Raw genomic sequence first — 56,180 nt, 5'->3', positions numbered from 1 at the left:
GGCTGGCTGCAGCTCGCGTCGGTAGGAGCCGGGGCAGCCGTTGGTGAAGCAGGTCAGCCACTCCAGTCCCATCCACGGCTCGTTGATCAGGTCGTAGCCCATCAGGTGCGGCTGGTCCTTCCACCACTCGGCCGCGACCTGCCAGGCCCGTGCCCAGCCGTCGAGGCCGCCGTGCCGGCCGGCCCAGAACTGGTCGAAGACGGCCGAGTTCTCCGGCGTCCAGTAGCCCATCGGGAAGGGCAGGTTGACCGGCGGCAGCAGGCCGAGCAGCGGCGGCCGCCGCAGCGCCCAGTCCGGCACCCCCTCGCCGCCGTACGTCTCGTGCCACTGGTCCTGGTGCATGTCGAGCTGCATCCAGATCCCCCGCTCGGCCAGCAGGTCCATGACGCGCTGCCAGCCGGCGCGGTACGCCGGGTCGCCGACGCCGGGGGCGTCCGGGGTGATGCCGGCCCACAGGGTGCCGAGACGGGCGCCGTTGAAGCCGTAGCGCTCCAGCCACCGCGCGTCGGCCACGGTGAAGCCCTCGGCGGTGTCCGGCGGGACGTAGGGATCGAGCTTCCAGACCAGGTTGAAGCCGTGGACGATCACGACCCGGCCCCGCTCGTCGACCAGCCAGCGTCCCTGCCGCCGCAGCTGCGGGGGCGGCTGGTCCGGTCCGGTGGGCCCCGGGGCGGCCCGCACCGATGGCGCCGCCGCAGCCGCGCCCGCCGGCACAGCCGGGGGCGCGGCACCGAGGGCGCCGGCCACCAGCGCGGTCACGGCCAGCAGGGCGATGGAACGTGTTCTACGGCGCACACACCGTCAACGAGAACGGCCGCGGAAGGTGACTCGGGTCACTCCGCGCGGCGCACTCGGACCACGGTGTCGCGCACGAGCAGCGGCCCGTCCGGCGTGACCTGCTCGCGGACCGGGGTATCGGCGACCTCGACCTCCCAGTCGCTGCCCGACGGGCCGGCACCGAGCGTCTCGAGGACACGGTCGGGCTCGAACATGAGGCCCGGGCCGTGGTCGTGCCGGGCGCCGGTGGCGACGTCGTCGGGATGGTGGGCGGTGACGAGGAGGCGACCGCCCGGCGCGACGGCGTCCGCGATGCCGCGGTAGATAGCGGCGAAGTCGGACTGCGGCACGTGGAGGAAGCTGACGGTCACCAGGTCGAAGGTGCGCCGGCCGACCGGGCGCGGGTCGGCGAGGGCGTCGTAGAAGCCGATCCGGATCCGGTCGCCGACCCCCTCGTCCTCGGCGTGCGCGGCGACCTTGGCCAGTGCCACCTGGGACACGTCGACGGCGGTGACCTGCCAGCCCTGCTTGGCCAGCCACACCGCGTCGCCGCCCTCGCCGCAGGCCACGTCGAGGGCGGTGCCGGGCGTCAGGTCGGCGGTCTGCTCGACCAGGCGCTGGTTGGGCCGGCCGCTCCAGACACGATCGCTGCCGCCGTACCTCTCGTCCCAGAAGCCGGCGGTCAGCGCGTCGCGCAGCGCCTCGAGGGAGTCGTCGTGATCGTGGTGGTGTCGGTGCATGTCACCACTGTCCCGCTTCAGGTGGACGTGAAGTCAAGGCGGTCCGGCGCTGCCGTCGGCAGCGAGGCGCTGCCGTCGGCGGATCCGCCTGGTCCGTGACGCCCGCGCCGCCGACAGTGGGGCCATGAGCGACGACAACCGACCCCGCATGTTCGACGACCGGGCCCGACGCGAGCTGCTCCAGCAACGCGTGCTCGTCCTCGACGGAGCCCTGGACGACGACAACGGAGTACTGCTGACCACCCAACTGGTGGCCCTCGCGGCCGACGACCCGAATGCCGACGTGGCACTGTGGATCCACTCCCCCGGCGGCTCGGTGCCGGCGATGCTCGCGATCCGCGACGTGATGCGGCTGGTGCCGTGCGACGTCGCGACCCTCGCCCTCGGCATCGCGTGCAGCGCCGGCCAGTTCCTGCTGTCGTCCGGCACCCGCGGCAAGCGGCGGGCCCTCCCCCACGCACGGGTGCTCATGCACCAGGGGTCCGCCGGCATCGCGGGCACCGCGGTCGACATCGAGCTGCAGGCGCAGGACCTGCGGCACACCCGCGACACCGTGCTCGGCCTCATCGCCGAGGACACCGGACAGCCGCTGGCACGGATCTTCGAGGACTCGCTGCACGACCGGTGGTACTCCGCCCCTCAGGCGCTGGAGTACGGCTTCGTCGACGAGATCGTGGCGTCGTACGACGTGCTGGCGCCGCCTCGACGCGCACCGCTGGGCCTGGGGGTGGCCCGATGAGCTCCTACCTGGTCCCCAACGTGATCGCCCAGCACCCGCGCGGCGAGCGGATCATGGACGTCTACTCCCACCTGCTCACCGAGCGGGTGGTCTATCTCGGCACGGCGATCGACGCGGGCGTCGCGAACGCACTGGTCGCGCAGCTGCTGCACCTCGAGGCCGACAACCCCGACCGCGACATCCACCTCTACATCAACTGCGAGGGCGGCGACCCGAGCGCGATGCTGGCGGTGCACGACACGATGCAGTTCATCCGGCCCGAGGTCGCGACGACCTGTGTCGGCCAGGCGATCGCGGTCGGCGCGGTGCTGCTGGCCGCCGGGGCGGCGGGCAAGCGGGCGGCACTCCCCCACGCCCGAGTCGTCCTGCACCAGCCGGCGGTCCAGGGCAGGGGCGCGATCCCCGACCTGATCCTGCAGGCCGACGAGGTCGTCCGGGTGCGCGCCGACATCGAGCGGATCCTGTCGCGGCACACGGGTCAGGACACCGCCACCTTGCGGGCGGACACCGACCACGACCGGGTCTTCACCGCATCGGCCGCGCAGGAGTACGGCCTGATCGACCACGTGATCGAGGCCCGCGGCCCCGCCTTCGTGGCCGGGGGCTGATCAGGCGGCCAGCGCGTACGCCGACACCGCGTGCGCCGACACCGCGGCCGAAGCCCGGAGCGGGACGGCGACCGGAACCGGGCGCAGATCGATGGCGACGGACGTCGTGAGCTCGAGCAGGGTCGTGCCGAGGGCGCCGAGGACGGCCGCGATCATCTCGCTGCTCGGCTCCTTCACGCCCCGCTCGATCTCCGAGAGGTACTGCGGCGAGATGCCGGCCCGTCCGGCCGTCTCGGTCAGGGTCTCGCCGCGCTCCCGACGCAGGTCGCGCAGCCGTCGTCCCACCAGGTCCCGCCACAGCGGCTCGGCATCCCTCTGCTCCTCGGCCATGCCTCATCGTAGGTCGATCACCCGGGCCGATCCGGGCCTCCGTGCGGAGTTCTGCTCTCAGCAGAAGCCGACACCGGGGTCGGCGCGGAGTCAGCACCGAGGTCAGCGCGCTCCCGGGACGGACGCGCCCCGGGAGCGGCGATGGCGGCGTACCGCGTCCCGGTTGGCGCACGGATGCGAGCAGTAGCGCTGGCGGCCGGGACGGCTGAGATCGGCGAAGGCGCGTCGGCAGTCCGCCAGCGCGCACCGCCCGATCCGGTGCATCCCGTTGCGAGTGAGGTGCTCAGCGGTCGCGACGCTGACCGAGGCGGCGAGGGTCTCGCCGAGGCTCGCGTCGTCGGGGCGGTAGTGGAGGTGCCAGCCGCTGCCGTCGTGGTCGGTCACGAGCGGGGCGCTGGAGAAGCGGAGCAGCAGCCCGTTGAGCAGCGCGACGCGGCCGGGCTCGCCGCTCTCGTCGACCAGCGCCTCCCAGGCCTCCAGGAACGCCCGCACCAGCTCGACATCGCGCGGCGCCGGCGGGTTGTCGACCGGCATCCCGTAGGAGCGCCACCGCTCCTCCAGGGCGACCAGGTCGGTGGGACGGTCGTTCACGAGGGAGACGACGACGCCGAGCAGCTCCGGAACGTAAGGGTTTACCCGCACAAGAGCATTACAGCACGGTGGTCCCATGACCGCGCCGACCACGACGCCCCCCGCCTCCACGACGTGCGCGACACCCGGGACCGCCGGCTGGCGGCCGTTGGTCGCCTGCTGCCTCGGCACCTTCCTGCTGATGGTCTACGCCGCCGTCCTGACGGTCGCCCTCCCGGCGATCGGTGCCGACCTCGACGCGGGACCGGGCGCCCAGCAGTGGGTCGTCAACAGCTACTCGGTCGCACTGGCCGGCCTCCTCCTCGGCGCCGGTTCCATCGGCGATGCCTTCGGCACGCGGCGCGTGTACGTCGTCGGCGTGACCGCGTTCACCGGAGCGACGCTCCTCGCCGGGCTCGCACCGGATGCGGGCTGGCTGATCGCCGGCCGCGGCGCGCAGGGGGTCGCGGGCGCGCTGATGCTCGGCTCCATCCCGGCGCTCATCGGCACGGCCTATCCCGAGGCCGGCCGGCGGGCACGTGCGTTCGCGATCTGGGGCGCTGTCGCCGGGGCCTCCTCGGCTGTCGGCACGGTCGCCGGCGGCGTCCTCACGGAACTCCTGGGCTGGCGTTGGCTCTTCCTCGTCTCGCTCCCGTTCTGTGTCCTGTCCCTGCTCCTGATCCGCGGGCTCCGGCTGCCCGGAGCCGACCGCGGACGGAGGTCGGGCGCCTCCGCGCGGGTCGACTGGGCCGGCCTGGCGCTGGCGACGACCGCCGTCACGAGCCTCGCCTACGCCATCGCCCGGCTCGGGGACAGCGCGGCGCGCGACCCTCGAGTGCTCGGGTCCGTCGGCATCGCGACCTTCGCGCTCGCCGGTTTGGTCGCCGTCGAGCGCCGCCGCGCGCATGCGGTGCTCCCGCCGGGGCTCCTGCGGTCGCGCCCGTTCGTGGCCGTGCTCATCACCTCGTTCGCCTACTACTTCGCGACCTTCGGGGCACTCCCCGGCGTCGCCACCTGGCTGCAGGTCTCCTCCGGTCTCGGCGCGTTCGCCGTCTCGATGCTGCTCGTCGTGCAGCTCGTCGCGTTCATCGCCGCGTCGGGACTGCTCAGCCCCCGGCTCCGCCACACCCGACCGTCGTGGACGCTCGGCGCGACGACCCTGACGATCGGGGTGGCCGCCGCCAGCGGCGCCTGCATCGTGTTCGGCCTCGGCGGGATCGGCCTGCTCCCCTTCCTCGTCCTGTCCGGCCTCGCGGCGGGGGTGATCTCGCCCGCATTGCCGATGCTCACGCTCACAACCGCACCTCCGCGCGCGGCGGGCGCCGCGACGAGCGCGGTGAACGCCGTGCGGCAGCTCGGCCTCGCGGTCGGTGTCGCGGTCTGCAGCAGCCTCACCGTGCATCCCGGTGCCGCCGCGACGGCCCGGGCGCTCGGGGCCTGCGCCGTGGTCGCCACCCTCGCGGGCGGGACGGTCCTCGCGCTGCTGCGGGACCAGGATGGTGCCCCCGGTGGGACTCGAACCCACACCTAGCCGCTTTTAAGGCGGCGTCCTCTGCCAGTTGGGATACGGGGGCGGAACGGGTGGATCCCTATAAGTAGGTCTGGCGCGGGTAGATCGCGTGGGCGCCGGCGACCCGGTCGAGGAAGAGGAGGCCGTCGGTGTGGTCGATCTCGTGCTGCAGGGCCCGGGCCTCGAAGGCGTCGGTGCTGAACTCGACCTCCTCGCCGGTGCCGGGCAGCCGGCCGCGGACGGTCAGCCGGGACGCGCGCTTCACGTCACCGGTCAGGTCGGGGACGCTCATGCAGCCCTCGCGGGCCCGCTCGTTGCGGCTGGACGCGACGACCACGGCGTTGCAGAGCACGAAGGTGCCGTGCCGGGTGCGGGTCTTGGGGTGCTCGGTGACGTCGACGCAGAAGACGCGGACGCCGACTCCGACCTGGTTGGCGGCCAGGCCGACGCAGCCCGGGCTGACCCGCATGGTGGCGACCAGGTCGGCGGCGAGCTGGACGATGTCGGCGGAGGTCGGGTCGACGTCGTCGCCGCGGGCCGAGAGCACGCCCGCGGGGGCGCGGACGACGTCGAGGACGCGGCCCTCCACACCGAGCTCCGTCTCGGACCAGGCCGCGACCCGCTCGCTGCCCGCTGCGGGGCTCACAGCTCGTCGGCCTCGGCCGGGCGCAGGGTGGCAGTGACGCCGACCCGCTCGGCCGCGGCCCGGATGGCACTCTCGACCGCGGCGACGTCGGCGTCCACCGGCAGGTCGAGCTCGGCGACGAGTAGGTAGAGGTCGCCCGCGAGACGGGTGGTGAGGTCGGTGATATTGCCCCCGGCGGCGGCGACCTCGGCGACGACCGCGGAGACGATGCCGGACCGGTCGCCGCCGTGGACGGTGAGCACCCAGGCACTGCCTCCCGCCGCCGGGGCGGGCCCGGAGGCGACCGGGCGGACGGCCACGTCCAGGTCGCCACCGACCGCGAGCGGGGCGAGCGCCCGCTCGATCGCGGCGGCGTCGGACCCGCCGCGACACAGCAGCATCATCGCGAAGTGCCCGCGCAGCAGGGTCATGGTGGAGTCCTCGATGTTGAGCCCGAGCTCCGCGAGGCCGGCCGTGGTGGCGGCGATGATGCCGGGACGGTCGTGGCCGAGGACGGTGACGGCGTACAGATCGGTGCTCACACACCCATCCTCCCAGCCCCACGGGGCCGGTTGCGCAGGAATGCCATGACGTTCCCGAAGAGCACGGGGTCGACCACCCGGGCGGCGGCGGCCCACACCGCCAGGAAGGCGACCGCGCCGGCGGGCACGGCGAGTGCGACGGGGTCGACCAGCTCGACCACGATCCCGGCGACGAGCGCTCCCGGGACGAGAGCGGCGAGCGGGCGCAGCCGGCAGAACCGGCCGGTGATCCGGGACAGCGCGATCCCGAGGACGACCGACTCCACGAGGAAGGCGGTCGTGGTGGCCACGGCCGCGGCGGTGATGCCCCAGCGCGGGACGAGGAGGAGGTTCATGGCGACGTTCACCGCCAGGGCGAGCACGCCCGCGACCAGGACGACCGGGTCGGGCCGCAGCGCGAGCAGTACGGAGGCACACACATGGGTCACGCCGAACAGGAGCGGCGCGGCGGCGAGGCCGAGCAGCACCCCGGGATGGACGTACTGCTCGCCGAAGAGGAGGGCGACCAGGTCGTCGCCCCGCAGCGCGATAACCACGCCGTACGGCAGGTAGACCGCACAGGCCAGGACCAGGCCACGCTCGGCCCACTCCCCGACGTGCCGGCGGTCGTCCGGCCGGCTCGCGATGAGCGGGACGAAGGCCCGCGAGAGGGTCCAGCTCACGAAGAGGATCGACTCGAAGACCCGGTAGCCGGCACCGTAGATGCCGACGGCGGTGGTGCCGAGCAGGACGCCGATCAGCGCGGCGTCGATCCGGAAGACGCCCATCGCCGCGATGTCGCCGAGACCCGTGACGGGCGCGGCCCGCAGCACCAGGCGGGCCTCGGCCCCACTGCCGCGGACCCGGGGCCGGGCCCCGGCCCGGTGCGCCGCGACCTGCATGCCGAGCACGCCGATGGCGGTGCCGAGGAGGTAGCCGACCGCTCCGTCGACCGCACTCCGTGTCGCGAGCAGCATCCCGGCGCACAGCACGAGCACCGAGAACCGCTGGAGGACCAGCACGAGGGCCGACAGCTGCTGACGCCGGCGGGCGGCGCAGGCCGCTCGCGACGCGTCGGTGACCGTGTCGAGCAGGCAGCTCGCGACCAGCAGCGCGACGACCACCGCCTGGTGGGGCGTCATCGTGGCGAACAGGACGACCCCGGTCAGCGTGAGCACCACGCCCGACACCACGACCCGGATCGCGACCAGGGCGCCGTAGCACCGGTCCAGGAGCTCGGGCCGCGCGCTGCCGAGCTGGATCACGCGCGCGTCCAGCCCCAGCCCCGGGAGCACCGACAGCAGCAGGCCGAGACTGAGCCCGAAGGAGAGCAGGCCGAAGTCGGCCACGCCGAGCAGCCGCGCCATCACCAGCACCGTGAGGAAGGTGGCGACCTTCCCGAGGAGCTCCGAGGCGCCGAGGGCGAGCACGGTCGCGCCGGTACGCCGCAGTGTGTCGGCCTGCTCCGCGACCTGCGTCATCGCGCGACGAGGGCGCGCACGAGCGACGCCGGCACGACACGGCGCGCCCCGCTCCGCGCCGCGTCCGCCCAGGCGTCGACGGTCGTGACGACCGCGCCGGACGCGGCGCGCAGGCCCACCCGCCGGGTCTCGTGGTCGCCGAACTTGGCCTCGGTCCGCCCGCGCAGCCAGTCGAAGGTCGTGACGCCGGGTGCCTCCGCGGCCCGCACCACGGCGAGCATGTCGCACACGATGCCGCCCTGGTAGCGCTGCCACTCCTCCGCGACCCGCCCGTCGAACAGGCGGTAGGTGTCCCCGTCGACCATCGTCACGGCGTAGCCGGCGACGTCGTCGTCGACGACCAGCACGTCGACGACGACCCGGCCCCGGGCGGCCGCGTCGAGCAGGACGGTCTCGTGGAAGGAGCGCAGCCGCGGGTCGTCGAGGTGGCTGCGGCGGCCGGCGGCGTGGTCGCGGCGGCGACGCACCTCCGCCAGGACGGGCAGCCAGCGGGCGACGTCGCCGGGCTCGGTCGCCGCGACCGTCCGCCAGGCCCGGCCGTCCGCGTCGAGGCGGGCCGTCGCCCGGCGCATGCTGCGCCTGCGGTTGCGGCTGATCCGGAAGCTGCCGCCCACACCCTCGATCCGCGGCATCGGCGGACCGGTCTCGGTCCGGCAGCCGGGCAGTCGCGCCCCGAGCGCCCGCACGGCCGGGTCGTCGGGGTCGAGCTGGTCGAGGTCGATCGACCAGGAGCGATGCGACCTCAGCCACCGGACGACGGCGTCGGCGAGGTCCGTCGCGGCCGTCTCGCCGTCGTGGAAGAGCCGGCCGTAGTCGTTGAGGTCGCCGCCCAGCAGCTGGACCCGACGTACACCGCGGCGCCGGGACGCGGACAGGGCGGCCAGTGCCACCGGCGCGTCGACCGGGCCGACGGTGATCACCACCGGGGTGCCGGGCAGGTGCCGGGCCGCGGCCCGCAGCCAGCCGGCGGAGGTGCAGAACTCCGTGCTGCGCTCGTCGATCCAGCCCGAGAGGCGTTCCAGCCGGGCGACCGCGGACGCGCCGGCCTCGGCCCGCACCGCCGTTCCCGGGGTCGTCGGGCTCGTCGGGCTCGTCGGGCTCGTCGGGCTCGTCGGGCTCGTCGGGGTGGTCGGGGTCGCGGTCATGATGCCTCTCGATCCGGGTGCTGGCCGCGGGCCCAGGCCCGGGCGTCCTCGATGCCGTGCGCCAGGGTCCGCTCGGGGCGCCAGCCGAGCAGCCGCCGCGCCTTCGTGCTGCGGGTGAACGCGCCGACGGTGTCGCCGTCGCGGCGGGGCGCCTCGACCAGCGGCAGCGGCCGCCCGGTGACGCGCTCGAAGGTCGCGACCAGCTGGCGCACCGTCGTACCGCTGCCGGTGCCGAGGTCGACCGCCGCGTGGGGTACGTCGCCGAGGGCACGGTCGAAGTGGCGCAGCGCGGCGACGTGCGCCCGGGCGAGGTCCCAGACGTGGACGTAGTCGCGCACGCCGGTGCCGTCGACCGTCGGGTAGTCGGTCCCCGTGAGCAGGAAGGGACGCCCGGTCCGGTGTGCGTCCAGGAGCCGCCCGAGGACATGGCTCGGGTCCGGCCGGTGCGGGCCGGTCCGCAGCAACGGGTCGGCCCCGACCGGGTTGAAGTACCGCAGCGAGAGGACGCGCAGCTCGGTGGCCGCGGCCAGGTCGGCCAGGACGGTCTCGGCGACCGCCTTGGTCCGCGCGTACGGGCTGCACGGGTCCCACGGCGACGACTCGTCGACGCCCAGGTCCGGGCCGGGCGCGTAGATCGCCGCCGAGCCGCTGAACACGAGCCGGGTCACGCCGCCGGCCAGCAGTGTCTCGGCGAGCTCGAGGGTGCCCGCGACGTTCGTGCGGTAGTACGCCGCCGGCTCGCGCACCGACTCGGGGACCACCACCCGGGCGGCGCAGTGCACGACCGTCGTCACGCCCGGGTTCTCGCGCAGGACCCGACGGAGCAGGACGCGGTCGGCGATGTCGCCGACGTACGCCGCGCGGCCGCGCAGGAACGCGCGCGGCCCGGCCGACAGGTCGTCGAGCACGACCGGCCGGTGCCCGGCGTCGAGCAGCGCGGAGACGACGGTGCTGCCGATGTAGCCGGCGCCGCCGGTGACCAGGACGTCCGCATCCCCCTGCATCGGGCGGCTCATCGACACCGCCCCGGGACATGGGGTCGCACGCCGTCCGGGATCGGGTAGGCGACCACCCGGTCGAGACGGAGGCCCGGCGGGACCGCATGGAAGAGGTGGAGGCGGACCGTGCGGGCGGCACCGGGCCGGAAGCAGTAGAAGCGGCCCGAGATCACCTGGGCCACCGCGCCGTCCTCGTCGACGAGCAGTGCCTGGACAGCGACGAAGCCCGAGAGCCGGCCACGGGCCTTCAACCGGACGGCGACGACCGTGTCGTCGGCGGAGCGGCGCAGATCGGTGGCTCCCACGCGCACCGTCGCGTCGGCGGCCGACGAGCCCGTCTCGGCGCTGAGCGTCTCGACGTCGACGGCTCCGATCTCGCCGACGCCGGCGTCGAGCGGGACGAACAGGCCGAACTCCGCGCCGGGTGGCAGTCCGACGACGGTGCAGCACACGTCGGCGTCGGTGCCACTCGTGGCGACGACCACGGCGCCGGCTGCGTCCCGGGCGGTCACCCGGACCCGGGCGCTCGCGATCGGCTCCGTCGACTCGTTGCCCACCACGACGGCCAGCTGGCCCGCCGCGCGCCCCCAGGACCGTACGGCGAGGACGTCGCCGTCCCCGGCCGGGGCCGGCGGGGTCGCGGCCGGGCCGCCCCGGCCCATCGGGAACGGTCGACGCTCCCGGCGGTCGTCGGGACCACCGATCGTCCCGGTCAGCAGCAGGCCGCCGGCGACCAGGCCCGCCAGCACGAGCAGCACGCCGGCGTGGAGCGGCCAGCTGTGTCGTCTGCCTCTCCGCAGCGGGGGGTGCTTCATCGGGTCACTCCTGTCCGCGTGCCGGGGCCGACGGGCCGACCGGTGAGACGCAGGTAGATGTCGTCGTACTGCGCGACCATGCGGGCGACCGAGAACCGGCCGGTCGCCAACGCCCGGCCACGGTGCGCCAGATCCGCGCGGAGGTGCTCCCGGTCGACCAGGTCGACCAGGCCCGCCGCGAGCGCGGCGGCCGACCCGGGCTCCACGAACCGGACCGCGCCGTCGAAGTGCTCGACGAGCCCGCGTACCCGCGAGGCGAGCACGGGGACGCCTGCCGCGAGCGCCTCGAGCACCGCGACCGGCAGCCCCTCCCAGTCGGTCGGTAGCACCAGGAAGTCACTGGCCGCGAGCAGGCGCGGGACGTCGGTCCGCTCGCCGAGCGGACGGACGCCGGCGCCGATCCCGTGGCGGTCGATGTCCGCGAGCACCCGTCCGTGCAGCGGGCCCGCTCCGGCGAGGAGCAGGACGGCGCGGTCGGCGACGGCTGGCCAGGCCTCGAGCAGCAGGTCGTGGCGCTTCTGCGGGACCATCCGGGCCAGGCACAGCGCGACGGGCACGTCGGGCGGCAGGCCCAGCTCGGCGCGCGCACGCTCGCGCGGGTACGACGGCAGCGGCTCGAGCGCGGTGGGCACGACGTCGATCCGGTTGCGCGGGTACCCCTCGGCCTCGAGCGCCTCGGCCAGGTGGGGCGAGACCACGGCGACGCGGTCGCTCACCCGGCGCAGGATCCGCGCCGCGCGGCGGCTGTCGTGACCGGCCACGCCGTGCAGCGTGGTGAGCACCGGCGCGCGGCCACCGAGCGCGAGCCCGGCCACGAGGGATGCCTTGGGGTTGTGGGCGTGGACCAGGTCGGGCGGCGGCAGCGAGCGCAGCCGGCGCGCGGCACGGACCAGACCCGTCGGCCCCCGGCCGACGAGCGGCACCGGCACGTGGTGCACGCCGGCGTCCTCCAACGCGGCGATCCGGTGACCGGGGCCGCTCGCCACCCGGACCTCGTGGCCGCCGGCGGCCGCGGCGGCGGCGAGAGCGACGGCGATCGTCTCGGCACCTCCGATGCCGAGCTCGGCGATGACGGTCAGGAGTCTCATCGGACCTCCACGTCGGCGGTGTCGTCGACGGTCTCGTAGACCGTCTCGTAGACGGCGAGCAGCTCGCGGGCGCAGCGCTCGGCGGTGAACCGCTCCCTCACCCGCCGACGGGCCGCCGCGCCCATCCGGGCGCGCAGCCCGGCGTCGGCGCTCAGCGTCCGCAACGCGGCGACGAGCTGGTCGTCGGCCCCGGCGTCGACGAGCAGACCGTCGACGCCGTCGCGGACGATCTCGGGGATCCCGCCGACGCGGGTGGCCACCACCGGGAGTCCCGAGGCCATCGCCTGGAGCACGGCCATCGGGCAGGCCTCGGCGGCGGACGGCAGGACGAGCAGGTCGGCGGAGCGAAGGTGCGGCGCGGGGTCCGGCCGGAACCCGAGAAGGCGCACCCGGCCGGTGCTGCCGGTGCGGGCGACCGCCGCCTCGACCCGCGTGCGCTCGGGCCCGTCGCCGATCAGGTGGAGGGAGAGGTCCGGCACGCGGGCGACGGCGCGGACCAGGTCGGGCACCCGCTTGACCGGCTGCATCACGCCGAGCCAGGCCGCGGTGACGCCGGTGCGCCGCGCGGCCGGCGGGGGTGCGTCCAGCCAGGCGCGGCCGACGCCGTTGGGGACGGTGTGGACCCGGGTCGCGGACAGCCCGACCTGACGCCGTGCGTACTCCGCCAGCGCCTCGCACGGCGTGACGACCACCGAGCGCGGGGTGGCGGCCAACAGCCGCTCACCCGCCAGGTACGCGACCCGGTCCCGGTGCCGGGCCGCGGCCATCGGCAGGTTGCCCGGCACCAGCCCGGCGAGCCGGTCCGGCACGCCGTGCAGGGTGTAGACCGCGGGGATGCCGCGCCACGGCGCGAGCGTCCGGCCGACGAGGCCCGCCCGGCGGTCCTGCAGGTGCAGCAGGTCGGGTCGCACCCGGCCGAGCAGCGCGGCCGCCGCCCGTAGGCCGCGGAGGTCGGCACCGCTGCGGACGACGAGTGGATGCGTGCGCACTCCCCCGGCCGCGGCCCGGGCGAGGTGGGGTCCCGGCGGTCCGGCCAGCCGGCTGTCGTGGCCGAGCGCGGCGAGCTCGAGCGCGATGTCGACGGCGTGGTCGACCGGACCGCCGCGGGCCTGGGTCACCAGCTGGAGCACGCGCAGGGTCATCGCCCCTCACCTCCGGGGAGCGGCGTGCGGGCGCGCGTCGGCTCGAGCCCCAGACCGAGCGCGGCGAGCAGCCAGATCGGCAGGAAGTACTGCTCGCTGAGGAAACAGGCCGCCGCCGCCGCTCCGGCCAAGGCCACCAGCACGGCGTCGGCCGTCCGGCGCTCCTCCCGCGTCCGGGCGGCTCGGCGGGCCCGCAGGGCACCGCGGGCGGCGAGCGCCAGCACGGCGACGAAGGCGGCCAGACCGGCCAGGCCGAGCTCGGCGCTGACGTCGAGGTACATCTGGTGGGCGACGTCCTCCCGGACGGCGCTCCCGCCCGCCGGGGCGAAGCGGGTCCGCTCCGCGGCGAAACCTCCCGGTCCCTGGCCGAGGACGGGGTCGGCGGCGGTCATGTCGACGGCGACCGACGCGGCCGTGAGTCGCCGGTCGACGTTGCCGGCGGCGACGTGCTCCTTCTCGGCCAGGGCCCGGGAGACCACGTCGCCGTGGGTCACGCCCACCACGCCCGCACCGAGGACCGCGACGACCGCGACACCGAGGACCGCCGCCGGACGGACCGCACGGAGCAGGACCGCGACGACGACCATCGCCAGCAGGCCGACCAGCGCACCGCGGGAGAAGGTGGCGAGGGTCGCGACGACGAGGACCGCTCCACAGCCACTCCCCCAGGCAGCGGCTGTGGAGCGGTGGCCGGCGAGGACGGCGAAGGGCAGCGCCGTGATCAGGAAGAAGGCCAGGTCGTTCGGGTCCGCCAGGGGCCCCGCCGCGCGGCCGCCGTGGACCAGGAACGCGACCAGGCCGACCACGGCCGCGGTGGTGCAGGAGAGGACGTAGGCGGTCGCGAGCCGGCGAGCGAAGGCGGTCGGCCCGTGACGCGCGCGGCGCAGGAGGTCGACGAGGACCACCACGACCAGCGCGTGGGCGGCGTAGCTCACGACGTGGTCGCCACCGGAGGCGACGTCCGCGCCGTTGGCCACGAACGAGGCCGTCAGGACCACGATCAACGCCCCCAGCGCGACCAGGCCCGGATGCCGCAGTCCCTGCGGTCGTGGGTCGTGCAGCACCCGCACCACCCACGACACGAACAGCAGCGCCCCCACGGCCTTGAAGGCCGCCGGGTGGACCTGCTCCTGGAGGAGGTGCGCGAACGGCGCGGCGGCGACGAGCGCGATCGCCGTCCACTCGACGCGCAGGACGGCGACGGCGAGGACCGCCAGGCCGGCCACCACGGCGAGCACCGGGTACGGCGTGCGGGCGGCGGCGAGCCCGGCGCCGAGCGCGAGCACGACCAGTGGCACCGACACGAGCAGCACGGCCGGGCCGAACGCGGCCCGGGTCGGCACCGACCGGCCGGCGCGCAGCGATCGGCGGACGAGCAGCGACCAGCGCCAGCCCGGCACCCTGACCGTCACCAGCACCGCGGCCGCGACCAGGGTGACGACGGCGGCCGCCAGCTGCGTCACGGCGACCGTGGTGATCCCGTGGTCGACGTACCGGACGAGGAGCAGGGCCAGCAGGCCGACGTGCAGGGCGGCGAGCCCGAGCGTGTCGGCGGTCCGGCCCACCGACCGGAGCGCGACGAGCAGCGGCTCCAGGAGGCTCAGGGCCAGGCCGTAGGCCGCGAGCCAGCGCAGGGCCGGCACCGCGATCGACCACTCGTCGCCGAGCAGCCGCAGGAGGGGCGCGAGCAGCGCCATCGCCGCGTACACCGGCACCAGGAGGCGCTGGACGACCACCGTCGCCGCGATCGCGGACTCGCCCACCGCCGCGCCGCGCAGCCGGCACAGCCGGGGGAACACGGCGCCACCGATGACGACCGCGACGAGGAGGTAGGGCATGAACGCGACCCGGAACGCCATGGAGTAGGCGCCGAGGTCATCGGTACCGAGGCGGTGCGCGACCAGGGCGTAGTCGAGGTTGAGCATCACGAGCGAGAGGAGGGCGCCGCCGGCGAGACCGCCGCCGTACGACAGCAGCGTCGCGGCATCGCGGGCGGACCAGCCCGGTCGCACCGGCGGGCGCAGGATCCACAGCAGGACGAGGGCGACCACGGCCTGGGCGAGCTGTCCCGGGACCAGCGCGAACGCGCCGGCTCCCGACGCCAGCGCGAGGCCCGTCACGGCGGCCCCGACGGCGCTGCCCACGACGTCGGGCAGGATCCGCCGGCGGAAGTCGAGGCGCCGGCGCAGCAGCTCGGCGCTGATCCCGGCCGCCGCGGCGAGCGGCACGCACAGCACGACGCCGCGGAACACGTCGGCTCCCGTGGAGCCGACCCGGAGCAGTCCCGCCAGCCACGGCGCGGCGCCCCAGACCACGGCGACCAGGGCCAGTGAGGTGACCAGCGCGAGGGTGAGCGCGGACCGCGCCGCCCGCTCGGCGTCGCCACGGAAGTGCACGAGAGCGGTCGCGGTGCCGAGGTCGGCCAGCACCGTGGTGACGTTGAGGAGGGCCGCGCCGAGCGCGACGACGCCCAGAGCCGCCGGGTCGAGCACGACGGCGACGAGCAGCAGCACCAGGGTCTGCGACGCCTTCGACGCGACGGCGCCGAGCGCCAGCCACCCCGCGCCGGGCGGGAGCGACGGGAGCCGCGCCTGCGCCGCTCCCCCGATGACGCGGGCGCGCGCCGGCGACGGCCCCGTCGAGGGGGCCGCGCGCGAGACGATCACCGTCATGTCACTCCAGTGCCGATCGGTTCCGGGATTGATCCGCCGTCAGTGGCGGCGGGCGGCGTCCCGCAGCGCACGCAGCGCCGGCTTGGGACGGAGGTCGGGACGCAGCAGGCCGAACCCGTCCTGGTAGATGTCGGTCGGTCCGTCGACGTCGCGGTACCAGATGATCGGCCCGACGTAGGGGTAGCGGGTGCGGACCAGGCGGACCGCGGCCCCCAGATAGGCCGCCTGCTGGCGGGGCGTGACCGCTCGGTCCCAGGGGTTGCCGGCGCTGTCGGGGCCCGAGGACCAGCCGAGCTCGGTGATCCACATCTGCTTGTCGGCGTCGCCCCACTCCTCCATCACGGCGCGCACGGCCGGGGTGTGGGTGAGCCGCCAGACCGCCCCGACCGCCGGGGTGTCCGGCGGCGCATCGCTCGGGCCCACGTAGGGATGGGTCGCGAGGACGTCGAAGCAGTCCCGCGCCCCCGCCTCGTAGGCCTGCCGCAGCCAGCCGTCGTCGTTGTACATCAGTCCGCCGAACACGACCGGCGAGTCGTCGTACCGCTTGACCGCGGGGTACGCCGCACACAGCAGGCGGGTGTAGGTCGCGGGATCGGCGCCCTCGAAGAACACCGGGAAGTTCGGCTCGTTCCAGACCTCCCAGGCGGCCACGTCGGCGCCCCAGCGCCGGGCCGCGGCCGCGATGGCGTCGGCGTAGTCGCCGACGTCGTCCGGCGGCGCGTAGGGGCTGCCGCCGGTCGTAGCCCAGGACGGGGAGAGCCACAGGGAGACGATGACCTTCAGGCCGCGCTCGCGGGCGCCCGCGAAGACGTCGTCCAGCAGGTCGACGTACCACTGGTCGAAGGGACCCGGGCCCGTCGGCTGGAGGGTCTGCCAGCCCACGTCGACGCGGACCCAGCGCGCACCGGCGCGCTGCAGGCGGTCCATCACGGCGATCGCCCGGCCGGCCCGGTCACTGTGGTGGGCGGACAGCTGGAAGCCCAGGTCGACGTCGGCACCGGGCTTCGGAGACGGCGCGGGATCCGCGGCGGCGTCCCCGGACGGCGCTGCGGGGTCCGGCTGGGCGCCGATCGGCGAGGGCGCCGTGGAGCCGACGACCAGGACGCCGACGATCCCGGCCACGACCAGGATGGCGATCACGGCCGTCGAGCGGCGCACCAGCCCGGTCATCGCGCGCCGGCCCGGTCGGGGAGCTCGACACTCCGGTCGCGCGGGGCCCGGCCGAGCAGGTCGTGGACGACCCGGCGTACGGCCGGCACCCGGCCGGACACCCGCCGCGCGTGGGGATACAGCCGATGGAGCTTGACCCGGAAGGTCCGCATCGTGTCGACCGCGTTGACATCCACCCGGCCGACGGCGAACCCGCCGGCCGCCTCGTGGACCGCGAAGGCCGTCTCGTAGCCGGCGGCGCGGACCGCGGCGCGCACCCGGGCGTCATGGCTGCCGAAGGGGAAGGCGAAGGAGGTCACCGGCCGGCCGAGGAGCTCCCCGAGCGCCCTGCGGGCGCCCGTGGTCTGGCGTCGCAGCTCGGCACCGGAGACCCGGGTGAGGTCCTGGTGGTCGGTCCCGTGGGCGCCGATGGCCATACCTCGCCGATCGGCGGTCCGCAGCTCCTCACCGGTCATCAGGGGATGACGGTGGCGCGGTTCGAGCCAGTCCGAGCGGCCGCCCACCAGGGCGGCGGGCACGTACAGCACGCTCGGCACCCCGAACGACTCCAGGACGGGCAGCGCGTGCTCGCCCACGCCGACGTACCCGTCGTCGAAGGTGATCAGCACCGACCGTGACGGCAGGGTGCCCGACCGTCGTCCCTCGACGAACGCCTGCTCCGAGAGCGGGACGAAGCCCTCCTCGAGAAGGTGCTCGATCTGGGCCCGGAAGGACGCCGGCGTCACGAACATCGCGTGCGGGTCACGCTCCGCGGGCACGCGGTCGACGCCGTGGTACATCAGGACCAGGGGCGCGCGGCGGCTCACGGCGTCCGCTCCCGGATCCGGTAGAGGCCGGCGGCCAGCAGCAGGCCCGCGAGGGCCACCAGCGCCGCGAAGTAGAGACGGCGCGGCGGGCCGGACGTCACGCCGGCCGGGCCGGCGCGGACGGCCACGACGACCTGGGCCATCTGGTCGGTGCCACCGAGCTCCTCGGCCCGCTCGGCGAGGCCGTTGGCGACGTCCACCGCCACGTCGCGGTTCGTGGAGGACACCGCGATCCTGATCGTCGCCGTGCCCGGGTCCCGGGTGGCGGTGACGTCGACCTGCGGCGGCCGGGCGGGCGCGACCGAGGCCAGGACGTCGGCGGCCGACTCCTTCGCGCCGAGGGTCACGCCGAACTCGTGCGCCTGCATCTCGATGCTGTCGGCCGACTGCTCGGCGGTCAGCGGCCGCAGGGCCACCGCACTGGTGGCGGTGTAGGTCGTCGGGACCAGCAGGATCAGCTGCGCGCCGAGGGTGACCACCAGGGCCAGCCCGCCGACGAGCAGACCGATCGTCCGCCACCGGTCGCGGAGGCGTTGCACCTCTTGTGTCGTGGTCAACATGTCACGGGGACCCACTTCCTCCGATTCGTCGTTGTGTGGTGCTCGGCGGCGTACCGCGTGAGCGGGACGGTCTCCGCCACGGCGGCCAGCCCGAGGAGCGTCCAGACCAGGCCGGACACGATCGGGTTGCGCAGCGGCATGTCGAAGCCGCCGTGGACCGCCACGGCGGCGAGTCCGGCGACGACCGCGATGCTGCGGATCCCCAGCACCCGGGCGACGTCGCCCTGCCGCGGTGACAGGACGTGGCGACGGACGGCGAGGACGCAGCCGGCCACGATCACCAGCCCCAGCGCGGCGCCGACGACCCCCCGATCGGCCAGCACGGTGAGCAGCAGGTTGTGCGGATGCTCGGGAGGCTCCGCCGCGACGGCGCTCACCGACTCGGTCGCCGCGGACCGGAAGCCGCCCGGACCGACACCCAGCCAGGGATGCTCGGCGATCTGACGCCACGCCTCCGCCCAGACCAGCGGACGGTCGTCGTACTGGTTCTGGGTGGGGTCGCCGAGGGTGCGGATCCGCGCCCCGACCACCCCCAGGAGAGGTACGCCGGCGGGCGCGACCAGCGCGGCGCCACAGATCCCGGCGGCCGCCAGCCCGATCGCCAGCAGCGCGCGGCGCAGGGCCGGCTCGCAGACCGCCAGGCAGACGAAGGACGCCAGGGCACCGATCCAGGCACCGCGCGACATGCTGAGGACACACGCCACCGCCAGGCTCGCGGTGGCCGCGGAGAGGAGCGCGGCGCGCCGCCGGGACGCGCTCGTCACGACGCACGCGAGCGCGATGGGCAGCAGTGCGGCGCAGAAGATCCCCAGCTCGTTGGGCTGGGCGAAGGGACCCGTCAGGCGGCCGTTGACGACATTGCCCGCCTCAGCCGCCTGGAGCCGGCCGACCGAGACGAGGGCCGACGCCGCGATCAGGCCGCCCACGAGCACCAGCAGGTCGAGGACCGCGAGGTCCTCACCGGGCCGGTGGGCGAGCACGACGGCCAGTGCGTAGCAGGTGGTGATCACCGACCCGACGACCAGCGGGACCGAGCGGGCCGGGTCCACGCCGTCGGCCCCGGACACGACACCGGAGACCAGGCCGAGACCGCATCCGACGAGGACGACCGAGGCCGGGACCCGGGCGCCGCGCACGATCACCTGATGGAGGGCCAGGGCCGCGGGCACCAGCATCGCGGCGTGGATCAACCGCATCCCCAGCACCGGCACGGCGACGTCCCCGAACGGCAGCAGCACGATGACGGCCACCACGCCGGCGCGGAGCGCCCGGGGGTGCCCGGCGATCATCGCCTCCTCCGCAGCCCGGCGGCGACGGCGGACAGCGCGCCCCCGGCCTTCGCCAGGTCGCGGGCGGCCGTGACGGGCGGCACCAGCGCGGTCGTGATGAGGGGCCGGGGGCCGCGGGCCGCCCGGGCCACGGGCAGCGACAGGTAGGCGGCCGCACCGCCCGCGACCACCGTCCGCGCGGGCCGGCCGCCGCGGGCGAGGACCACCACCCCCACGACGTACGACGCCGCGCGGGCCAGGTCGCGGCCGAGGAGTCGCCGGTCCAGCGAGTGACCGCTGCCCTCGCCGTAGCGGCGCAGCATGCGCAGGTTCGCGAGGAGCGTCGGGCGCTGGGCCCAGGCGACCTCGGCGTCGCGGACCATCCGCGCCCGGTGGCCGGCCGCGACGACGCTGCGACCGAAGAGGACGTCCTCGCCGGTGGCGAGGTGCTCGGGGAAGCCGCCCGCGGCCGCCCAGGCCCGGCGGGTGAAGGCCACCGACCGGCCGGTCGGCATCGACGGGTCGAAGCTGCGGCCGAACAGGCGACCGTAGGCCCGGACGCCCGGCCGGGGGCGGGCGAGCTCGTCGATCGAGGGATAGCCGACGGCCGCCAGGGCCAGCTCCCACGGCCGGTCGGCGAGCACCCGGTAGGTGCCGGTGAACAGGTCGACGTCGGGGTGCCGGTCGAAGGCCCCGCGCAGCGCGGCCAGCCAGCCGGGGGTCGGCACGCAGCCGGCGTCGGTGCAGGCCACGGCGTCGTGGCGGGCGAGGCCGACACCGACGTTGCGGCCCCGGGAGATGCCGGCGCCGGGCTCGACGACCAGGCGGACGCGGGGGTCCGCCTCCGCGGCCCGGCGCGCCACGTCCGCGGTGCCGTCGGTCGAGCCGCCGTCGACGACGACCAGCTCGTCGTCCGGGCCCAGCTGGGGCACGAGGGCGGTCAGCAGCTCGGTGAGTCCCTGCTCGTCGTCGAGGACGGTGGTCACCACGCTCAGCGACGGGGTCACGGTCTGGTGCCCCACACCCGGTCGGTGCGTCAGCAGGGCCAGGAAGTCGGCCAGCCGCCCGCCGGCCGCGACGGCGTCGGGGAAGTCCCGGGCCCGCCGGCGGGCGGCGTCGCCGATCCGTCGGCGGGTGCCGGCGTCGGCGAGGGTCGCGAGGGCGGCGGCGACCTCGTCGGGCCGGCCGGCGCGCACGGGCAGGCCGCCCTCGACAGCGATGTCGTCGACCGGCGGCACGGCGACGACCGGCACCCCACCGGTCAGGGCCTCCAGCGCGGACATCCCGAAGGCCTCCCGCAGCCAGGGCTCGGCCGCCGTGGGCTTGGTGAGCACCGCCAGGGCGTCGAACGCGGTCACGACCCGCGCGACGTCGGGCACCTCGCCGAGGAAGCGGACCCGCTCGGCGACGCCGAGGTCGGCGGCGAGCTTCACCAGCCGGTCCTGCTCGTCCGGCTCCGCCGGGTCGGTGACCCCGGCGACCACCAGCTCCCACGCCGCGGCGCCGGGCAGCGCCAGCGCGCGGACCGCGTCCTCGATCCCCTTGTGCCGCACGACCCGGGCGGCCATGCCGAGCACGAGCTCGCCCGGAGCGGGGTCGATGCCGAGGAGCGCTCGCGCCTCCGCGGCCGGCACCGGCTCGGGCATCCGGGGCGGATTGACCACCACGCCGGCACGCGGTGACCTGCCCTCGAGCAGCCAGGAGCTGGTCGCGACCTGCCCCTGGGTGAGCCGGTCGAGCAGCCCGACCAGCGCCCCGGCGTACGACGCGTCGTGGCGCACCCACACGACGGGGATCCCCGTCGGGTGGGCCGCCGCGGCCGCGACCAGGCCCGCCTTGACGCCGTGCGCCAGCACGACGTCGGGCCGGTCCCGTGCCAGCGCGCGGCGCAGTCGCCAGGCGGCGGTCGCGAGCCGGGGGAAGGACCTGCCGTCCGGCACAGTGGCGACCGGCCAGCCGCGTCGGGCCCAGGCGGCGGTCGTCGCACCCGCTCCCAGGCCGAAGGTCGTGACGCTGAGCCGGTCGGTGGCGTCCGCGAGCTGCAGCTGCCAGCGCTCGGCGCCACCGAGGACACCGCCCTGCTGGACGACGGCGACCCGCAGCCTGCGCATCAGGCCTCGCCGACCCGGCGCCGGCGCGGCGCGCGGACGCCGACGAGGATGCTGCCGAGGATCCGCAGCTGGATCTCGCGCAGGTGCTCGGCCGCCCGCTGCACCGTCCGGGGGTGGACGGAGCCCGACGGCACGGTCAGCAGGAGCGCACCGTGGATCGCCATGATCCGGGCGTCCTCGGAGGAGGCGACGGGAGCCGCGTGGACGATGACGACGTCGTAGCTGTCCTCGGTGCTGTCCAGCAGGCCGTCGAACCTCATCTCCAACAGGCTGGGCGGCGCCAGGTGCGCCTGGCCGACGGCCAGGAGGTCGACGTTCTCCGTCGGCCCCTCGCGCACGGCGTCCACCAGGTCGACCTCACCCGCGAGCACGTCGTAGAGTCCGGGCTCGCCGCCCGGCGCCTGGAGCGCGGGGTGCACCTCGGGGTCGCCGCTGGTGTCCACCACGAGGACCCGATGGCCCACCTCGGCCAGGGCGACGGCGAGGTTGACCTCGATCCACCCCGCCCACGGGTCGGAGGCGCCGGCGGACGTCACGACGAGCAGCCGGCTCGGGTCCTCGGCGCTCGCGAACTCGACGGCGATGCGCAGCGCGCGGATCGACTGGAACTCCGGCGCCCAGTAGTCGACGGCCGCCGCCTGCCGGGGATCGGCGGGCTTGGGGATCACGCCCAGGACCGGGGTCCCGGCGAGCTCGCCCATCTCCTCGGCGTCGCTCACCGTGCGGAACAGCCGGTCGACGACGATGGCGGCCACGATCGCCAGGAGGAACGCGAGCACCAGGCCGGCCAGCGCCGCCACCGGGATGTTCGGCGAGCTCGGCTCGTCCGGGACGACCGCCTCCTCCGTGACGTGGTAGGCGAAGGAGTCACCCGCCGGGTCGTTGGCCGGCAGCCGCTCGACGATCAGGTTCGCCGTGCGGGCCGCCCGCTCGGCGTCGGTGTCGGTCACCGAGATCTGCACGATCACCGTGCCCTCGACGACCGTGCCCTCGACGTCGTCGCGCAGCTGGTCGGCCGACCTGCCCGGCACCTGGTCCGCGACCTCCTCGAGCAACGGCCACGACCGCCCGACGTCGGCGACCGTGCCGAGCAGGTCGATGTAGTCGACCGTCGACGGGGGCAGGTCCGCACGCGGGGTCACGGCGATCCGGGCGGACGCGGTGTACTCGCGATCGGCGAGGACCAGGCCCGCGGCGACGCCGTTGGCCACCAGGATCACGACCAGGGCGACGATCCAGCGGCGGCGCCACAACAGGGCGCCGAGGGCGCGGGCACTCCCCCGGACCGCGGACGGCTCCGGGCGGTCGACGTACTCCGCGGGGACAGCGAGGTTGGTGGACATGGGGTTCCTATCTGAGGACGAGGTCCGGGGCGGCGAGCCCGTAGGCGGCGGTCAGGCGCTCGTGCTGGAGACGACGGGTGTGGCCGGCGGCGAAGTGCAGCGAGCGCTGCTGCTCCGCGGACCACAGGCCCGGGTCGCGGAGCCGGACGATCCGGTACGCGAGGTCGGCCGCGGTCCGCGCGACGCCGGGGACCTCGAGGCTGAGGAGGCCGGGAATGCCGCGGACCGCGAGGGGCAGGCCGAGCGACGCGGCCTCGAGGATGCTGATCGGAGCTCCCTCCCAGGCGGCCGTGTGCACATAGACGTGGGCCCGGCTCAGGCGCACCAGGACCTCGGCGCGCGGGAGCCAGCCCGCGACGGAGACGCCGTGGGCGCGCAGCGCCTGCTCGGCGCCCGGGTCGCCCCCGCCGAGCCACTCCCAGTCGACGTGAGCGCCGAGCACGTCCTCGAGATAGCCCTTGGTGCGCAGCAGGTAGGACCAGTCCTTCTGCGGTCCGATCCGCCCGACCGTCACGACGCGGAGCTCCGAGGCGAACCGGGCCCGCAGGTCCGGGACGTCGAGCGGCCGGTTGGGGACGGTGACGACCCGGCGGTGCCCGAGGCCGCGGGCGAGCGCCGCCTCGCGAGGCGAGCAGGCCACCAGGGCGGCGGTGCGCGCGGCCAGGGCCCGCTCGATCCGCCGGACGCCGGCCCGGGCGGCCGGGCCCACGTCCTGGCGCTCGAACGCGAAGCAGTGCGGGCTGTAGGCCACGTCCACCGTGGGGCGGAGCACCCGGGCCAGCAGGCCGGCGTACGACGAGTGCGCGTGGACCTGGTGCGGCCCCAGGTCGCGGATCAGGTCGTCCGCGGACCGGAGTGCCCGGGGCAGCCGGCTGCGGAGCTCGTGCACGCCGTCGAAGGCGTCCAGCCGGTCGCCGGTGTCGGCATGGGAGCGCCGCGGCCAGACCGCGACATGGTGCTCCAGCTCGGGCGTCGCCTCGACCATGGCGAGCACGGAGGTCAGCACCCCGCCGCCGAGCGACTCGATGAGATGGAGGATGCGCATCGTCGGGCTCCCGTCGTCAGTAGGCGCCGCGGCCGCGCAGGACCGCGGGGAGGGTACGGAGGAGGATCACGAGGTCCAGGCGCAGCGAGCGGGCGGCGACGTACTGGAGGTCGAGCGCGACCGCGTCCTCCCAGTCGAGGTCGCTGCGGCCGCTCACCTGGCTGATGCCCGTGATGCCGGGACGGACCGCGTGCCGGCGGTGGTCGCCGGCGGCGAACCGCGCGACCTCGGTGGGCGTCGTCGGCCGGGGGCCGACCAGGGCCATGGTGCCGTTGAGCACGTTCCACAGCTGCGGCAGCTCGTCGAGCGAGTAGCGGCGGAGCACCCGACCCACCCGGGTGACGCGCGGATCGGCGTGGATCTTGGTGAGCGGACCGGAGCCGTCGTTGCGCTGCGCGAAGAGCGCGGTGGCCTGGTGCTCGGCGTCGCGACGCATCGTGCGGAACTTGACGATCTCGAACGGTCGGCCGCCGACACCCACCCGGCGCTGTCGGTAGAGCACCGGGCCCCGGCTGGTGCCCTTGACCAGGAGCGCCACGACGACGAGCAGCGGCGCGAGCGCCACGAGGAGCCCGGCCGCGACGACCAGCTCGAGGAGCCGCCGGGCCCGGCCGTGGCCCACGGTCTCGACGAGGCGGGCCCCGGTGCGGGCCTCGGCGCCGGCCTCGGCCGGCGTCTCGACAGGGCCCGGGACGGGCGCTCCCGGCAGGTCGAGGGGGACGCGCGCGACGCTCATCGCGTGCTCCGTCCGTCACGGGTGGTGTTCACATCTCACTGGTGCGGCGAGCAGGCGGTTTGATCCACCCCCTGCCGAAAGTCCGCGATGGGATCAGACCTGGCCGCGGGCCGAGCGCAGACCGCGCTCGAAGCGGGCGTACGACGTCAGCTCGCGTCGCGCCGGGGCGAGCACGTGCTCGCGCACGACCCGGGCGACCACCTCACGGCAGCCGGCGTCGACCTGGTGCGCATGCGCCGCGGCGCGACGGGAGGCACCCCGGTCCAGCAGGCCGGCCACGATCGCGACGACGCCGAGGAGACCGGCGGCGGCGAACGCGACCACGGGCGGGAGCACGCCGGTGACACCGGACGCGACGGCTGCGAGCGCCAGGAGCACGGCCGCCGCGACGCCGGCGCGCGCTCCTGCCCGCGCCGGCCGGAGGGCCGGGACCGGGAGGGCGGCGAGCTCGGCGTCGAGGCGGTCGTCGGTGTCGCCGAGTCGCTGCGTGACCGCCGCCCGGACCGCCCGGCCCCAGCCGGGCGCGAGGTCGCCGCACAGCCGGTCGACGAGACCGCGGACGGCGTTGTCGACCGCGGGCCGGTCGACCGGCCCGCGGCGGATCGGAGGCTGCCCGGCGGCATCGGCCAGCCGGCGCTCCAGGTCAGCGACCCACACGTCGGGCACCGGGTACGGCGCGCGCCCGGCCGCGTCCGCCAGCCGGGTCACGGCCGCGCGGATGTCGGCGTCGATGCGCAGCACGGTGTTCTGCTTCTCCTGCACACGGCGGGTGATCGCGCGGCGCAGGTCGTCGATGCCGACATCGTGCCGGGCGCTGGTCGCCAGGATCCGCGGGTCGCGGATGCCGTCGGCGACGAGCAGCTTCCTGAGGTCGGCGACCATGCTCCGCCGCCGCTCCTCGGGCACGGTGTCGATGTGGTTGAGGACCACCATCGTCACCGCCCGGTGACCGGCCAGCGGCCGGAGGAACTCGCGGTGGATCGCCGCGTCGGCGTACTTCTGGGGATCGACGACCCAGACCAGCACGTCCGCGAGCTCCACGACCCGCCGCGCCTCGGCGTGGTGGGCGGCCTCGATCGAGTCGTGGTCGGGTAGGTCGACGAGGACCAGCCCCTCGGGGAGCCGGCCGGGCGGCGTCGCGGTGGGCAGCGCGTCGCGCCGGTGGCGGTCGGCGGGGCGGACGCCGAGCCAGGTGAGCAGCTCGTCCGCGTCGCCGTCGCCCCAGACCAGCGCCTGGGCGGTCGAGGTCGTCGGGCGGCGGGCACCGGACCGCGAGAGCTCGGCGCCGGCGAGGGCGTTGAAGAGCGTCGACTTGCCGGAGCCGGTGGCCCCGGCGATCGCCACGACGGTGTGCCGCTCGGAGAGCCGCAGCCGACCGGTCGACCGGTCGACCCCGGCGCGCACCTCGTCGAGAAGCGCCTGGTCGAGGCGGCCCTCCGCGGCGTCCGCGGCGCTCCGGAGTCCGTCGAGCCGTGCCTGGAGGTTCATCGGATCGGGCCTCTCGTCTGGTGCCGGGCCAGGGCCCGGGCGGCGTGGTCGGCGGCGGCGCGCAGCCGCTGCGGCGCGTCGGGGGCGAGGGTGCGGTCCAGGACCGGGCGCAGGTAGCGGTCGCGGTCCTCGGTGAGCAGCGCGGCGAGCACCTCGCCGAGCGGGCTCGCGGCACCGGCGACCGGGGTCGCGGCGCGGCGGGCGCCGCGGATCGCCCGGCGGGCGCGGAGGCCGAGTCCCTTGCCGGGCCGGCTGAGGTCCTCGGTGCTCCAGTCGAGCAGCGCGCTGCCGTGGCTCGTGGCGCGCAGCTCGGCGCTCGCGCGCTCGGCCGCCCGCCAGGCGTGGTCGACGAGAAGCCCCTCCAGGGCGAGGTCGACGGCGACCTCCGCTCGGTCGATGCCGTCGCCCGGAGCGCCTCCGGGGGCGGCGCGGTGCGCGGTGACCCTGGCGTCGAGCACCGCGAGGAGCTTCGGCAGGGCGTCCTCCAGCGCGGCCAGCTCGGCGGCGTAGACCCGGTCGGCCACGCTCAGCAGCTCGCCGATCGCGTCGACCTGCCGCGCCGCCGCCTCCGCGACCGCGGTGGCGACGGTGACGGCACGACGGACCGCACCGGTGACGGTCTGCTCGGCAACCGTGGTCCGCGCGGAGCTGTCGGCGGCGAGCGTGTCGACCCAGGTCCGCAGCGGGCGCACCAGCGCCGCGGGCAGCAGCGCGGGGTCGTCGAGCTCCGCCTGCTCGACGAGGAAGATGTGGTCGTCCGGCACGTTCCTGGCGCCGGCCATCCGGCGCAGGTCGGGGACGACGGTGGCGCGGTCGGCGGCCGGGATCCGGTTCAGCACGACGGCGACGGACGTGTCGCGCTCCACCGCGAGATCGAGGTGCTGCCAGGGCAGCCGGTCGGAGTAGCGCGCCGCGGAGGTCACGAACAGCAGGAGGTCCGCGGCGGCGATGAGCTGGCGCGCCAGCGCGCGGTTGTCGTCGTCGACCGAGTCGAAGTCGGGCGCGTCGAGGATCGCGATCCCACGGGGCACGCTCGGCGCGGCGACCAGCTGGACGCTGGCGTGGTCGCCGGTCGCCCCGGTGACCCGCCGCAGGCCCGGGAGGATCCGGTCGTCCCGGAACCACGACCGGTCGCCGGGGTGGTGCACCAGCACCGGGGAACGCGTGGTCGGGCGCAGCAGCCCCGGTGTGGTCACCGCACGACCGGCCAGGCTGTTGACGAGCGTCGACTTGCCGGCGCCCGTGGGACCGCCGACGACGACGAGGACCGGAGCCGTGCGCTCCGCCAGCCGGGGAAGCACCTGGTCGGCGAACTGGTCGATCGTGCGGCGGCGCTCGTCGCGCACGGCCTCGGCGCCCGCGAGGTTCAGCGGCAGCCGGGCGCCCGCGAGCGATCGGTGCAGCTCGGTCGCGGCGGCCAGGAGTCCGTCGTCGGCGGTCCGGCCGGTGCCTCGGCCCGCCCGGGCGCGCTCGGGGGCAGCCCGCGACGGCCGGACGTCACTGATCGCTGCCGCGACCATGGTGACCCTGGCGCCGGAACATGGAGCCGAGCTGCCGGTCCTGCGGTCGCTCCGGCTCGTCCGGGTCGCGGGAGAGTCCTGCCCCGGCCGGGTCGTCGGCGTCGTCCCCGTCGCCGGGGTCGCCGGGGTGGCCGGGGTCGCCGGGGTGGCCGGGGTCGCCGCGGTCGTCGGCGTCGTCCGGCCCGTCGCCCGTGACCTCCGCGTCCTGCGCGCCTACGGCGTCGTGCGGCCGGTCCGGCGCGGATCCCGCGTCCTGGGCCGCGGGATCCTCCGGGTCGTCCGGATCCGGGTCCCCCAGGTCCTCCTCCGGCGCGGGGTTCTCGGAGAGCAGCCGCTCCATCGCCGCCCCGGCCTGCTGGAGCCGGGACCGGACGGCCGCCCCCGCGGCGGTCAGGTCCGCGATCGCCTCGCCCACCTCTTCCCCGAGTTCGGTCGCCCGCTCGAGGACGAGGCGGGCCTCGGCCCTGATCGCCTCGGCGTCGCGCTGCGCACCCGCCGCCGCGTCCGCGACATAGCAGCGGGAGGTCTCCTCGGCCTCGGCCATCGAGGTCCGCAGCGCCTCGGCCCGGATGGTGTCGGCGTCGCGCCGCGCGGACGCGGCGAGGTCGGCCGCCAGGGCGTCGACCTTCGCCCGCTGGGCGGCGGCCCAGCCGGCGATCTCCTGGCGCGTCCGCTCGGCGGCGTCACGGGCCTCGAGCACGACCCGCTCGGCCTCCTCGCTCGCCTCCTCGCGGGCCTGGCTGGCCAGGGTGAGCATGGCCTGGGCCTCGCGGTGGGCACCGCGGGTGGCGCGCAGGGTCGCGGCGTGCTCCTCGGCGTCGGCGGCCATCGCCGCCACGTCCGGCTCGGCGGCGGGCGAGCCGGGTGGCTGCAGGTCGGACAGCACCTGGTCGAAGGCACGTGCGGCCTCGTCACCTGTGGACTCGGGAGACACGTCCGCCTGCGGCTCACCCTCTGCTGCGGACCGGGATCGACTGAACATGTGCAACTAGTGCGCCGCGCCGGGCGATTGATCCGGTACGACGCGAATCGGTTCCCGGCGGGCCGGCTCCGCGGCCCGGTCCTGGACCCGGACCGACTCCCGGGCGGCCGCCATCAACTGCTCGCCCTCGTGGATCGCCGCGGCGACGATCCGCTGCGCCTCACGGTCGGCCTCGGACAGCCGCGACGTCACGAGCCGCACCACCGTGCTGCGCAGCCGCTGCGCCTCCCCGGACACCAGAGCGAGCAGGCGCTGGACCTCGGCGCGATCGCCGGCTCCCCCACTCTCGATCCGGTCGATCAGCGCGTCGATCTCCCGGTGGGGGAAGGTCGGCGGCCAACCGCCCCGCTCCCCGTCCCCTGCCCCCTCGCGGGCCCCTCGCCCGTCCATCGGCTGAACCACGTTCGAACCACTCCCTCGCGTGCGGTGCACGCCCCTCGACACCGGATCGGAGCGCCCGTGCGGCGCCTGGATGACTGGTGCTGTCGGGACCGGGATTGATCCGTCGCTACCGGGCGGGGTCGGCCCGTCCCACGAATCGGAACGCCCCCCAGTAATAGGGATGGGGGTAGCGGCGCGCGACCTGGCGCCGGGCCCGGCGCAGGGCAGCGGCGGGCTCCGCGCCGGTGGCGAGAGCACGGTAGAAGTGCGTCATCAGCTCCAGCGTCACCGCGTCGTCGACGACCCACAGCGCCGCCACGACCCCGCGGGCGCCCGCGGCGAGGCACGCCGACACCAGCCCGACCGGCTCGCTGGTGTGGTCGGACGAGCGGCCCGAGCTGCAGGCACTCAGCACCACGACGGCGTCGTCGAGCGTGACCTGGCCGGCGGCGATGTCACGAGCCCGCAACCAGCCGTCCGAGAGCCGGAGGCCGGAGGACAGCGGATCGTCCTGACGGAACACCCCGTGGCAGGCGAGATGGACGACGTCCACGCCCGCCGAGCGACCCACGAGTGCTCCCCGGGTGGCCTCGTCCGCGACGAGGACCTCCGCCTCGGGGAGGTGGCGCAGGATCATCGCGGCCTCCCGCTCGATGGAGGGGGCGTTCTCGTCCGCCACGGCCAGGACGAGCGCGGTCAGCTCGGGGGCCTCCGTGGGCATCCGGTCGGGCGGGAGGAGCGGACGGGCGAGGCTCGCGTACCACGGTCCGACCTCGTCGAGCAGCGCGTCGAACGGTACGGCGTGCAGGTGCCGGTGCCCGATCACGGGGAGCTCGTCGTCGAGGTCGGCCAACAGCTCCACGACGGGTGCGAGGAGCAGGTCGAAGAGCCCGTCCAACGCGGCCGAGGAGGTGAACCCCGGATCCACGCTGCCCCCGGGAGACATCAGGGTGCACTCCTGCTGCCACGCGTTGACGAGACGTCGGCTGCTCTCCGCGGTCCGTGGCAGCACCCGCGCGTCCACGTGACCGTCACGGAGGACGAACACGACGACGTCGTCGCCGGCGACGTAGTACTCGACGAGGGAGCCGCCGGGGAGCGCCGGCAGCGCCTCCTCGGCGTCACCGGACACGACGGGGGCAGGTGCGATGGCGTCCGCCAGCAGGCGCTCCAGCCGGCCGCGGCGTCCGGAGGGCGGGGCGCCGGCGATCGCGGAGGTGCGCGGCGGGTCGACCGCCGCCGCCTTGGCCGCCCGGGCGCGACGCAGGGCCTCGACCCGCCCGGCATGGTCGCCGCGCTCGAGCAGCAGCAGGATCAGCTCGTCGGTCGCCTCGATGAGCGAGGGGCACCCGACGCTGGTGCGGTGGCCGAGGCGCTGCGCCCACCCCCTGCCCACACGCAGCACCCGGCGCAGGGACGCGACCGCCTGCGGGACCTGGCCGGTCCGCCGCTCGTGGCGGGCCCGGGCGAGGAGGACGTCGGCCCGCAGCTCGGGTGTCCCGAGCCCGACCGCACGGGAGGCGGCGGCGTCGAGCAACGCGGCGGCGGCCTCCGGCTCCGCGACCCGGGCCGCCAGCAGCCGGGCCCGGACGATGACGAGGGACGGCGTGTCCTCGACCTCGGCGGCGATCACCCGGTCACAGGTGGCGCGGCAGGAGTCGAGGTCGCCCAGCGCCCAGGCCGCCTCAGCCTGGAGGAGCCAGGTGTGCATCCGCATCAACCGGCTGCCGCAGTCGCCGAACAGGCGCTCGGCGACGTCGAGCTCCGAGGCCGCCGCCCGGTGCCGGCCCCAGGCCAGGGAGGCCCGGGCGCAGGCCAGCGCGGCGCGCGCGGAGCACTCGACCGCCCCGATCTGCATGAACACCTCCTCGGCGGCGCGGGCCTCCGCGTGCGCCTCGGCCGCGAACCCCGACCGCAGCAGCGCGTCGGAGCGGACGAGGGCGTGGAGTGCCACGTGCCACCGCGTCCCGGGCAGCTCCGAGGCCAGGCAGTCGAGCACGTCGAGCGCACGCGCGACCTGTCCGGTTGCGGAGAACGCCTCGGCGACGAGCGCCGTCGCGGCCGTGGCCCGGGGAGTCTGGCCGGAGGCCTCGTAGGACACCCGGGCCCGGTTGAGCTCCAGCAACGCGTTGTGGGTCAGTCCGGCGTCCAGCGCCGCCCGGCCACGGCTGAGCTGCACCTGGGCGATGCTGTCGGAGTCGCCCAGCGCGCCGAACAGGTTCTCGGCCGCGTCGTACTGCCGCAGGGCGGCGGTCGCCTGGCCCCGCCCGGCCAGGGCGTCAGCGAGCTGGCGCTGGACCAGCGCGACGAGACCGGCGACCCGAGCATCCTCGTGCGGGACGCGGCCCAGCTCTGCCTGCAGCCGGAGCAGACCGGTCTCGGCGGCCTCGAAATCGCCGACCAGCAGCTGCACCTCCGTCGCGCCGGCTGCGGCGCGCACCGCCTCGAGCGAGTGGTCGGCGGCGAGCCAGTTGCGGCGCGCGCTGCGGTAGGCGGCGGCCGCGGCGCCGAGCTCGCCGCTGGCCACCGCGAGGTCGCCGCGGACCATCTCGATCCCCGCCAGCCGGGCGGCGTCGCGCCGGCCGTCGAGCCCGGCCTCGGCGCACTCGATCAGCTCGCGGCACCGCGCCACGTCCCGGTTCAGCCAGCCCTGCGCCTCCCTGATCAGCTCGTCGATCTCCGCCCCGGCGCCCGCCGCGGCGTGTCTCGCGATGCTCATGTCCGGGCGCTCAGCGACGCAGGTCGAGGGTCGCACGCACCCGGGTCGCCCCGGAGGTGAGCCACAGCTCGTCGACGTCGAGAGGGACCCCTCGGGCGTCGAACCTGCCGTCGGGAGTGGTCCGGACCGCCCGGCGGAGATCGCCGTGGGCGAGGAAGGCGAGGTCCACACCGCCGGCGCCGGGCGCCAGCATGACCAGACCCTGGACGTCGACCTCGCCGACCCCCGCTCCGGTCGCGTCGAGGACGAACCGGCCGAGCTCGCTGTCGAAGGCGAGGTGGACGCCGCCGTCGGCGCTCGACCGCACACCCGCGGCGGCGAGGCCCGAGCGTGCGTCCTGCAGCAGCCACGCGTCGGACCAGCCCTCCGCCCGCATCGGACGGTGCAGCTCGTCGAAGACGCCTCGCAACCGGGCGCTGAGGTCCGGCGGCGGCTGACTCAACGGCATCGAGCCGGCGGCGGCGAGGAAGTCGCGGATCCACGCGACGCTGGCCGACGTGGCTGGATCGCCGGAGTCGACGTACGTCGCGACCGCGGCGGCGGCCTCGTCGGTGAGGCGGCCCTCGATCCAGTCGAGCAGCTCGGTGAAGGTCGGCCGGGCGGTCATCATGCCTCCTCCCCCATGATCGCGCGCAGCTTGTCGAGGCACCGGCCGCGCAGCGGCCCGATGCCGCCGATGGACCGGCCGAAGCGCTGGGCGATCTCCGCATAGCTCGGGGCGTCCGGCTCGAAGTAGAGGGCGACCAGGAGCTCCCGGCAGGTCCCGCCGAGCGTGGTGAGGGCGTCATGGAGCGCGGTGGTCGTCGCCCAGTCCGCGAACGGGTCGGTGGCGCCCTCGGGCGCGGCCTCGAGCGTGGTGGTGCGCCGACTCAGGTTGCGCGTGCGCCAGGCCTGACGGCGGGCGACGGTCATCAGCCAGGACGCGATCTTCTCGTCGTCGCGGAGCCGGTCGAGCGCGTCGACCAGGGCGACGAAGGTGGCCTGGGTGACGTCCGCGGCATCCTCCGCGCTGAGGCCGTTGCGCAGGGCCACGGTGTAGACGAGCCGCTCGTACCGGCCGACCAGCTGGTTCCACGCCTCCGCGTCGCGGCGACGGCAGCGGCGCAGCAGGTCGGTGTCGGTGACCACCTCGCCACGGCGGCGATCCGCGCGATCGGGAGGTGCGGTCCGGCCGGCCGGTCGCAGCTCGGTGACGCGAGACGGATGCTCGCTCAGTGACGTCATGTCGGGTCCCCAGGAGAAGCTCGTGGAACGCACCCACATGCGTTCCGGGAAGAGAGCCCGCGCCAGACACTGCTGCGATCCGCCCGAGAGAGCTGTCGGTTGGACCCGGCCGGCGCTGGCCCTCGGGTCGCTCTCGACCCTAAGCGGCAGATCACGGCGCCCACAAGACGCACTCCGACTCTCCACACCCCGCCGGATCAGAGCGGCGTCCACAGCGCACCAGTGCTGCGTGAGCGTCTCCACATCTCGGCCGGACCGGCCCCGCAGGCTCCGCGGGGATGCCCGTCGCGGCTCGACGACGACCGTGTCGCCCGGCGCCGGACCGACCCGAGGCACGAGCGCGCCGGCACGAGCACGGCTCCCGATTGCCGTGGCTCTTCTCGTGCCGGCGTCCGAGACAGGACATTAGCACCGGTTTGCCCCCGCGGCATTCCGTGGTTGACCAAGATATGACAATCTCGATGGCAAATCCCGCGGTCGGGCATCCCGCCCGGTCGCACCTCCCCCCCGAAGGAGAACCCGATGTTGAAGACCCGCAAGATCGTCGCCGCCACCGCCGCCGCCCTCGCCGCCACGCTGGCGGTCGCCCTGGGCACGCCCTCCCAGGGCGCATCGGTCGTGATGGCCGACCGGCCGTCCGGCTGCTGCTAGGACACGTCCTGGCGGGCCCGGCTCGTCCGCCGGTCCCCGCCGCGCAGCCGAAGGCCGCTTGCGCTCGCCGCTGACTTGAAGGCGGCGTGCGCCGCGGCGGTCTCGCCGAGGACGTCGAACAGCTCCGCCAGCTCGCACCAGGCCTGGGCCACCCAGCGGTCGGCGCCGGGCAGGGCGGTCAGCAGCGCCGTGGCCTCCCGGCAGACGTCGATGGCCTCGTCGGTGCGGCCGAGCTCCGCCAGCGCCTCTGCGTGCGCTGTCGCGGCCTCGGCCGCGCCGAGGGAGGCCTGCCCGGGCGTCGCGTCGCGAGCCGCTATGACGACGTCGAGCGCCTGCTCGGGGCGCCCGTCCACGATCAGCGCGTGCGCCAGCACGACCTGTGCCTGCGCGATCTCGGCGCGCGAGGCACTCGTGCCGCGCAGCTCCTCGTTCGCCCGCTCCAGCTGGACGAGGGCCTGCGCGGCGTCCGGTGGATCGAGCGCGAGTTGGAGGCGTCCGAGCTCGAGCCGGAGCCGAGCGAGGTTGCGGGCGTCCTGTCCCTCGCCGAGCAGGCCGAGGGCCCGGGTCGCGAGGGCCAGCGCCGCCTGGGTCTCGCCCCGCTCGGAGTAGACGATGCTCGCGTTCCAGTAGGCCGCGCTGCGTGCGGCGGGCGACGACACCTCCTCGGCCATCGCGATGGTCTCGGTGCAGATCCGGGCGGCGCGGTGGAGGTCGCCGCGCTCGATGTAGGCGAGCGCGACGGTCATCGCCAGCTGCACCGCCTCGTCGCTGCGCTCCAGTCCGCCGTCGGCGATGACGGGGCGGATCCGGTCGCCGACCTCGATCGCGAGGTTGAGGTCGCCCGCCTCGCGGTAGCACCGGCTCAACGCGATGCCGCACCGGAGGGCGGGGAGGCCGTCGACGTCGGCGAACAGCGACTCGAGCTCCATGATCGCGTCGTCCAGCTGACCCATCGCCTCCAGCGCCCGGGCGACGACGAACCGCCCCCGGGTCGTGAGGTCCGGGACCGAAGCGCCCTCGGCGCGCGCCAGGGTCTGGCGGGCCTGGTGCTCGGCATCGACCGCCTCGCCGTTCTCGAGCGCGAGCTCGGCGTAGCTGAAGCCCAGCCGGATCTCGTCGAGCTGCTGCTCCGAGGCACCGGCCACGAGGTCCCCGATCGAGGTGCCGAGGCGCTCGCTGATGACGGTGAGCGCCGCGACGGTCGGGCGGCGGGCCCCCGACTCGATGCGCGAGACGTAGCCGACGGAGTAGGCGTCGCCGGCGAGGTCGGCCTGGTTGAGCCCCTGCGCCACCCGCGCCGAGCGCACGCGCGCGCCGAGAACGACCGGGTCGACCGTCCCCAAGAGCTGCGCCCAGCGCGCGTCGACTTGACTCACGAGGATGCATGCTAGGCGAGCCCTGTTCACATCCGCTGACAAATCGTGTCAATGAGGTCCGTTCGGACCCCGGGCGGCCGGATCGTCGCCCACCCGGGGCGTCCCGGTACGGCGAGCGGCGGACAGCCCTCCGCAAGCCCGCTCCGCCCGCCCCCGGCGCGCCCCCACGGGCCTCCCGCGGACCGGCGCCGGGGCCCGCGGAGCCGCTGTCGACACGCCCGGCCGGCAGCGCGACACGCCGACGAACGGGCGAAAGTAAAATCTTTCGAGAACGTCCACGGGGCGACGCCGGATGTGGCAACACGAGCCGCGTGAGGTCGGCGATGCGCCCGTCGGCGTCGCTCAGCGCACCAGCGACCAGGCGATCCCGTCGAGGATGTCGGTCTCCGCGACGGTGACCGTGGCGACCGCGAGCCGGTCGAGCACCCGGTCGACGATCAGGGCCCCCGCGTCGATGACGTCGGCACGGCCGGGATGCACCCAGCCGAGCCCGCGACGCTCGGCGACGCTCATCGCGAGCAGGCGACCGGCCTGCGCCCGGAGGTCGACCGCGGCGAGCGTCCGGCCGTGGATCAGCGCGCGGTCGTAGGCGGCGAGACCGAGGGTGCCGGCGGCGAGCGTGGTGTTGGTGCCGGCGACGAGGACCACGGACCGGGCCACCGCGGGATCGATCGGGCAGGCGTCAAGGGCTGCGTCGACGTCGGCGACCACCGCCGCGATCTCGTCGGGGGTGATCGGGTCGTGCCGGACATGGCGCTCGTGGAGCCGGACCGAGCCGATGTCCATCGAGTGCTCGGCGCTCGGCCCGCTCGCCGGGTCGCCGAGGATGAGCTCGGTCGAGCCGCCGCCGATGTCGACGACGAGGGCGGGCTCGCGCACCTCGACCGCCACCGCGGCGAGTCCGCGGACCGCGCCGTCGAAGGCCAGCCGTGCCTCGTCCTCGCCGGACAGCACCTCGGGGTCGATCCCCAGCCGGGCACGCACGCCGGCGGTGAACTCGGCGGCGTTCGAGGCGTCTCTGGTGGCCGAGGTCGCGCAGAACCGGATCCGATCCGCGCCGACGCCCGCGGCGCGGATGAGCGCGGCGTACTCGTCGAGCGCCGCCCAGGCCCGCTCCAGGGCCTCGGGCGCGAGCCGTCCGGTGGCGTCGACGCCCTGACCGAGCCGGATCATCCGGCTCTCGCGGCGCACCTCGTCGGGCTCGTTCGCGGGGTCGCCGACCAGCAGCTTGATCGTGTTGGTGCCGCAGTCGATCGCGGCGACCGGGTCACGCACCTGAGGGGTCCCCCGGTGTCACGCAGGGCCCCTTGGCCCACCAGTCGCCGAGGATCTCCAGCACCTCGTCGCCGAGCGGGTTGACGCCGGGGCCGGCCGCCAGGGCGTGGCCGGCCAGCACGTGCAGGCACTTCACCCGGTCGGGCATGCCGCCCGCGGAGATGCCCTCGATCTCGGGGACGTCGAAGCCACCCGCGACGCCGACGGCCGCCCGGTCGGCGAGGTACGCCTCGTGCGCCGCCCGGTAGGCCGCCGCGAGCTCGGGGTCGGTGCCGAGTCGCTCCTGCATCCGCTTCATCAGCCCCGACGCCTCGAGTGTGCCGATCCGGGAGTTCACCCGCGGACAGGTGAGGTAGTACGTCGTCGGGAACGGCGTCCCGTTGGGCAGCCGCGGCTGGGTGGCGACCACGTCGGGGTTGCCGCACGGACAGCGGTGCCCGATCGCGTGCACCCCTCGCGGCGGACGGCCGAGCTGGGCCGCGATGACCGCCTCGTCGCTGCTGGTCATGGCCTCGGTCACTCGGACAGGTCCTCCTGGGGCGCCTGGATGTCGTTCTTGGGGGCGCGCACCTTCGTCGGCGGGTTGCCCGCGATCTTCATCGAGTCCCACGCGTCCTCGTACCAGGTCCGCTCGTCCGGGTCGGCCACCTCGGCCGGGTCGCCGAGCTCGGCGGCCGTGTCGAGCGGGTTGCCGTTCTCGTCCACGACCACGAACGGCGTCTCGCCCTGGGCGACGTACCCGAACCGGGCACGCGCCTGCTGGGCGACGTACGCCGGGTCCTCCCAGCGGCTCTTCTCGTCCTTGAGGTCGTCGATCTTCGCCTCGCGCTCGGCGATCTGCGCCTCCAACGCGGTGATGCTGCCGCGCTGCTGGAGGTAGGCCCTCAGGGAGGAGGCGTAGGAGACCGCGAGCACCGCGAGCACGAGCACCAGGACCGCGGCGCGACTGGTGAGCCGGGCCTTCTGCTGGTGCTCGGCGCGGGCCCGGACCAGGGCCGCCTCGCGCTCACGGGCGGCCTGCTTGCGCTCGGTCTTGAGCCGCTCGGCGTAGCGTGGCCCGGACCGCCCCCGCGCGGGGCGGCCGGGCTTGCGCGAGGTACGTCGCTCGCCCGGTGTCACGGCCATGACGGATGTCTCCCGGGCTCAGCCCTGGTAGCGGGGGAAGGCGGCGGCGCCGGCGTAGCGCGCGGCGTCGCCCAGCTCGTCCTCGATGCGGAGGAGCTGGTTGTACTTCGCGACCCGCTCGGACCGCGCCGGGGCGCCGGTCTTGATCTGGCCGCAGTTGGTCGCCACCGCGAGGTCGGCGATCGTGGTGTCCTCGGTCTCGCCCGAGCGGTGGCTCATCATGTTGCGGAAGCCGCTGCGGTGCGCGAGCTCGACGGCGTCGAGGGTCTCGGTCAGCGAGCCGATCTGGTTGACCTTGACCAGCATCGCGTTGGCCTGGCCGCCGGAGATGCCGCGCTGCAGGCGCTCGACGTTGGTGACGAACAGGTCGTCGCCCACGAGCTGGGTCTTGGTGCCGAGCTCGTCGGTGATGGCCTTCCAGCCCTCCCAGTCGTCCTCGTCAAGCGGGTCCTCGATGCTGACGATCGGGTAGGACGCGACGAGGTCGGCGTAGTAGGCGGTCATCTGCTCCGCCGTCTTCTTCTCGCCCTCGAAGGTGTAGGCGCCGTCCGCGAAGAACTCCGAGGCCGCGACGTCGAGCGCGAGCGCGACGTCCTTGCCGAGCTCGTAGCCGGCCTTGGCGACCGCCTCGGCGATGAGGTCGAGCGCGGCCCGGTTGGACGGCAGGTCCGGCGCGAAGCCGCCCTCGTCGCCGACCCCGGTGGCCAGGCCCTTGTCCTTGAGCACCGACTTGAGCGCGTGGTAGACCTCCGCGCCGACGCGCAGCGCCTCGCGGAAGGTCGGGGCGCCGATCGGCGCGATCATGAACTCCTGGATGTCGACGTTGGTGTCCGCGTGGGCACCGCCGTTGAGGATGTTCATCATCGGCACCGGCAGCAGGTGGGCGTTGGGGCCGCCGACGTAGCGGTAGAGCGGCAGGTCGGCCGAGTCGGCCGCGGCGCGCGCGACCGCGAGCGAGACGCCGAGGATGGCGTTGGCGCCGACCTGGGCCTTGTTGGGCGTGCCGTCGACCTCGAGCAGGGTCTGGTCGATCAGCCGCTGGTCGGCGGCGTCGAGGCCCTCGATCGCCGGTCCGAGCGTCTGGATCACGGCGTCGACGGCCTTGTGGACGCCCTTGCCGACGTAGCGGTCGCCGCCGTCGCGCAGCTCGACCGCCTCGAAGGCACCCGTGGAGGCGCCGCTGGGCACCGCCGCGCGGGCGAAGGACCCGTCATCGAGGAGGATCTCGACCTCGACGGTGGGGTTGCCGCGGGAGTCGAGGATCTCGCGGGCTCCGACGGCTTCGATCGCTGCCACGTGTACTGCTCCTGGAGTCGGGGACGGGCTGTCGTCGCGGTCAGCCTAGACCGCGACGGGCGTGGTTCCGGGCAGCACCCACCGGGCGTGGGATTCTGTGTAGGTGGCCCCTCCCGATCACCCCGAGGCGACACCCCGGCCCCGGCAGCGGCCGCGCCGCGTGTACGACGTCGGGCAGAACCCCGAGCCGCGCGACTCGCTCGCCAACGAGCGAACCTTCCTGGCCTGGGTGCGCACCTGCCTGGCGCTGGTCGCGGGTGCGGTCGCGGTCAGCTCGCCCGCCCTGGAGTTCCCGCTCACCGCGCGGCTGCTGCTCTCGCTGGGCCTGGTGCTGGTCGCCGCGGTGGCGCTCGGCGTGGGGTGGCACCGGTGGACCCGCACGGAGATCGCGATGCGCACCGGCGGCACCCCACCGGGCTTCACGGGCGGCATGGTCGTGCTCGGGGCGGTCGGGCTGCTGATGGCGGGGGCACTGGCGGCGACCCTGATCGGCCACTGACCCGGGCCGAGTCCCACGCGCCGGTCGTCGGCGCCGGGTGTCGGCGCCGGGTGTCGGCGCCGGTCAGGCCTCCAGCCCGAGCTCGGACATCCGCGCCATGTGGCGCTCGGTCAGCCGGGTGAACATCCGGCCCATCGCGGCCAGGTCGAGGCCGGGGCGGTCGACGCCGCCGGCGAGGAGCGCGGTGAGGGCGTCGCGGTCGGCGGCGACCCGCTGGGCCTGGGTGAGCGCCTCCCCCATCAGCCGGCGGCCCCACAGCGCGAGACGGCCGCCGAGGCGGGCGTCCTGCGCGATGGCGGCCCGGACCCGGTCGACGACGAAGGTCGCGTGGCTGCCCTCCTCCATCGAGGACACGACGAGGTCGCGGGTCTCGGGATCGAGATAGGCCGCGATCTCGCGGTAGAAGTCGTTGGCGAGCCCGTCGCCGACGTACGCCTTGACCAGGCCCTCGTACCAGTCCGCCGGCGCCGTGTGCCGGTGGAACTCGTCCAGCGGCGCCCGGAACGGGAGCATCGCCGCGAACGGGTCGGCGCCGAGCTCCCGGATCCGGTCGTGGAGGGCGTGCACCTTGACCAGCTCGCCGCTCGCCATCGTCGCGAGATCGACCTTGTCGGCCAGGGTGGGCGCCAGCTTGGCGTCCTCGGCGAGCCGCTCGAACGCCGAGATCTCGCCGTAGGCGATGGCCCCCAGTAGGTCGATCACGGCCTCGCGATAGGCGGGGTCGCCGTCGGCGGTCGGGGCGCTCACGTCGGCGGATTCAGCCATGGCTGCAGGCTACAAGTTCGGCCGGGCCGGGCGCTTCTCCGCCACAGGTCGGGCAGCGAGCCGCCCGCGATGGGTCCCCCGTCGCCGCCGGCCTGTACGCTGGACGTCGGTGAGAGCCTGTCCGACCCCTCAGGGCCGGCGAGGCCCGCCCGGGCACCCGCCCACGTATGTGCGCGGCTGAGTGTGAACAGCCGCATTGATCTGGCGCCTGCCGACCGGCTGACGACACTCACGAAAGCGAACAGAACACTGACTTCCAACGACACCACCGCTGCGTCCGCTCCCGCTGAGTCCGACTCGGGGGCAGTCGCCGCGGAGGCCCCCACCTTCCGCGACCTCGGCGTGATGCCCCTGATCTGTGACGCGCTGGAGCGCGCCGGCATCACCCACCCCTTCGCCATCCAGGAGATGACCCTCTCCGTCGCACTGATGGGCACCGACCTGATCGGCCAGGCCCGCACCGGCACCGGCAAGACGCTCGCCTTCGGCATCCCGGTGATCCAGCGCAGTGTCGCGCCGTCCGACCCCGACTACGCCGAGATCCCGCAGGGCAAGCCGCAGGCGCTGATCGTCGCGCCGACCCGTGAGCTCGCCCTCCAGGTCTCCAGCGACCTCGAGATCGCCAGCCGCGACCGCGGGCTGCGCGTCCTCACCATCTACGGCGGCGTCGGCTACGAGCCCCAGATCGAGGCGCTCGAGACCGGCGTCGACATCGTCATCGGTACGCCGGGGCGGCTGATCGACCTCGCCAACCGCAGGGTCCTCGACCTGTCCCACGTCCACGCCCTGGTCCTCGACGAGGCCGACGAGATGCTCGACCTCGGCTTCCTGCCCGACGTGGAGAAGCTGCTCCGGATGACCCCGGAGACCCGGCAGACCATGCTGTTCTCCGCCACCATGCCCTCGGCGATCGTCTCGCTCGCCCGGATGCACATGCGGCACCCGATGAACATCCGCGCCGAGTCGTCGTACGAGAACGCGACGGTGCCGGCCACGGCGCAGTTCATCTACCTGGCCCACGACCTCGACAAGCCGGAGATCATCGGCCGGCTGCTGCAGGCCGAGGACGCCGACAAGATGATCGTGTTCACCCGCACCAAGCGGCAGGCCCAGCGCGTCGCCGACGACCTCGTCGAGCGCGGCTTCAAGGCCAGCCCCCTGCACGGCGACATGGCCCAGGTCGCGCGCGAGAAGGCGCTGACGAGGTTCCGCGAGGACAAGATCAAGGTCCTCGTCGCCACCGACGTCGCCGCCCGCGGCATCGACGTGTCGGGCGTGAGCCACGTCGTCAACTACACCTGCCCCGAGGACGACAAGACCTACGTCCACCGGATCGGCCGCACCGGCCGCGCCGGTGCCTCGGGCATCGCGATCACGCTCGTCGACGCGACCGACGTGCACCGCTGGAAGATGATCAACAACGCCCTGGATCTGCCTTTCCCCGAGCCGATCGAGACCTACTCCACCTCCGAGCACCTCTTCCACGACCAGGGCATCGCCCCCGGCACCAAGGGCCGCATCGCGCCGCCGGCGCCGCCCGCACCTCGCGGCGAGCGCTCGGGCGAGCGGTCGGGGTCGGGCGAGCGGGGTGGGCGCTCCGGCGAGCGCCGTTCCGGCGAGCGCCGTTCCGGCGAGCGCACCCGGACCCGCACCCGCACCCGGAGCGGCCAGCCCGTCGAGGGCGGCGCCGCGGAGCAGACCAGCGCCGCCACCGCGGCCGACCCCGCCGAGGGCGGCAACCGCAACCGCCGGCGCCGGCGCCGGGGCAGCGGCGGCGGGTCCGCGGCGGCCACCGACGCCGCGCCGACCCCGTCGGCCTGACGGCTGGGTCGGCGGGGTCCTGACCGGGACCTCACCAGGATCTGAGCAGAGACGAACGGAGCCCGGGCTGTGCCCGGGCTCCGTTCGTGTTCACTCGTGTTCGCCGAGCTCGTCAGACCTTGGGCGGCAGCGGCTCCACCCACACGTTGCCGACCAGCATCGGGTGGTCGCTGATGCCGTTGTAGACCTTGCGGTAGTCGCTGAACTTCGTGCCGGTCCAGGTCGCGAGCATCCAGTCGGGCCCGGCCTTGGGCGGCACCGGGCAGGGGTTGCGCTTGGTGCCGCCGAGCGAGACCAGGTCGGTCGCCTTGGCCACCCGCTGGCAGAACTCGACCCGCTCGTTCATGTCACCCATGACCAGTACCGGCTTGCCCTTGGCGCCGAGTCGCTTGATGAGCTTGATCTCGCGCACGGTCGAGATGTCCCGCTCGGCCTCGAGGCCACCGGGGGCGTTGTGGATCGCCACGACGTAGACGACGCGCTTGGTCGTGCGGTGCTTGAGCTTGACCCACGGGATCGCCCGCATCCTGCCCATGGACGGCCGGTAGATCTCGCCCTTGTCGAGGGCGTCGTACTCGCCGGCGTGCCAGGCGATCTGGATCGCGCCGCTGAAGTTGTCGAGGGTGCGGCGCGGGTAGAACTTGAACCGCGGCAGGCGGTTCTGCAGCACCTTCAGTTGCGACTGGTGCACCTCCTGGAAGGCCACGACGGTGCGCTTGTTGCTCTGCACCTCGGTGGCCGCCCGGTGCGCCCGGGTCGCGCCGCCGGGTGCCATCGAGGCGGTGAGGATGTTGAAGGACATCGCCCGGATCTCGAAGCCGCCGCCCTTCTGCGAGGTGGCCGGGTCCGGCACCGACGCCGGCTCCGGGTTCGAGGGTGCCGCGACGGCCGGCGCGGGCGCGAAGGTCACGGCGAGGGTCAGGACCGTCAGCGTGGCGACGGTCGTGGCGAGGTGCTTTCCGAGGTGGGCGAGCATCCGGGCACCCTAGACAGAAGCCCCCCGAGCAGGGCAAATCGTGCCCGGCCCCGACCTGGGGCTGCCGAGGCGTCTGGGGCTGGTGGGCTCAGCGAGGCTCAGACGGTGACGACGACCGGGGTGCCGATGGGCGCGAACTCCCACAGGGCGACGGCGTCGGGCCGGTCCTGCCGGATGCAGCCGTGGGAGAGCGGGGTGCCGAGCTGGGCGATCGTCTGCACCGGCTCGCCGCGGTCGACCGGGATCGTGTGGAACCCGATCGCGGCCCCCTGCGTGCCCTGGGTGAACCGGACGAAGTACTCCATCGTGCCCGAGTCGTCGATGCCGATCGCGTCGCGGCTGCGGGAGTAGACGGCGTAGCTGCCGGGCTCGAGGTTGTCGTAGACGCTGCCGGAGACGGGATAGGTCCGCTCGACGGAGCCCGTAGCGCCGACCAGCCAGACCCGCTGGCGCCCCTCGCTGAACACCACCCGACGGCCCGAACCGGACGCCGCCGGCAGCTTGGTGGAGTCGGACTCCGCGGCGATGGGGGTGCTCGCGTCGGCGAGCTGCCCGGTGACGGGAGCCGCGGGCGGATCCACCGCCGGATCGGAGGCCGGGTCCGCGGCCGGCTCGGAGGCCGGGTCCGCCTCGGCGCCCGCCGATCCGGCCACCGAGCTGGCCGCCGCCGGCCCACCGCCGCCGGTCGGGACCAGCCCGAAGCCGCCCGCGAGCGCCACCACCGTCACCGTCAGGGCCGCGACGACCGCGGCGATCCGGCCGTAGCGGGGCCGGGCCGGGGCACGATGCCGGCCGCTCCCCCGGCGTACCGCGTGCTTCGCCACGGCGCCTCAGCGCCCCGCGCGGACGATCAGGGAGGCGGCGACCTCGCGGTAGGCCTCGGCGCCCTTGCTCGTGCGACTGGTCGCGAGGATCGAGCGGCCCGCGGCCGGCGCCTCCGCGAACTTGATCGTCTTGGGGATCGGCGGCTCGACGACCTCGAGGTCGTAGGTCTCCGCGATCGTGTCGAGTACGGCGCGCGCGTGGTTGGTGCGACCGTCGTACAACGTGGGCAGGACGCCCCACACGGCGAGATCGCGATTGGTGAAGCGGCGCACGTCGTGGACCGTGTCGAGCAGCTGGCCCACGCCGCGATGCGACAGGGTCTCGCACTGCAGCGGGATGAGCACGCCGTCGGCCGCGGTGAGCGCGGCGACGGTGAGCACACCGAGTGACGGCGGGCAGTCGAGCAGCACCCAGTCGTAGCTCCGGCCGCTCTCGCGGAGGTCCTCCAGCACGCCGCGCAGGATGTGCTCACGCCCGGTGCGGGTCAACAGGTCCGCCTCGGCGCGGGCGAGCTCGATCGTGGCCGGCAGCAGGTCGACGCCGTCGTCGGTCTCGAGGATCACCTCGGCGACCGCGGTGCCCTTGGTCAGCACGTGATGGACGGACAGCTCGAGGTCCTCGGGGTCGATGCCCAGCGAGAAGGTCAGGCAGGCCTGCGGATCGAGGTCGACCAGGAGCACCGACTGGCCCCGCTCCGCGAGGGCCGCACCGATCGAGGCGACACTGGTGGTCTTCGCGACGCCGCCCTTCTGGTTGGCGACAGCGAGGATCGTGGGGGGAGCCGGCACGCTGTTCATCGCCCCCATCATGCCGGATGGCCCGCGGCGCGTCCCCGCGCCGGGCCCGGGGTGCTCCTAGTCTTGCGGCATGCCCACCGCCCTCGTCACCGGCGCGACCGCCGGCATCGGCCTGGAGTTCGCCCGCCAGCTCGCCGCCCGCGGCCAGGACCTGGTCCTCGTGGCCCGCGACGAGGTGCGGCTCGCGTCCGTCGCCGCGGAACTCCGGTCGTCGTACGCCGTCGCGGTGGAGGTGCTCCCCGCCGACCTCACCGCCCTCGACGCGCTGGCCCGGGTCGAGGCCCGGCTGGCGGACCGGTCGGCGCCGGTCGACCTCCTGGTCAACAACGCCGGGTTCGGTCTCAAGAAGCGCTTCCTGGACAACCCGGTCGACGTCGAGCAGGCGCAGCAGGACGTCCTGGTGCGGGCCGTGCTGCGGCTCACCCACGCGGCGCTCGGAGGCATGGTCGAGCGCGGTCGCGGCGGGGTGATCAACGTGTCGAGCGTCGCCGCCTTCCTCCCCCGCGGGACCTACAGCGCGGCGAAGGCGTGGGTGAACTCGTTCAGCGCCTGGGCCCACCAGGAGTACGCCGGCCGCGGCGTCACCGTGATGACGCTGTGCCCGGGCTTCGTGAAGACCGAGTTCCACCAGCGCCTCGGTGTCGAACGCGACACCTCCGCTCCCCGGTTGCTCTGGCTCGAACCCGACCGGCTGGTCCACGACGCCCTCGCCGACTTCGACCGCGGCCGCGCGATGTCGATCCCCTCGAAGCGCTACAAGGCCATCGTCACCGCGAGCCGCCTGGCACCCCGCCCGCTCCTCCAGCGCCTCCAGTCCCTCGGTCGCAAGTGATGTTGAGTTGCCGCTTCTGACCTGTCGAGCCGTCGAATCTGACCTGTTGAGTCCGGATCCAGCGAGGAGATGGACGACTGGCAGGGTCAGAAGTGACGACTCAACGGGTCAGAACCGACGACTCGACCACGGCCCGCAGCGTCAGCCCTCGCCGGCGATAAAGGCACGGACGGCGTCGGCGACGAGCTGGACGGCGATGGCCGAGAGCAGGAGGCCCGCGATCCGGGTGACGAGCAGGACGCCACCCTCACGGATCAGGCGGAGGATGGGCAGCGAGTAGCGCATCGCGGCCCACAGGGCGAGGTGGACCCCGATGACGCCGAGCGCGACCGCCACGCCGTCGCCCCAGGTGTCGATGTCCTGCACGAACAGCATGGTGGCGACGATGGCGCCGGGGCCGGCGAGCAGCGGGGTGCCGAGCGGCACCAGGGCGATGTTGGCGTCGGTGGACGCGGTCATCGCCTCCTCCTTGCCGGTCAGCAGCTCGAGTGCGACGAGGAGCAGCAGCAGCCCGCCCGCGCACTGAAGTGCGGGCAGCGAGATGTGCAGGTAGTTGAGGATCTGCTGGCCGAAGAACGCGAACAGGGTGATCACCAGGAAGGACACCGCCACGGCCTGCCAGGCGGCGCGGCGGGCGGTGGCGGGACTGCGCCCCGCGGTCAGCGACAGGAAGATCGGGACGGTGCCGACGGGATCCATGATGACGAAGAGGGTCACGAAGACCTCGACGAGCAGGACGTACTCGATCACCGGCCTCTCCCCCCGGCCAGGCCCGTCGGTGAGCCGAGGGCGGCGGCCCGCTCGAGGATCCGGTCCAGCTGGGCGCGGTCGGTCGTCTCGCTCCCGAGGTCGTGCCCGGTCTTCCCGGCGCCGTGGTGGTCGCTCGAGCCGGTCACGACGAGACCGAGCCGGCCCGCGATCGTCCGCAGCCCGGCCCGGGCCCGCCGATCGTGATCGAGGTGGTCGACCTCGATGCCGCCGAGCCCGGCAGCGGCCAGGTCCGTGAAGGCCGCCTCGTCGAGCACCCCCGCGGAGGCGCGGCCCCACGGGTGGGCGACGACGGCGACCCCGCCGGCTCCGGTGACCAGGCCCAGCATGGTGACCAGGTCGGCGGCGTACCTGTCGACGAAGGCCGGGCCACCGTCGTAGAGGTAGCGGGCGAAGGCCTCGTCACGGTCGTGGACCGCGCCGAGCCGCACCAGCAGGTCGGCGACGTGCGGCCGGCCGGTCACCTGGTTGTCGGGGCTGACCTCGGCCAGCGCCTCTTCCGTCACGGGGATGCCGAGGTCCCGCAGCCGGGCGAGCATCGCCGGCACGCGGTCCTCGCGCCCCGCGACGATCCGGTCGAGCTCGGCCCGGAGCGCCGGATCGTCCCGGTCGGGGAGGTACGCCAGCAGGTGCACCCCCTCGCCGCGGTAGCGGGTGCTGACCTCGATCCCCCGGACCAGCCCGATCCCGGTGTCCTCCGCCGCGACGACCGCCTCGTCCCAGCCCGCCGTGGTGTCGTGGTCGGTGAGCGCGACGACCTCCAGGCCGGCCGCCGCCGCAGCTCGCACCAGGTCGGCGGGCGACTCCGTGCCGTCGCTGACACTGGAGTGGGTGTGGAGGTCGATCGTCACCGTACGAGGTTAGCCACGGATCGACGCCGGGTGCCCGCACGCGGCCGGCAGGTCAGGCGGCGACCTCGACCCGCTCGTCCGTCCGGTCCGCGACGGTGACCGTCACGGGCGGCAGCGACCGGGCCACGGGTACGCCGGCGTCGCGGGTCTTCGGCGTGACCAGATAGGCGACCAGCACGGCCGCGCCGATCCGGGGCAGGTCGGCCAGCGAGCGGTAGGTCAGGTGCAGGGTCTCGCAGCGCGGTGAGAACTTGGCCTTGAAGGCATGCAGCGAGGCGAAGCCGTACAGCGGCTCGAGCACCCGCGCCGAGCGCTCCAGACCGCGCTGCAGCCAGCCCTCGGGCTCCCCCGCGCTGCGGGCCAGCGGAGCCGCCGACAGTGACACGACCCGCGCTCCCTCGTCCTTGAAGGCCAGGCAGGACTCGGCGATGAGGAACTCGATGACCGGCCGGAAGCCGTCCTCCGGGCGTCGCATCAGGTCCAGGGTCCAGCCGTCGATGCGGCCCTCGCTCCCGTGGACGGGCAGCCAGGAGAGGAACCCGTGCACCCGGTCGTCGGCGTCGAGAGCCAGCGCGACCCGCACCCGCGGGTCCATCGCGTGGTCGACACCGCCGAGGGTGAAGCCCAGCTCGGGTGTGCGCTGGCGCCGCAGCCAGCCGTCGCTGATCGACCGGACCTGCGCGACGACGTGCGGGGCGGCGTCGGCGAGCACGACCAGCTCGAAGCGGATGCCGTCGCGGGCGGCGCGGTTGCGCGCCGTACGGACGTCCTGCCAGCGCTTGCCGCGGAACTCCAGCTCGGGGAGGTCGAGCAGGGTGTCCTCCCCGACCTGCAGGCTGCGGCCGCCGATGGCCCGGGCGACCGGCTCGCTGACCGCGAAGTGGCTGGGGATGAGGTGCTCGTCGGCGCAGAAGGTGGCGAACGCGGCCGGGGCGCGGTCGCGCCACCCGGCGGTGCCGATCGGGTCGCCGAGGGCCAGTGCGACGCCGAGGTGCCGGCGGTAGGCGACGTAGCCCTCGCCCCGCGGGTCGTAGAGGTAGCGCACCCCCGGCCACGTGGTCATCCAGGAGATCGAGCCGCCGCCGTCGCGCTGCAGGTGGGCGACCGCCCGGTCACGGTTGACCACCGGACGGCGCCGGGGCCCGATCAGGGACCCGATCAGCAGGCCGCCGGCGACCGCGACCAGGTGGACGACGTCGGCGAGGTGCCCGACGACGAGCAGGGAGACGACCGCGTAGCCGACCAGCCCGGCGCGGGCGATCCGGCGTGGGGCGGTGCTCAGGAAGGCGGTCATGGCGGCGCCGACGGCCAGCGCACCGCCCGACGGGCCGACGTCCATCGCCTGCCGGAGCGAGGCCGGCCCGGCGGCCAGGATCAGGCCGCTGGCGACGAGCACGCTGCCGACCTGGGTGCCCAGCCACAGCAGAGCGGTGCGCAGCGTGCCGAGCCGGGTCTCGGCGTACCCGACGCAGAGCCCGAAGCTGAGCAGGACGGGGAGATAGCACCAGGGCTCGATGGCCAGCAGCGGTCCGGTGAACAGCGTCCACCAGTCGCCGGCCTGCAGCGCGCCCGGCCCGTAGGCGAGGGCGCGCCCCCACCCGTGGTCGAGGGCCCCACTGGCGAGCGCGCCGGTGCCGATCCCCACCGCCAGGATGAGGAGCAGACCGGAGACGGTGAACGGCCGGCGGCGGGCCGCGGCGAAGCGACGCGGTGCCGGGTACGACGCGCGGTCGGCGGCTTCGTTGGCTGACATGACTCCAGCCTCGTCGGGCGAGGCGGTCCGGTCAGTAGCGCACCGACCCGACCTGGGGTAGTGCGTGCACCACCCTCACCAGGAGGGTGCGGGCCCGCCGAACGGCAGGGCGACCAGCTGCGGACCGGTGGCGGAGATGTCGCGGAGGATCCACTCGTCGCGCAGCAACAGGATCGCCGAGGCGGGGCGCAGGATCAGCCACAGCCAGCGGCCGCCGGCCTCCCCGGCGAGCACGGAGCGGTCCCACTCCCCCGGCCTGGCACTCACCGAGACCGGCCACAGTCCGACGGGGTACTGGTCGACGCGGACCCGGACCGGCGGCGGGCCGTCGCCGACCTCGTGACCGGGGTCGAGACGCTCGGGATCGTCGGGGGCGGCGATGCCGGCGACACGGGCACCGAAGCCGGTGCCCGGCTCCTCGCTGATCACCATCACGTCCACCGGTCCGTCGAGCTGACTGGTCCCGGAGACGCAGGCCATCGTGGCGTGCGCGGTGTCACCCTCGGCGACCACGGCCGCGAAGTCGCTCACCGTCCAGCCCGGCCCCAGCGGCCAGGGCAGGAAGGTCGGGAAGAGCGGCCCGACCCGCAGCAGGTGGGCCGCGAACTCGTCGTACGACGACACGACCGGCCGCCAGAGGGGAACGACGATGCCGTGGTCCGGGCACGACCAGCGTCCGTCGCCGAGCTCGGCCACCGGTGCCGGGCAGCGCGGGCACCCCACGCGCACCCCGTCGGGGCCGCCGCGGGATGCTCCGGGCTCATCGGTCGGCATGTCCGACACCGTGCTGCGCCGCGGCCGGTTCGTCAAGCATCCGGGCCGGGTCGGTGTGGGTCGGCCCGGGGCTCAGCTGTTCCAGCGCAGCAGCACGGGGGTCTCCCGCTCGTGGCCGAGCTCGGAGAGCGTGGCGGTGTCGAGGCGGAAGAGTCGTCCGTCGGCGACCGGCAGGCCGAGCCAGCGGGCGGCCAGTGCCCGCAGCACGTGGCCGTGGGCGACCACCAGGACCGGGCCCGCGGCGGCCCGGATCCGGGCGACGACCCGGTCGCAGCGGGCCGCGACAGCCGCGGCGGGCTCACCGCCCGGAGCCGGGTGGGTCCACACCGTCCAACCGGGTACCTGCTCACGGATCTCCGCGGTGGTGCGGCCCTCGTAGTCGCCGTACCCCCACTCACGGAGGTCGTCGCAGACCTCGGCGTCGGGGAAGCCCGCGAGCTCGGCGGTACGCCGGGCGCGGCGTAGCGGACTGGTGAGTACCTCGGCGAAGACGGTCCCGCCGAGCCGGCCGGCCAGCCCGCGCGCGACCTCCTCGCCCTCCGGGAGCAGCGGCAGGTCGGTCCGGGAGGTGTGCCGTCCCGCGACGCTCCACTCCGTCGCGCCGTGGCGGGCCAGGAACGCGGAATCGGCCATGGGGACATCCTGCCAGTCGCGCCCGGGCCGGCCCGGGCGGTGGCAGGATCCCGCCATGCCCCTGACCGCCCCCCTGACCCGGTACCGGCTCGCCGTCGCGCTCGGCTTCGCCACCCAGGGCTTCGTCTTCATCGGACTCACCACCCGTCTGCCCGACCTCAAGGACCGCTGGGAGCTGTCCGAGCTGTCCATCTCCGGCGTGCTGCTGGCCATCGTCCTGCTCGCGGGCGCCGGGTCCGTGCTCGCGGAGCGGCTCGCGGCCCGGACGGCGAGCGCGCGGGTGCTGCGGGCCGGGCTGGTGCTCGTCGCCGGCGGCGCGGCCCTGATGCTCGCCGCGCCCGCGTGGGCAGCATTCCTCGTCGGTGTCGGCGGGTACGGCGTCGGCCTCGGCATGGTCGACGCGACCACCAACATGCAGGCGGTCGCCCTGGAGCGGCGCTTCGGCCGCACGATCCTCCCGAGCTTCCACGGGGCGTGGACCTTCGGCGGCCTGCTCGGTGCGGCGGCGACCCTCGCAACGGCCGACCTCGACCTGGCCTGGACCGCCCTAGTCGCGGTGGTGCCGCTGCTCGCCTCGGGCGCGGCCTTCCTACCCCGGACCCGCGACCCCGGCGACCCCGGTCGCCCCGGCGCCGGCCCGGCGATCCCCTGGCGGCCGATCCTCCTGGTCGGTCTCGGCATGGTCGTCTTCTACATGGTCGACACGGCCGCGCAGACCTGGGGCGCGATCTACCTCGACGAGGTGGTCGACGCGCCGTCACGCTGGGTCGCGCTCGCGACGCTGCCCTACCTCCTGGCGAGCCTGGTGGTGCGCCTGGCCGGCGACTCGCTGGTCGAGCGGTACGGCGCGACGCCGGTCCTGCGGATCGGGGCCGTGGTCGCCTGCGGTGGTCTGGCCGTGGTGACCGCCGCCCCGACCTGGCCGGTCGCCGTCCTGGGCTTCACGCTGACCGGGGCCGGCATCTCGGTGGTGGCGCCGCTGAGCTTCTCGGCGGCGGCCCGGATCGCCGGCGGCTCGGTCGAGCGGGTCGACACGGTGATCGCCCGGTTCAACCAGTTCAACTACGTGGGCGGTCTGCTCGGCGCGGTGCTCACCGGGGTCGTCGGTCAGGACGAGCTGCGGTTCGGCTTCGTGGTCCCGATGGTGCTGGTGCTGACCCTGCTTCCCCTGGCCCGCTGGTTCGCCGCGCGCGACGTACCCGAGGTCCGCCCACCCGGCTCAGTCTTAACCGGAACTGACGCCGACCCGGCGCAGTCTTAACCCTTGGGTTCAAACTGGCTCTTCACAGTTGAGGGTGTAACGAGCGCTGGCGTGGCGGTCCCGGGATAGATGTCGAGGTCTCCCGAGGATGGAAGTTCTCACGCTCGCCATCCGGAAGACCTCGACTTGCCTGACGCTACCTTCGCGCGCCCTGACCTGACCAAGTTGCTGCCGCCTCGACGACCTCGGTCTCGAGGTCGTCGGCCAAAACCTCAAGCCCGACCGTGCGGTCCTGGCCTGCCGCGTCGTCGACGCCGACGACGGCAGCGAGGGGTGGTGTCGACGCTGCGGCTGCCAAGGCGCACCTCGCGACACCGTGACCAGGCGGCTGGCACACGTCCCCTTGGGCTGGCGCCCGACCACGCTGCTGGTCTCGATCCGTCGCTACAAGTGCACCGGCTGCGGACACGTGTGGCGCCAAGACACCCGCCGCGCCGCCGAGCCGCGGGCGAAGCTGACCCGCACCGGCCTGCGGTGGGCCCTGGAAGGCATCGTGGTCCAACACCTCACCGTCGCCCGGGTCGCCGAAGGGCTCGGGGTCGCCTGGAACACCGCCAACGCCGCGGTCCTGGCCGAAGGCAAGCGGGTCCTGATCGACAAGGAGGACCGCTTCGACCGGGTCGCGGTGATCGGCGTGGACGAGCACGTGTGGCGCCACACCCGGCGCGGCGACAAGTACGTCACCGTGATCATCGACCTCACCCCGGTCCGCGACGGCACCGGCCCCGCACGCCTGCTCGACATGGTCGAGGGTCGGTCGAAGTCGGCGTTCAAGGCCTGGCTCACCGAACGCCCCGATGCCTGGCGCGACGGCGTCGAGGTGGTCGCGATGGACGGGTTCACCGGCTTCAAGACCGCTGCTGCCGAAGAGGTCCCCGACGCGGTCGCGGTGATGGATCCCTTCCACGTGGTCCGGCTCGCCGGCGACGCACTCGACCAGTGCCGCCGCCGGGTCCAGCTCGCCATCCACGGCCACCGCGGCTTCAAGGACGACCCGCTCTACAAGGCGCGACGCACTCTGCATACCGGCACCGGGCTGCTCACCGACCGACAGATCGACAGGCTCAACCGACTGTTCGTCGACGACCAGCACGTCGAGGTCGAAGCGACCTGGGGCATCTACCAGCGCATGATCACCGCCTACCGCACCCAGGACCGGGCTCACGCCCGCGAGCTGATGGTCAAGCTCATCGCCGACCTCAGCGCCAGCGTCCCCAAGGCACTGATCGAGGTCGCGAAGCTCGGCAGGACGTTGAAGAAGCGGGCCGCCGACGTGCTCGCCTACTTCGACCGCCCCGGCACCAGCAACGGACCCACCGAGGCCATCAACGGACGGCTCGAACACCTCCGCGGCTCCGCACTCGGGTTCCGCAACCTCACCAACTACATCGCCCGCAGCCTGCTCGAGACCGGCGGCTTCAGACCCCAACTCCTACACCGTCAACTGTGAAGAGCCTTCAAACTGCGCCGGGTCGGCGTGCTTGCCGACTTCAACTGCGCCGGGTCGGCGTGCTTGCCGACTTCAACTGCGCCGGGTCAGCGCCGGACCGTCGGCCGGCACACCCGGCACGTGGCCAGGTGGGCGTTGTCCTCGCCGACGGGCGCGAGGTCGTCGCGGTGCGCGATCAGCGCGCAGTCGCGCCGGTGCATCGTGGTGCCGCCACCGGCGACCACCGGGATCGCGCCGACGTCGAGGCCCTGCGCATCGGTGCGGGCCGTCGTCGCGGTGACCTCGGCGAGCACGAGCAGGGTGTCGGCGAGCCGTTTGGACGACTCGCGCCCGTCGGCGGCGATCCGGGCCAGCCACGCGCCGAAGTAGAGGAAGCCGCCGACGAAGGTCAGGCCGAGTCCGAGCATGCCGCCGGAGACGACATAGGACATCTGGTCCCACTGGTAGGGCGTGTTGGCGGCGCCGTACCAGCCCAGGATGATCACCACGATCCCGAGCGGGAGCATGATCGCGCCCGCCCAGAAGAGGACCACCTGGAGCAGGGCGTAGTGGTTGTCCTTCAGGGGCGCGACGCCGGAGCGGCCGGCGCCGGCGAGGTCCCCGGCCCGGGGCAGGCCCGGGGATCGGGCGGGGCGGCTCGAGGGCGTGGCGGCTGTGGTCATGGCTCAGGCCTTTCGGAGGTCGGGGAGGCCGCTGTCGAGGCCGTGGGGACAGGGAGCACCGATGCCGAGCGCCGCGGCGCCGAGCCGGCGGAACCACGACCCGGCGACGGCCGCGAGCGCGAAGGCACCCACCAGGAGCAGGCCGGGGATCGAGAACAGCTCGGGCAGCCCCGCGCTGGCGGGCGCCGCGTCGGTCAGGGCACCGCCCGGCGTCCCTCCCGCGGTCGGCACGCCACCGGCCGGTGGCGGCACCGGCGCGACGGCCGACGGTACGCCGACCCCGCCTGCCGCGGGTGCCGGCGCCGCCTCGGGCGCGGCTGCCGGAGGCGCGGCCTCCGCAGGAGGCGGCGGGGCGAGGATCTCGATCGGCGGCACGGTGTCGACCTCCGCCTCGGCGATGCCCAGGGTGACGACCACCTTGGGCGCGAGGTTGGACAGGCCCGACACGACGCCCTTCAGCGGACCGGCCTGGGCCGGGATCAGCTCGGCGAGGAGGTTGGTGGGCAGCGTCTTGAGCAACGGGGCCAGCAGCTGGGTGTCGATGGTGATCCGCAGGCCCTCCGAGACGCTGGTGCCGGCGTCGCCCTCGACGGTGCGGACCTGCTGCGGCACCTCGATGCTGACACCGAGCGCCTTGAGCGCGTCGAGCGGCAGCTTGTCGAGGCCGGGGATCGGCACGGTCTTGCCCATCGTGAGCGCGCCGTCCGGGCCGATCCCGAACTCCTGCCCGGCGATCGCGAGCTTGCCCCAGGTGGCCGACCCGGTCGCCGTACCGGTGGCACCGTCGGAGGTCGACTTCGCGACCGTCTCGACACCGCCGAGCGTGATCAGCCCGCCGAGGAGGCGGATCTCGCCGAGCGTGGCGCGGGAGACGCCGACCACCTTGCCCTTGGTGGCGTCCATCCGGCTGGTCGACACGTAGCCGTCGATGTCGACGAGCGCGGCGAGCTGGGGCGGCAGTCCGGGCGCCGCCGCCCGGGTCGCCCCGCTGGTCGGAGCCCCGCCGAGTCCCCCGCCGAGTCCCCCGGTGAGCAGGCCGGTCACGCCGTTGAGCAGGTCCAGCAGCCCGCTCTTGGTGCCCGGGTCCGCGACGGCGCCCTCGGGGCCGAGCACGGCGCCGTCGGGCGAGAAGCCGGTCTCGGCGCTCGCGGTCTTGTCGCCGGACGTCGTCGTCATGATCGCGCCGGGGATCGACTCGTCCTTCTGGGTCGGCGTGTCCCCGGGGAACTGCGAGTTGACCTGCACCGGGTAGCCGCCGTCGGTGAGCGGGTTCGGCGGCAGCCCGAGCTGCTCGGCGAAGGTCTTGAGGCCCTCGCCCACCGGGTCGCCCGGCCAGAAGAGACTGGCGCGGCCGCGCGACTCGCCGGAGTCGGCCTTGACCTTGCTGTAGCCCATGTCGAACTCCAGCTGGGCGATGCCGGCGTCGACCGGGATCGGCAGGCTCGGCTCGAATACCTCGACCCGGATGGGCGTCGACCAGGCCTGGGCGGTGTAGCCGCCGTACGCCGCGGAGCCGCCACCGCCCTCGTCGGCGCGGGCGGACGGGGCGCCGGGCCCCACGGCCAGGGTCGCGAGCGAGGCCACCAGAGCCCCGCCCACGAGTAGCCGGCACCGGTGCGCGTGGTGGTTCATGCTGCCCCTCCCAGGATGACGTCGGCCATGGTCTCGAGGATCTCCCCGGGCTCACCGGTGGCCACGATGCGACCGCCGCTCATCACGGCGGCGTAGTCGGCGACCCGCAGCGCGGTGCGGGCGAACTGCTCGATGCACAGGATGGACACACCCGACTCGGCGATCCGCGCGACGGTCTCGTAGAGCTCGTCGACGATCAGCGGCGCCAGGCCCATCGACAGCTCGTCGAGCAGCAGCAGCGCCGGGTCGGAGGCCAGCGCCCGCGACATGGCGAGCATCTGCTGCTCGCCGCCCGACATGGTGCCCGCGAGCTGGTGGCGACGCTCGTGGAGCCGGGGGAAGTACGCGTAGGCGGTGTCGAGGATCGCGGGGGCCGGCACGCCGGCGTACGACATCAGGACCAGGTTCTCCTCGACGGTGAGGTTCGGGAACACCGAGCGGCCCTCGGGGATCGTGCACAGTCCGACCCGGGCGAGGTCGTCGGACCTGGCCCCCCGCACGTGCACCCCCGCCAGGTGGATGTCCCCGGAGGTGGCCTCCTTCTGGCCGCTGATCACCTTGACCAGGGTCGACTTGCCCGCGCCGTTGGGGCCGAGCAGCGCCATCACCGCACCGCGCGGCACGGCCAGGTCCACCCCGCGCAGCACCTCGATCCGCCCGTAGGCGGCGTGCAGGTCGATGACGTCGAGGATCGGGACGCTCATGCGGGGCTCACCTCCTCCGCGACGGCCTGCATGGTGGTCGTGTCGCCGTCACCCTCCGCATAGCCCAGGTAGGCCCGCTGGACGCCGGCGTCGGTGCGGATGTCGGCCGGCGCGCCCGAGGCGATGATCTCGCCGAAGTCGAGCACGTGGATGTCGTGGCACACGCTCATCACCAGGTCCATGTCGTGCTCGACCATGAGGATCGAGCAGCCCTCCGCCGCGAGGTCGACGAGCAGCGCACCGAAGGCGCCGGTCTCGGTCTCGTCGAGGCCCGACGACGGCTCGTCGAGGAGCAGCAGCTGCGGGTCGCTGGCCAGGCACCGGGCCAGCTCCAGCAGCC

Annotated in this window: 54 protein-coding genes, 1 tRNA gene and 1 pseudogene (2 of these 56 running past the window's edge); 9 read left to right on the top strand and 47 right to left on the bottom strand. The window is 74.7% G+C overall.

Features of this window, described 5'->3' with window-relative positions; genetic code table 11:
* Positions 1-759 carry the 5' portion of a cellulase family glycosylhydrolase gene (locus tag RB608_RS18850; RefSeq protein ID WP_308089586.1) on the bottom strand. 729 nt of this gene lie to the left of the window's left edge, so the window shows 759 of its 1,488 coding nt (coding positions 1-759); it begins with the start codon at positions 757-759; its stop codon lies beyond the left edge, outside the window.
* Between the two features lie 74 nt (positions 760-833).
* Positions 834-1,517: a methyltransferase domain-containing protein gene (locus RB608_RS18845; protein ID WP_308089585.1), complete on the bottom strand. Its 684-nt coding sequence runs from the start codon at positions 1,515-1,517 to the stop codon at positions 834-836.
* Between the two features lie 124 nt (positions 1,518-1,641).
* Here RB608_RS18845 and RB608_RS18840 point away from each other — a divergent pair, with 124 nt between their 5' ends.
* A complete protein-coding gene (locus RB608_RS18840) occupies positions 1,642-2,256 on the top strand; it encodes an ATP-dependent Clp protease proteolytic subunit (protein ID WP_308089584.1) in 615 nt (204 codons plus the stop codon).
* The gene (locus RB608_RS18835) at positions 2,253-2,864 is read left to right on the top strand and encodes an ATP-dependent Clp protease proteolytic subunit (protein ID WP_308089583.1); all 612 of its coding nucleotides are present in this window, start codon (positions 2,253-2,255) and stop codon (positions 2,862-2,864) included. The genes RB608_RS18840 and RB608_RS18835 overlap by 4 nt, the downstream gene beginning before the upstream one ends.
* Here the strand turns inward: RB608_RS18835 and RB608_RS18830 are convergent, their stop codons facing one another.
* Both RB608_RS18830 and RB608_RS18825 read right to left on the bottom strand, forming a co-directional pair.
* Positions 2,865-3,194 (bottom strand): helix-turn-helix transcriptional regulator, encoded by a 330-nt coding sequence (locus RB608_RS18830; protein ID WP_308089582.1) that lies wholly within the window; start codon positions 3,192-3,194, stop codon positions 2,865-2,867.
* A 102-nt stretch (positions 3,195-3,296) separates the two neighbouring features.
* Complete coding sequence (locus tag RB608_RS18825; protein WP_308089581.1) at positions 3,297-3,836, bottom strand: CGNR zinc finger domain-containing protein; 540 nt, start codon at positions 3,834-3,836, stop codon at positions 3,297-3,299.
* A gap of 25 nt (positions 3,837-3,861) precedes the next feature.
* Here RB608_RS18825 and RB608_RS18820 point away from each other — a divergent pair, with 25 nt between their 5' ends.
* Complete coding sequence (locus RB608_RS18820; protein ID WP_308089580.1) at positions 3,862-5,295, top strand: MFS transporter; 1,434 nt, start codon at positions 3,862-3,864, stop codon at positions 5,293-5,295.
* Here RB608_RS18820 and RB608_RS18815 read toward each other — a convergent pair.
* From RB608_RS18815 to RB608_RS18695, 25 genes are all read right to left on the bottom strand, one after another.
* Positions 5,262-5,338: transfer RNA gene (locus RB608_RS18815), tRNA-Leu, on the bottom strand. The genes RB608_RS18820 and RB608_RS18815 overlap by 34 nt on opposite strands.
* Positions 5,339-5,353: 15 nt before the next feature.
* Positions 5,354-5,920 carry a peptide deformylase gene (locus tag RB608_RS18810; RefSeq protein ID WP_308089579.1) on the bottom strand — a complete coding sequence of 189 codons (567 nt, stop codon included), beginning with the start codon at positions 5,918-5,920 and terminating at the stop codon, positions 5,354-5,356.
* Positions 5,917-6,441: an ACT domain-containing protein gene (locus tag RB608_RS18805; protein ID WP_308089578.1), complete on the bottom strand. Its 525-nt coding sequence runs from the start codon at positions 6,439-6,441 to the stop codon at positions 5,917-5,919. The genes RB608_RS18810 and RB608_RS18805 overlap by 4 nt, the downstream gene beginning before the upstream one ends.
* Positions 6,438-7,901, bottom strand: a complete 1,464-nt coding sequence (locus tag RB608_RS18800; protein ID WP_308089577.1) for an oligosaccharide flippase family protein — start codon at positions 7,899-7,901, stop codon at positions 6,438-6,440. Before RB608_RS18800 ends, RB608_RS18805 begins: the two co-directional genes overlap by 4 nt.
* Positions 7,898-9,046 carry a GNAT family N-acetyltransferase gene (locus RB608_RS18795; protein ID WP_308089576.1) on the bottom strand — a complete coding sequence of 383 codons (1,149 nt, stop codon included), beginning with the start codon at positions 9,044-9,046 and terminating at the stop codon, positions 7,898-7,900. The genes RB608_RS18800 and RB608_RS18795 overlap by 4 nt, the downstream gene beginning before the upstream one ends.
* Complete coding sequence (gene galE / locus RB608_RS18790) at positions 9,043-10,050, bottom strand: UDP-glucose 4-epimerase GalE (protein ID WP_308089575.1); 1,008 nt, start codon at positions 10,048-10,050, stop codon at positions 9,043-9,045. Before galE ends, RB608_RS18795 begins: the two co-directional genes overlap by 4 nt.
* Before the next feature lie 8 nt (positions 10,051-10,058).
* Entirely contained in the window at positions 10,059-10,859 is an 801-nt protein-coding gene (locus RB608_RS18785; protein ID WP_308089574.1) for a hypothetical protein, read from the bottom strand.
* Positions 10,856-11,947 carry a glycosyltransferase gene (locus RB608_RS18780; protein WP_308089573.1) on the bottom strand — a complete coding sequence of 364 codons (1,092 nt, stop codon included), beginning with the start codon at positions 11,945-11,947 and terminating at the stop codon, positions 10,856-10,858. Before RB608_RS18780 ends, RB608_RS18785 begins: the two co-directional genes overlap by 4 nt.
* On the bottom strand, positions 11,944-13,089 hold the full coding sequence (locus RB608_RS18775) for a glycosyltransferase family 4 protein (RefSeq protein WP_308089572.1): 1,146 nt from the start codon (positions 13,087-13,089) through the stop codon (positions 11,944-11,946). The genes RB608_RS18780 and RB608_RS18775 overlap by 4 nt, the downstream gene beginning before the upstream one ends.
* Positions 13,086-15,761 (bottom strand): oligosaccharide flippase family protein, encoded by a 2,676-nt coding sequence (locus RB608_RS18770; RefSeq protein ID WP_308089571.1) that lies wholly within the window; start codon positions 15,759-15,761, stop codon positions 13,086-13,088. Before RB608_RS18770 ends, RB608_RS18775 begins: the two co-directional genes overlap by 4 nt.
* A 39-nt stretch (positions 15,762-15,800) precedes the next feature.
* Positions 15,801-16,919, bottom strand: coding sequence for a cellulase family glycosylhydrolase (locus RB608_RS18765; RefSeq protein WP_308089570.1), 1,119 nt, complete (start codon positions 16,917-16,919; stop codon positions 15,801-15,803).
* An 8-nt stretch (positions 16,920-16,927) separates the two neighbouring features.
* Positions 16,928-17,737, bottom strand: a complete 810-nt coding sequence (locus tag RB608_RS18760) for a polysaccharide deacetylase family protein (protein WP_308089569.1) — start codon at positions 17,735-17,737, stop codon at positions 16,928-16,930.
* The gene (locus tag RB608_RS18755; RefSeq protein ID WP_308089568.1) at positions 17,734-18,276 is read right to left on the bottom strand and encodes a hypothetical protein; all 543 of its coding nucleotides are present in this window, start codon (positions 18,274-18,276) and stop codon (positions 17,734-17,736) included. Before RB608_RS18755 ends, RB608_RS18760 begins: the two co-directional genes overlap by 4 nt.
* A 14-nt stretch (positions 18,277-18,290) precedes the next feature.
* Positions 18,291-19,586, bottom strand: a complete 1,296-nt coding sequence (locus RB608_RS18750; RefSeq protein WP_308089567.1) for an O-antigen ligase family protein — start codon at positions 19,584-19,586, stop codon at positions 18,291-18,293.
* Entirely contained in the window at positions 19,583-21,676 is a 2,094-nt protein-coding gene (locus RB608_RS18745) for a glycosyltransferase (protein WP_308089566.1), read from the bottom strand. Before RB608_RS18745 ends, RB608_RS18750 begins: the two co-directional genes overlap by 4 nt.
* Positions 21,676-23,019, bottom strand: a complete 1,344-nt coding sequence (locus RB608_RS18740) for an AAA family ATPase (protein WP_308089565.1) — start codon at positions 23,017-23,019, stop codon at positions 21,676-21,678. The genes RB608_RS18745 and RB608_RS18740 overlap by 1 nt, the downstream gene beginning before the upstream one ends.
* A 7-nt stretch (positions 23,020-23,026) precedes the next feature.
* Positions 23,027-24,064, bottom strand: a complete 1,038-nt coding sequence (locus RB608_RS18735; protein WP_308089564.1) for a glycosyltransferase family 4 protein — start codon at positions 24,062-24,064, stop codon at positions 23,027-23,029.
* 16 nt (positions 24,065-24,080) lie between these two features.
* Complete coding sequence (locus tag RB608_RS18730) at positions 24,081-24,800, bottom strand: sugar transferase (protein ID WP_308089563.1); 720 nt, start codon at positions 24,798-24,800, stop codon at positions 24,081-24,083.
* A 93-nt stretch (positions 24,801-24,893) separates the two neighbouring features.
* Positions 24,894-26,288 carry a GTPase gene (locus RB608_RS18725; protein ID WP_308089562.1) on the bottom strand — a complete coding sequence of 465 codons (1,395 nt, stop codon included), beginning with the start codon at positions 26,286-26,288 and terminating at the stop codon, positions 24,894-24,896.
* Complete coding sequence (locus RB608_RS18720) at positions 26,285-27,808, bottom strand: GTPase (RefSeq protein ID WP_308089561.1); 1,524 nt, start codon at positions 27,806-27,808, stop codon at positions 26,285-26,287. Before RB608_RS18720 ends, RB608_RS18725 begins: the two co-directional genes overlap by 4 nt.
* Positions 27,786-28,742 (bottom strand): hypothetical protein, encoded by a 957-nt coding sequence (locus RB608_RS18715; RefSeq protein WP_308089560.1) that lies wholly within the window; start codon positions 28,740-28,742, stop codon positions 27,786-27,788. The genes RB608_RS18720 and RB608_RS18715 overlap by 23 nt, the downstream gene beginning before the upstream one ends.
* A gap of 54 nt (positions 28,743-28,796) precedes the next feature.
* On the bottom strand, positions 28,797-29,180 hold the full coding sequence (locus RB608_RS18710) for a hypothetical protein (RefSeq protein WP_308089559.1): 384 nt from the start codon (positions 29,178-29,180) through the stop codon (positions 28,797-28,799).
* Between the two features lie 118 nt (positions 29,181-29,298).
* On the bottom strand, positions 29,299-31,890 hold the full coding sequence (locus RB608_RS18705) for a CHAT domain-containing protein (protein WP_308089558.1): 2,592 nt from the start codon (positions 31,888-31,890) through the stop codon (positions 29,299-29,301).
* Positions 31,891-31,900: 10 nt separating this feature from the next.
* On the bottom strand, positions 31,901-32,497 hold the full coding sequence (locus tag RB608_RS18700) for a hypothetical protein (RefSeq protein WP_308089557.1): 597 nt from the start codon (positions 32,495-32,497) through the stop codon (positions 31,901-31,903).
* Entirely contained in the window at positions 32,497-33,114 is a 618-nt protein-coding gene (locus RB608_RS18695) for a sigma-70 family RNA polymerase sigma factor (RefSeq protein ID WP_308089556.1), read from the bottom strand. The genes RB608_RS18700 and RB608_RS18695 overlap by 1 nt, the downstream gene beginning before the upstream one ends.
* A 522-nt stretch (positions 33,115-33,636) precedes the next feature.
* Between RB608_RS18695 and RB608_RS18690 the strand changes: the two genes are divergently transcribed.
* On the top strand, positions 33,637-33,765 hold the full coding sequence (locus RB608_RS18690; protein WP_308089555.1) for a hypothetical protein: 129 nt from the start codon (positions 33,637-33,639) through the stop codon (positions 33,763-33,765).
* Here the strand turns inward: RB608_RS18690 and RB608_RS18685 are convergent.
* The 5 genes from RB608_RS18685 to eno all read right to left on the bottom strand — a co-directional run bounded on the left by RB608_RS18685 (position 33,762) and on the right by eno (position 38,837).
* Entirely contained in the window at positions 33,762-35,141 is a 1,380-nt protein-coding gene (locus RB608_RS18685; RefSeq protein ID WP_308089554.1) for a helix-turn-helix transcriptional regulator, read from the bottom strand. The genes RB608_RS18690 and RB608_RS18685 overlap by 4 nt on opposite strands.
* A 342-nt stretch (positions 35,142-35,483) precedes the next feature.
* Positions 35,484-36,416, bottom strand: a complete 933-nt coding sequence (locus RB608_RS18680; RefSeq protein WP_308089553.1) for an exopolyphosphatase — start codon at positions 36,414-36,416, stop codon at positions 35,484-35,486.
* The gene (locus RB608_RS18675) at positions 36,409-36,936 is read right to left on the bottom strand and encodes a DUF501 domain-containing protein (protein WP_392391017.1); all 528 of its coding nucleotides are present in this window, start codon (positions 36,934-36,936) and stop codon (positions 36,409-36,411) included. Before RB608_RS18675 ends, RB608_RS18680 begins: the two co-directional genes overlap by 8 nt.
* On the bottom strand, positions 36,933-37,541 hold the full coding sequence (locus RB608_RS18670; protein WP_308089552.1) for a septum formation initiator family protein: 609 nt from the start codon (positions 37,539-37,541) through the stop codon (positions 36,933-36,935). Before RB608_RS18670 ends, RB608_RS18675 begins: the two co-directional genes overlap by 4 nt.
* Positions 37,542-37,559: 18 nt before the next feature.
* Complete coding sequence (gene eno, locus RB608_RS18665) at positions 37,560-38,837, bottom strand: phosphopyruvate hydratase (protein WP_308089551.1); 1,278 nt, start codon at positions 38,835-38,837, stop codon at positions 37,560-37,562.
* Between the two features lie 103 nt (positions 38,838-38,940).
* Here eno and RB608_RS18660 point away from each other — a divergent pair, with 103 nt between their 5' ends.
* The gene (locus RB608_RS18660) at positions 38,941-39,336 is read left to right on the top strand and encodes a DUF202 domain-containing protein (RefSeq protein ID WP_308089550.1); all 396 of its coding nucleotides are present in this window, start codon (positions 38,941-38,943) and stop codon (positions 39,334-39,336) included.
* Between the two features lie 63 nt (positions 39,337-39,399).
* Here the strand turns inward: RB608_RS18660 and RB608_RS18655 are convergent, their stop codons facing one another.
* A complete protein-coding gene (locus RB608_RS18655; RefSeq protein ID WP_308089549.1) occupies positions 39,400-40,101 on the bottom strand; it encodes a ferritin-like fold-containing protein in 702 nt (233 codons plus the stop codon).
* A gap of 345 nt (positions 40,102-40,446) precedes the next feature.
* Between RB608_RS18655 and RB608_RS18650 the strand changes: the two genes are divergently transcribed.
* On the top strand, positions 40,447-41,922 hold the full coding sequence (locus tag RB608_RS18650; protein WP_308089548.1) for a DEAD/DEAH box helicase: 1,476 nt from the start codon (positions 40,447-40,449) through the stop codon (positions 41,920-41,922).
* A gap of 112 nt (positions 41,923-42,034) precedes the next feature.
* Here the strand turns inward: RB608_RS18650 and RB608_RS18645 are convergent, their stop codons facing one another.
* From RB608_RS18645 to RB608_RS18635, 3 genes are all read right to left on the bottom strand, one after another.
* On the bottom strand, positions 42,035-42,898 hold the full coding sequence (locus RB608_RS18645) for a hypothetical protein (RefSeq protein WP_308089547.1): 864 nt from the start codon (positions 42,896-42,898) through the stop codon (positions 42,035-42,037).
* A gap of 98 nt (positions 42,899-42,996) precedes the next feature.
* Positions 42,997-43,722, bottom strand: coding sequence for a L,D-transpeptidase (locus tag RB608_RS18640; protein ID WP_308089546.1), 726 nt, complete (start codon positions 43,720-43,722; stop codon positions 42,997-42,999).
* A 6-nt stretch (positions 43,723-43,728) separates the two neighbouring features.
* A complete protein-coding gene (locus RB608_RS18635) occupies positions 43,729-44,520 on the bottom strand; it encodes a ParA family protein (protein ID WP_308089545.1) in 792 nt (263 codons plus the stop codon).
* A 70-nt stretch (positions 44,521-44,590) separates the two neighbouring features.
* On the opposite strand from RB608_RS18635, the gene RB608_RS18630 reads away from it, so the two are divergent.
* Complete coding sequence (locus RB608_RS18630) at positions 44,591-45,352, top strand: SDR family oxidoreductase (protein WP_308089544.1); 762 nt, start codon at positions 44,591-44,593, stop codon at positions 45,350-45,352.
* A 141-nt stretch (positions 45,353-45,493) separates the two neighbouring features.
* On the opposite strand, the gene RB608_RS18625 is transcribed toward RB608_RS18630, so the two are convergent.
* The 5 genes from RB608_RS18625 to RB608_RS18605 form a co-directional block, all read right to left on the bottom strand.
* Entirely contained in the window at positions 45,494-46,102 is a 609-nt protein-coding gene (locus RB608_RS18625) for a MarC family protein (RefSeq protein ID WP_282400506.1), read from the bottom strand.
* Positions 46,099-46,971: a PHP domain-containing protein gene (locus RB608_RS18620; protein WP_308089543.1), complete on the bottom strand. Its 873-nt coding sequence runs from the start codon at positions 46,969-46,971 to the stop codon at positions 46,099-46,101. Before RB608_RS18620 ends, RB608_RS18625 begins: the two co-directional genes overlap by 4 nt.
* A gap of 52 nt (positions 46,972-47,023) precedes the next feature.
* The gene (locus RB608_RS18615; protein ID WP_308089542.1) at positions 47,024-48,724 is read right to left on the bottom strand and encodes a phosphatidylglycerol lysyltransferase domain-containing protein; all 1,701 of its coding nucleotides are present in this window, start codon (positions 48,722-48,724) and stop codon (positions 47,024-47,026) included.
* A 75-nt stretch (positions 48,725-48,799) separates the two neighbouring features.
* A complete protein-coding gene (locus tag RB608_RS18610) occupies positions 48,800-49,498 on the bottom strand; it encodes a DUF6758 family protein (protein WP_308089541.1) in 699 nt (232 codons plus the stop codon).
* Between the two features lie 72 nt (positions 49,499-49,570).
* Positions 49,571-50,131 carry a histidine phosphatase family protein gene (locus RB608_RS18605; RefSeq protein WP_308089540.1) on the bottom strand — a complete coding sequence of 187 codons (561 nt, stop codon included), beginning with the start codon at positions 50,129-50,131 and terminating at the stop codon, positions 49,571-49,573.
* A gap of 55 nt (positions 50,132-50,186) precedes the next feature.
* On the opposite strand from RB608_RS18605, the gene RB608_RS18600 reads away from it, so the two are divergent.
* Both RB608_RS18600 and RB608_RS18595 read left to right on the top strand, forming a co-directional pair.
* Positions 50,187-51,392 (top strand): MFS transporter, encoded by a 1,206-nt coding sequence (locus RB608_RS18600; RefSeq protein WP_308089539.1) that lies wholly within the window; start codon positions 50,187-50,189, stop codon positions 51,390-51,392.
* A 126-nt stretch (positions 51,393-51,518) separates the two neighbouring features.
* Positions 51,519-52,842: pseudogene (locus RB608_RS18595) on the top strand (ISL3 family transposase).
* A gap of 86 nt (positions 52,843-52,928) precedes the next feature.
* On the opposite strand, the gene RB608_RS18590 reads toward RB608_RS18595, so the two are convergent.
* The 4 genes in view from RB608_RS18590 to RB608_RS18575 are tightly spaced (at most 3 nt apart) and all read right to left on the bottom strand, a layout consistent with a single transcriptional unit that may run on beyond the window.
* Positions 52,929-53,504, bottom strand: a complete 576-nt coding sequence (locus tag RB608_RS18590; RefSeq protein ID WP_308089538.1) for a hypothetical protein — start codon at positions 53,502-53,504, stop codon at positions 52,929-52,931.
* A 3-nt stretch (positions 53,505-53,507) separates the two neighbouring features.
* Positions 53,508-55,136, bottom strand: a complete 1,629-nt coding sequence (locus tag RB608_RS18585; protein ID WP_308089537.1) for a choice-of-anchor P family protein — start codon at positions 55,134-55,136, stop codon at positions 53,508-53,510.
* Entirely contained in the window at positions 55,133-55,840 is a 708-nt protein-coding gene (locus RB608_RS18580) for an ABC transporter ATP-binding protein (RefSeq protein ID WP_308089536.1), read from the bottom strand. The genes RB608_RS18585 and RB608_RS18580 overlap by 4 nt, the downstream gene beginning before the upstream one ends.
* On the bottom strand, positions 55,837-56,180 hold the 3' portion of the coding sequence (locus RB608_RS18575; protein ID WP_308089535.1) for an ABC transporter ATP-binding protein. It continues 448 nt past the right edge of the window; the window shows 344 of its 792 coding nt (coding positions 449-792); its start codon lies beyond the right edge, outside the window — the gene reads right to left on this strand; the stop codon is at positions 55,837-55,839. Before RB608_RS18575 ends, RB608_RS18580 begins: the two co-directional genes overlap by 4 nt.

Source organism: Nocardioides sp. LHD-245 (assembly GCF_030929495.1).
Lineage (GTDB): Bacteria > Actinomycetota > Actinomycetes > Propionibacteriales > Nocardioidaceae > Nocardioides.
The sequence above is the reverse complement of the archived record's forward strand: the minus strand, read 5'-3'. Positions and strand labels throughout refer to the sequence as shown.

Excerpts from the sequence above, each read along its gene's own strand:
- RB608_RS18845 (WP_308089585.1), bottom strand. The coding sequence starts at position 1,517 with ATGCACCGACACCACCACGATCACGACGACTCCCTCGAGGCGCTGCGC.
- RB608_RS18840 (WP_308089584.1), top strand. The coding sequence starts at position 1,642 with ATGAGCGACGACAACCGACCCCGCATGTTCGACGACCGGGCCCGACGC.
- RB608_RS18835 (WP_308089583.1), top strand. The coding sequence starts at position 2,253 with ATGAGCTCCTACCTGGTCCCCAACGTGATCGCCCAGCACCCGCGCGGC.
- RB608_RS18830 (WP_308089582.1), bottom strand. The coding sequence starts at position 3,194 with ATGGCCGAGGAGCAGAGGGATGCCGAGCCGCTGTGGCGGGACCTGGTG.
- RB608_RS18820 (WP_308089580.1), top strand. The coding sequence starts at position 3,862 with ATGACCGCGCCGACCACGACGCCCCCCGCCTCCACGACGTGCGCGACA.
- RB608_RS18800 (WP_308089577.1), bottom strand. The coding sequence starts at position 7,901 with ATGACGCAGGTCGCGGAGCAGGCCGACACACTGCGGCGTACCGGCGCG.
- RB608_RS18795 (WP_308089576.1), bottom strand. The coding sequence starts at position 9,046 with ATGACCGCGACCCCGACCACCCCGACGAGCCCGACGAGCCCGACGAGC.
- galE (WP_308089575.1), bottom strand. The coding sequence starts at position 10,050 with ATGCAGGGGGATGCGGACGTCCTGGTCACCGGCGGCGCCGGCTACATC.
- RB608_RS18785 (WP_308089574.1), bottom strand. The coding sequence starts at position 10,859 with ATGAAGCACCCCCCGCTGCGGAGAGGCAGACGACACAGCTGGCCGCTC.
- RB608_RS18780 (WP_308089573.1), bottom strand. The coding sequence starts at position 11,947 with ATGAGACTCCTGACCGTCATCGCCGAGCTCGGCATCGGAGGTGCCGAG.
- RB608_RS18775 (WP_308089572.1), bottom strand. The coding sequence starts at position 13,089 with ATGACCCTGCGCGTGCTCCAGCTGGTGACCCAGGCCCGCGGCGGTCCG.
- RB608_RS18770 (WP_308089571.1), bottom strand. The coding sequence starts at position 15,761 with ATGACGGTGATCGTCTCGCGCGCGGCCCCCTCGACGGGGCCGTCGCCG.
- RB608_RS18750 (WP_308089567.1), bottom strand. The coding sequence starts at position 19,586 with ATGATCGCCGGGCACCCCCGGGCGCTCCGCGCCGGCGTGGTGGCCGTC.
- RB608_RS18745 (WP_308089566.1), bottom strand. The coding sequence starts at position 21,676 with ATGCGCAGGCTGCGGGTCGCCGTCGTCCAGCAGGGCGGTGTCCTCGGT.
- RB608_RS18740 (WP_308089565.1), bottom strand. The coding sequence starts at position 23,019 with ATGTCCACCAACCTCGCTGTCCCCGCGGAGTACGTCGACCGCCCGGAG.
- RB608_RS18735 (WP_308089564.1), bottom strand. The coding sequence starts at position 24,064 with ATGCGCATCCTCCATCTCATCGAGTCGCTCGGCGGCGGGGTGCTGACC.
- RB608_RS18730 (WP_308089563.1), bottom strand. The coding sequence starts at position 24,800 with ATGAGCGTCGCGCGCGTCCCCCTCGACCTGCCGGGAGCGCCCGTCCCG.
- RB608_RS18725 (WP_308089562.1), bottom strand. The coding sequence starts at position 26,288 with ATGAACCTCCAGGCACGGCTCGACGGACTCCGGAGCGCCGCGGACGCC.
- RB608_RS18720 (WP_308089561.1), bottom strand. The coding sequence starts at position 27,808 with ATGGTCGCGGCAGCGATCAGTGACGTCCGGCCGTCGCGGGCTGCCCCC.
- RB608_RS18710 (WP_308089559.1), bottom strand. The coding sequence starts at position 29,180 with ATGGACGGGCGAGGGGCCCGCGAGGGGGCAGGGGACGGGGAGCGGGGC.
- RB608_RS18705 (WP_308089558.1), bottom strand. The coding sequence starts at position 31,890 with ATGAGCATCGCGAGACACGCCGCGGCGGGCGCCGGGGCGGAGATCGAC.
- RB608_RS18700 (WP_308089557.1), bottom strand. The coding sequence starts at position 32,497 with ATGACCGCCCGGCCGACCTTCACCGAGCTGCTCGACTGGATCGAGGGC.
- RB608_RS18695 (WP_308089556.1), bottom strand. The coding sequence starts at position 33,114 with ATGACGTCACTGAGCGAGCATCCGTCTCGCGTCACCGAGCTGCGACCG.
- RB608_RS18690 (WP_308089555.1), top strand. The coding sequence starts at position 33,637 with ATGTTGAAGACCCGCAAGATCGTCGCCGCCACCGCCGCCGCCCTCGCC.
- RB608_RS18670 (WP_308089552.1), bottom strand. The coding sequence starts at position 37,541 with ATGGCCGTGACACCGGGCGAGCGACGTACCTCGCGCAAGCCCGGCCGC.
- RB608_RS18655 (WP_308089549.1), bottom strand. The coding sequence starts at position 40,101 with ATGGCTGAATCCGCCGACGTGAGCGCCCCGACCGCCGACGGCGACCCC.
- RB608_RS18650 (WP_308089548.1), top strand. The coding sequence starts at position 40,447 with ATGCCCCTGATCTGTGACGCGCTGGAGCGCGCCGGCATCACCCACCCC.
- RB608_RS18645 (WP_308089547.1), bottom strand. The coding sequence starts at position 42,898 with ATGCTCGCCCACCTCGGAAAGCACCTCGCCACGACCGTCGCCACGCTG.
- RB608_RS18635 (WP_308089545.1), bottom strand. The coding sequence starts at position 44,520 with ATGAACAGCGTGCCGGCTCCCCCCACGATCCTCGCTGTCGCCAACCAG.
- RB608_RS18630 (WP_308089544.1), top strand. The coding sequence starts at position 44,591 with ATGCCCACCGCCCTCGTCACCGGCGCGACCGCCGGCATCGGCCTGGAG.
- RB608_RS18615 (WP_308089542.1), bottom strand. The coding sequence starts at position 48,724 with ATGTCAGCCAACGAAGCCGCCGACCGCGCGTCGTACCCGGCACCGCGT.
- RB608_RS18610 (WP_308089541.1), bottom strand. The coding sequence starts at position 49,498 with ATGCCGACCGATGAGCCCGGAGCATCCCGCGGCGGCCCCGACGGGGTG.
- RB608_RS18605 (WP_308089540.1), bottom strand. The coding sequence starts at position 50,131 with ATGGCCGATTCCGCGTTCCTGGCCCGCCACGGCGCGACGGAGTGGAGC.
- RB608_RS18600 (WP_308089539.1), top strand. The coding sequence starts at position 50,187 with ATGCCCCTGACCGCCCCCCTGACCCGGTACCGGCTCGCCGTCGCGCTC.
- RB608_RS18590 (WP_308089538.1), bottom strand. The coding sequence starts at position 53,504 with ATGACCACAGCCGCCACGCCCTCGAGCCGCCCCGCCCGATCCCCGGGC.
- RB608_RS18585 (WP_308089537.1), bottom strand. The coding sequence starts at position 55,136 with ATGAACCACCACGCGCACCGGTGCCGGCTACTCGTGGGCGGGGCTCTG.
- RB608_RS18580 (WP_308089536.1), bottom strand. The coding sequence starts at position 55,840 with ATGAGCGTCCCGATCCTCGACGTCATCGACCTGCACGCCGCCTACGGG.